51 protein-coding genes (2 of these 51 only partly in view) are annotated in these 56968 nt (G+C 71.2%); 31 read left to right on the forward strand and 20 right to left on the reverse strand.

Features of this window, described 5'->3' with window-relative positions:
• Positions 1–455 carry the end of a calcium:cation antiporter gene (locus ACZ404_RS18340; RefSeq protein ID WP_468441012.1) on the forward strand. Its footprint begins 643 nt before the window's first position, so 455 of the gene's 1098 nt are visible here — the last part of the coding sequence; its start codon lies off the left edge, out of view; the stop codon is at positions 453–455.
• Here the strand turns inward: ACZ404_RS18340 and ACZ404_RS18345 are convergent.
• Positions 452–1738 (reverse strand): MFS transporter, encoded by a 1287-nt coding sequence (locus ACZ404_RS18345; protein WP_468441381.1) that lies wholly within the window; start codon positions 1736–1738, stop codon positions 452–454. The two genes, ACZ404_RS18340 and ACZ404_RS18345, sit on opposite strands and share 4 nt — an antisense overlap.
• 213 nt (positions 1739–1951) lie before the next feature.
• On the opposite strand from ACZ404_RS18345, the gene aroQ reads away from it, so the two are divergent.
• Positions 1952–2425 (forward strand): type II 3-dehydroquinate dehydratase, encoded by a 474-nt coding sequence (aroQ, locus tag ACZ404_RS18350; protein ID WP_468441014.1) that lies wholly within the window; start codon positions 1952–1954, stop codon positions 2423–2425.
• 22 nt (positions 2426–2447) lie between these two features.
• On the opposite strand, the gene ACZ404_RS18355 is transcribed toward aroQ, so the two are convergent.
• The 5 genes from ACZ404_RS18355 to ACZ404_RS18375 all read right to left on the reverse strand — a co-directional run bounded on the left by ACZ404_RS18355 (position 2448) and on the right by ACZ404_RS18375 (position 6772).
• Complete coding sequence (locus ACZ404_RS18355) at positions 2448–3200, reverse strand: amino acid ABC transporter ATP-binding protein (RefSeq protein ID WP_468441016.1); 753 nt, start codon at positions 3198–3200, stop codon at positions 2448–2450.
• Positions 3197–4132 carry an amino acid ABC transporter permease gene (locus ACZ404_RS18360; protein ID WP_468441018.1) on the reverse strand — a complete coding sequence of 312 codons (936 nt, stop codon included), beginning with the start codon at positions 4130–4132 and terminating at the stop codon, positions 3197–3199. The genes ACZ404_RS18355 and ACZ404_RS18360 overlap by 4 nt, the downstream gene beginning before the upstream one ends.
• Positions 4129–5013 (reverse strand): ABC transporter substrate-binding protein, encoded by an 885-nt coding sequence (locus ACZ404_RS18365; RefSeq protein ID WP_468441020.1) that lies wholly within the window; start codon positions 5011–5013, stop codon positions 4129–4131. Before ACZ404_RS18365 ends, ACZ404_RS18360 begins: the two co-directional genes overlap by 4 nt.
• Before the next feature lie 371 nt (positions 5014–5384).
• Positions 5385–6041: an MBL fold metallo-hydrolase gene (locus ACZ404_RS18370; RefSeq protein WP_468441022.1), complete on the reverse strand. Its 657-nt coding sequence runs from the start codon at positions 6039–6041 to the stop codon at positions 5385–5387.
• Positions 6042–6085: 44 nt separating this feature from the next.
• On the reverse strand, positions 6086–6772 hold the full coding sequence (locus ACZ404_RS18375; RefSeq protein ID WP_468441024.1) for a maleylpyruvate isomerase family mycothiol-dependent enzyme: 687 nt from the start codon (positions 6770–6772) through the stop codon (positions 6086–6088).
• Positions 6773–6996: 224 nt separating this feature from the next.
• On the opposite strand from ACZ404_RS18375, the gene uvrA reads away from it, so the two are divergent.
• Together uvrA and ACZ404_RS18385 are read left to right on the forward strand one after the other, a co-directional pair.
• Positions 6997–10023: an excinuclease ABC subunit UvrA gene (gene uvrA, locus ACZ404_RS18380; RefSeq protein WP_468441026.1), complete on the forward strand. Its 3027-nt coding sequence runs from the start codon at positions 6997–6999 to the stop codon at positions 10021–10023.
• A gap of 241 nt (positions 10024–10264) precedes the next feature.
• Positions 10265–10693 carry a Rieske (2Fe-2S) protein gene (locus ACZ404_RS18385; protein WP_468441028.1) on the forward strand — a complete coding sequence of 143 codons (429 nt, stop codon included), beginning with the start codon at positions 10265–10267 and terminating at the stop codon, positions 10691–10693.
• A 36-nt stretch (positions 10694–10729) separates the two neighbouring features.
• Here ACZ404_RS18385 and ACZ404_RS18390 read toward each other — a convergent pair whose 3' ends face one another.
• The gene (locus ACZ404_RS18390; RefSeq protein ID WP_468441030.1) at positions 10730–11677 is read right to left on the reverse strand and encodes a hypothetical protein; all 948 of its coding nucleotides are present in this window, start codon (positions 11675–11677) and stop codon (positions 10730–10732) included.
• A gap of 302 nt (positions 11678–11979) precedes the next feature.
• Between ACZ404_RS18390 and uvrC the strand changes: the two genes are divergently transcribed.
• The 11 genes from uvrC (at position 11980) to pgi (ending at position 26470) form a co-directional block, all read left to right on the forward strand.
• A complete protein-coding gene (gene uvrC, locus ACZ404_RS18395; RefSeq protein ID WP_468441032.1) occupies positions 11980–14067 on the forward strand; it encodes an excinuclease ABC subunit UvrC in 2088 nt (695 codons plus the stop codon).
• Positions 14064–15068: an RNase adapter RapZ gene (gene rapZ / locus ACZ404_RS18400; protein ID WP_468441034.1), complete on the forward strand. Its 1005-nt coding sequence runs from the start codon at positions 14064–14066 to the stop codon at positions 15066–15068. The genes uvrC and rapZ overlap by 4 nt, the downstream gene beginning before the upstream one ends.
• On the forward strand, positions 15065–16144 hold the full coding sequence (locus ACZ404_RS18405; RefSeq protein WP_468441038.1) for a gluconeogenesis factor YvcK family protein: 1080 nt from the start codon (positions 15065–15067) through the stop codon (positions 16142–16144). Before rapZ ends, ACZ404_RS18405 begins: the two co-directional genes overlap by 4 nt.
• A complete protein-coding gene (gene whiA, locus ACZ404_RS18410; RefSeq protein ID WP_030583311.1) occupies positions 16135–17124 on the forward strand; it encodes a DNA-binding protein WhiA in 990 nt (329 codons plus the stop codon). Before ACZ404_RS18405 ends, whiA begins: the two co-directional genes overlap by 10 nt.
• A 152-nt stretch (positions 17125–17276) precedes the next feature.
• Positions 17277–20243, forward strand: coding sequence for a M14 family metallopeptidase (locus tag ACZ404_RS18415; RefSeq protein WP_468441040.1), 2967 nt, complete (start codon positions 17277–17279; stop codon positions 20241–20243).
• 296 nt (positions 20244–20539) lie between these two features.
• The gene (gene gap / locus ACZ404_RS18420; protein ID WP_132854504.1) at positions 20540–21547 is read left to right on the forward strand and encodes a type I glyceraldehyde-3-phosphate dehydrogenase; all 1008 of its coding nucleotides are present in this window, start codon (positions 20540–20542) and stop codon (positions 21545–21547) included.
• A gap of 145 nt (positions 21548–21692) precedes the next feature.
• Positions 21693–22904 carry a phosphoglycerate kinase gene (locus ACZ404_RS18425; protein WP_468441043.1) on the forward strand — a complete coding sequence of 404 codons (1212 nt, stop codon included), beginning with the start codon at positions 21693–21695 and terminating at the stop codon, positions 22902–22904.
• A gap of 6 nt (positions 22905–22910) precedes the next feature.
• A complete protein-coding gene (gene tpiA / locus ACZ404_RS18430; RefSeq protein ID WP_468441045.1) occupies positions 22911–23687 on the forward strand; it encodes a triose-phosphate isomerase in 777 nt (258 codons plus the stop codon).
• Positions 23688–23795: 108 nt separating this feature from the next.
• Positions 23796–24032, forward strand: coding sequence for a preprotein translocase subunit SecG (gene secG, locus ACZ404_RS18435; RefSeq protein WP_468441047.1), 237 nt, complete (start codon positions 23796–23798; stop codon positions 24030–24032).
• A 207-nt stretch (positions 24033–24239) separates the two neighbouring features.
• On the forward strand, positions 24240–24575 hold the full coding sequence (locus ACZ404_RS18440; protein ID WP_003976875.1) for an RNA polymerase-binding protein RbpA: 336 nt from the start codon (positions 24240–24242) through the stop codon (positions 24573–24575).
• A 242-nt stretch (positions 24576–24817) separates the two neighbouring features.
• Positions 24818–26470: a glucose-6-phosphate isomerase gene (gene pgi, locus ACZ404_RS18445; protein WP_468441049.1), complete on the forward strand. Its 1653-nt coding sequence runs from the start codon at positions 24818–24820 to the stop codon at positions 26468–26470.
• Positions 26471–26504: 34 nt separating this feature from the next.
• On the opposite strand, the gene ACZ404_RS18450 is transcribed toward pgi, so the two are convergent.
• Genes ACZ404_RS18450 through ACZ404_RS18460 form a run of 3 tightly spaced genes read right to left on the reverse strand, consistent with a single transcriptional unit; the run spans position 26505 to position 30091 of the window.
• Positions 26505–28787 (reverse strand): FtsX-like permease family protein, encoded by a 2283-nt coding sequence (locus tag ACZ404_RS18450; protein WP_468441051.1) that lies wholly within the window; start codon positions 28785–28787, stop codon positions 26505–26507.
• Between the two features lie 39 nt (positions 28788–28826).
• Positions 28827–29579 (reverse strand): ABC transporter ATP-binding protein, encoded by a 753-nt coding sequence (locus ACZ404_RS18455; protein ID WP_468441053.1) that lies wholly within the window; start codon positions 29577–29579, stop codon positions 28827–28829.
• Positions 29576–30091, reverse strand: a complete 516-nt coding sequence (locus ACZ404_RS18460; protein ID WP_468441055.1) for a PadR family transcriptional regulator — start codon at positions 30089–30091, stop codon at positions 29576–29578. Before ACZ404_RS18460 ends, ACZ404_RS18455 begins: the two co-directional genes overlap by 4 nt.
• Before the next feature lie 115 nt (positions 30092–30206).
• On the opposite strand from ACZ404_RS18460, the gene ACZ404_RS18465 reads away from it, so the two are divergent.
• The 5 genes from ACZ404_RS18465 (at position 30207) to ACZ404_RS18485 (ending at position 36819) form a co-directional block, all read left to right on the forward strand.
• Positions 30207–31481 carry an ABC transporter substrate-binding protein gene (locus tag ACZ404_RS18465; protein ID WP_468441057.1) on the forward strand — a complete coding sequence of 425 codons (1275 nt, stop codon included), beginning with the start codon at positions 30207–30209 and terminating at the stop codon, positions 31479–31481.
• A gap of 131 nt (positions 31482–31612) precedes the next feature.
• On the forward strand, positions 31613–33259 hold the full coding sequence (locus ACZ404_RS18470) for a glycoside hydrolase family 13 protein (RefSeq protein WP_468441059.1): 1647 nt from the start codon (positions 31613–31615) through the stop codon (positions 33257–33259).
• Between the two features lie 28 nt (positions 33260–33287).
• Positions 33288–34613 (forward strand): ABC transporter substrate-binding protein, encoded by a 1326-nt coding sequence (locus tag ACZ404_RS18475; RefSeq protein WP_468441061.1) that lies wholly within the window; start codon positions 33288–33290, stop codon positions 34611–34613.
• An 8-nt stretch (positions 34614–34621) separates the two neighbouring features.
• Positions 34622–35983, forward strand: coding sequence for an ABC transporter permease (locus tag ACZ404_RS18480; protein ID WP_468441064.1), 1362 nt, complete (start codon positions 34622–34624; stop codon positions 35981–35983).
• Positions 35980–36819, forward strand: a complete 840-nt coding sequence (locus ACZ404_RS18485) for a carbohydrate ABC transporter permease (RefSeq protein WP_468441066.1) — start codon at positions 35980–35982, stop codon at positions 36817–36819. Before ACZ404_RS18480 ends, ACZ404_RS18485 begins: the two co-directional genes overlap by 4 nt.
• Before the next feature lie 51 nt (positions 36820–36870).
• Here ACZ404_RS18485 and ACZ404_RS18490 read toward each other — a convergent pair whose 3' ends face one another.
• From ACZ404_RS18490 to tkt, 7 genes are all read right to left on the reverse strand, one after another.
• Positions 36871–37338, reverse strand: a complete 468-nt coding sequence (locus tag ACZ404_RS18490; RefSeq protein WP_468441068.1) for a hypothetical protein — start codon at positions 37336–37338, stop codon at positions 36871–36873.
• Between the two features lie 11 nt (positions 37339–37349).
• Positions 37350–37841 carry a lamin tail domain-containing protein gene (locus ACZ404_RS18495; protein WP_468441070.1) on the reverse strand — a complete coding sequence of 164 codons (492 nt, stop codon included), beginning with the start codon at positions 37839–37841 and terminating at the stop codon, positions 37350–37352.
• A 173-nt stretch (positions 37842–38014) separates the two neighbouring features.
• A complete protein-coding gene (gene pgl, locus ACZ404_RS18500; protein ID WP_468441072.1) occupies positions 38015–38797 on the reverse strand; it encodes a 6-phosphogluconolactonase in 783 nt (260 codons plus the stop codon).
• Positions 38794–39825: a glucose-6-phosphate dehydrogenase assembly protein OpcA gene (gene opcA, locus ACZ404_RS18505; RefSeq protein ID WP_468441074.1), complete on the reverse strand. Its 1032-nt coding sequence runs from the start codon at positions 39823–39825 to the stop codon at positions 38794–38796. Before opcA ends, pgl begins: the two co-directional genes overlap by 4 nt.
• Entirely contained in the window at positions 39822–41360 is a 1539-nt protein-coding gene (gene zwf / locus ACZ404_RS18510; protein WP_468441076.1) for a glucose-6-phosphate dehydrogenase, read from the reverse strand. Before zwf ends, opcA begins: the two co-directional genes overlap by 4 nt.
• 1 nt (position 41361) lies before the next feature.
• Entirely contained in the window at positions 41362–42480 is a 1119-nt protein-coding gene (gene tal, locus ACZ404_RS18515; protein ID WP_468441078.1) for a transaldolase, read from the reverse strand.
• 33 nt (positions 42481–42513) lie between these two features.
• Entirely contained in the window at positions 42514–44601 is a 2088-nt protein-coding gene (gene tkt, locus ACZ404_RS18520) for a transketolase (protein ID WP_468441080.1), read from the reverse strand.
• A gap of 389 nt (positions 44602–44990) precedes the next feature.
• On the opposite strand from tkt, the gene ACZ404_RS18525 reads away from it, so the two are divergent.
• The 4 genes from ACZ404_RS18525 (at position 44991) to ACZ404_RS18540 (ending at position 48170) form a co-directional block, all read left to right on the forward strand.
• Complete coding sequence (locus ACZ404_RS18525; RefSeq protein ID WP_468441082.1) at positions 44991–45959, forward strand: heme o synthase; 969 nt, start codon at positions 44991–44993, stop codon at positions 45957–45959.
• 69 nt (positions 45960–46028) lie between these two features.
• Positions 46029–46361 carry a hypothetical protein gene (locus tag ACZ404_RS18530; RefSeq protein WP_468441084.1) on the forward strand — a complete coding sequence of 111 codons (333 nt, stop codon included), beginning with the start codon at positions 46029–46031 and terminating at the stop codon, positions 46359–46361.
• A 102-nt stretch (positions 46362–46463) separates the two neighbouring features.
• Positions 46464–47570, forward strand: a complete 1107-nt coding sequence (locus ACZ404_RS18535) for an amidohydrolase family protein (protein WP_468441087.1) — start codon at positions 46464–46466, stop codon at positions 47568–47570.
• A gap of 18 nt (positions 47571–47588) precedes the next feature.
• Positions 47589–48170 (forward strand): nucleotidyltransferase, encoded by a 582-nt coding sequence (locus ACZ404_RS18540; protein ID WP_468441089.1) that lies wholly within the window; start codon positions 47589–47591, stop codon positions 48168–48170.
• A 55-nt stretch (positions 48171–48225) separates the two neighbouring features.
• On the opposite strand, the gene ACZ404_RS18545 is transcribed toward ACZ404_RS18540, so the two are convergent.
• From ACZ404_RS18545 to ACZ404_RS18555, 3 genes are read right to left on the reverse strand one after another with little or no spacing between them, the layout of a single operon-like run.
• Positions 48226–49236, reverse strand: a complete 1011-nt coding sequence (locus tag ACZ404_RS18545; RefSeq protein WP_468441091.1) for a COX15/CtaA family protein — start codon at positions 49234–49236, stop codon at positions 48226–48228.
• A gap of 46 nt (positions 49237–49282) precedes the next feature.
• Entirely contained in the window at positions 49283–49999 is a 717-nt protein-coding gene (locus ACZ404_RS18550) for an ABC transporter permease (protein WP_468441383.1), read from the reverse strand.
• Positions 50000–50049: 50 nt separating this feature from the next.
• Entirely contained in the window at positions 50050–50973 is a 924-nt protein-coding gene (locus ACZ404_RS18555; protein WP_468441093.1) for an ABC transporter ATP-binding protein, read from the reverse strand.
• A 184-nt stretch (positions 50974–51157) separates the two neighbouring features.
• Between ACZ404_RS18555 and ACZ404_RS18560 the strand changes: the two genes are divergently transcribed.
• The 7 genes in view from ACZ404_RS18560 to sufU are tightly spaced (at most 56 nt apart) and all read left to right on the forward strand, a layout consistent with a single transcriptional unit that may run on beyond the window.
• Positions 51158–51892, forward strand: a complete 735-nt coding sequence (locus ACZ404_RS18560) for a helix-turn-helix transcriptional regulator (RefSeq protein ID WP_468441095.1) — start codon at positions 51158–51160, stop codon at positions 51890–51892.
• The gene (gene sufB / locus ACZ404_RS18565; RefSeq protein ID WP_468441097.1) at positions 51889–53310 is read left to right on the forward strand and encodes a Fe-S cluster assembly protein SufB; all 1422 of its coding nucleotides are present in this window, start codon (positions 51889–51891) and stop codon (positions 53308–53310) included. Before ACZ404_RS18560 ends, sufB begins: the two co-directional genes overlap by 4 nt.
• Positions 53311–53366: 56 nt before the next feature.
• On the forward strand, positions 53367–54551 hold the full coding sequence (gene sufD, locus ACZ404_RS18570; protein WP_468441099.1) for a Fe-S cluster assembly protein SufD: 1185 nt from the start codon (positions 53367–53369) through the stop codon (positions 54549–54551).
• Complete coding sequence (locus ACZ404_RS18575) at positions 54548–54865, forward strand: non-heme iron oxygenase ferredoxin subunit (RefSeq protein ID WP_361207057.1); 318 nt, start codon at positions 54548–54550, stop codon at positions 54863–54865. Before sufD ends, ACZ404_RS18575 begins: the two co-directional genes overlap by 4 nt.
• 7 nt (positions 54866–54872) lie before the next feature.
• Positions 54873–55637, forward strand: a complete 765-nt coding sequence (sufC, locus tag ACZ404_RS18580; RefSeq protein ID WP_468441101.1) for a Fe-S cluster assembly ATPase SufC — start codon at positions 54873–54875, stop codon at positions 55635–55637.
• Positions 55634–56890 (forward strand): cysteine desulfurase, encoded by a 1257-nt coding sequence (locus tag ACZ404_RS18585; RefSeq protein WP_468441103.1) that lies wholly within the window; start codon positions 55634–55636, stop codon positions 56888–56890. The genes sufC and ACZ404_RS18585 overlap by 4 nt, the downstream gene beginning before the upstream one ends.
• Before the next feature lie 11 nt (positions 56891–56901).
• On the forward strand, positions 56902–56968 hold the 5' end (the start) of the coding sequence (gene sufU, locus ACZ404_RS18590) for a Fe-S cluster assembly sulfur transfer protein SufU (protein WP_468441105.1). The gene runs 401 nt beyond the window's last position; the window shows 67 of its 468 coding nt (coding positions 1–67); the start codon lies at positions 56902–56904; the stop codon falls past the right edge of the window.

A 56968-nucleotide genomic window follows, 5' to 3' on the forward strand; every position in this document is an offset into this window, starting at 1 on the left:
CGCGAACCGCCTGGATCAGTCTCGGCCTGCTCGGCCTCGCACTGGCCGGGGTGGTCGGCCTGGCCAAGGGGGTGTCGCCCACCATCGAGTCCGGGGTCGCGGCGGCCGGTCTGCACCAAGCGGTCGTCGGCGTGATCATCGCCCTGCTCGTGCTGCTGCCCGAGACGATCGCCGCGCTGCGGGCCGCCCGCCGCGACCGGGTGCAGATCAGCCTGAACCTCGCGCTCGGCTCGGCCATGGCCAGCATCGGCCTGACCATCCCCGCCGTCGCGCTGGTCTCCGTCTGGCTGTCCGGGCCGCTGGTCCTCGGCCTGGGCTCGACGCACATGCTGCTGCTCGCGCTGACCGTGGTGGTCAGCTCCCTGACGGTGGTGCCGGGCCGGGCCACCCCGCTGCAGGGCGGGGTGCACCTGGTGCTGTTCGCGGCCTACCTGGAGCTGGCGGTCAACCCCTAGGCACCGCCCGGTCGGCTCGTGGCCGGCTCCGCCGCCCGTACGGGAACGGGCCGGGTCTCCGGCAGCAGCGCGAAGCAGACCAGGCTCAGCAGGGCGATGCCCGTGAGATACCCGCCCACGGCCCACGGGACGCGTCCGCCGTGCTCCGCCAGCGCGGTCGCCGCGATCGGGGTGAGGGCGCCCCCCAGCACCCCGCCGAGGTTGTAGCCGACCGCGGCGCCGGTGCAGCGCACCCGCGCCTCGTACAGCTCCGGCAGATACGCGGCGATCACCGCGAACATGGTGATGAAGGCGATCAGCGCGCCCAGGATGCCCAGGAACATCAGCAGCGGCTCCCCGGTCGCCAGCAGCGCAACCAGCGGCAGCATCCACAGCGCGCAGGCCGTGCACCCCACCAGGCACAGCGGACGGCGCCCGTAACGGTCGCCGAGCAGCGCCATCACCGGGGTGAGCGCCCCCTTGACCACCACCGCGGCCATCACACAGGTCAGCATGACGGTACGGCTCACCCCGAGCCGTTCGGTCGCGTAGGCCAGCGACCACGTCGTCACCGCGTAGAACACCGCGTAGCCGACGGCCAGCGCCCCGGCCGTCAGCAGTACCAGCCGCCCGTGATGCCGCACGACCTCGACGAGCGGCACGCGCGCGTGGTCGTCGATCTCCAGGAACCGGGGGCTCTCGGTCAGGGACGCGCGCAGCCACAGCCCCGCCAGGGCCGGCACGCCGGCGGCCCAGAACGGCACCCGCCACCCCCACCGCGCGAAGTCCGCGTCGGACAGCGTCGCCGACAGCGCCAGCATCACTCCGTTCGCGAGCAGGAAGCCGAACGCGGGCCCCACCTGGGGGAAGCTCGACCACAGGGCGCGCCGTCCCGCGGGGGCGTGCTCGGCGGTGAGCAGCACCGCCCCGCCCCACTCGCCACCGACCCCCAGGCCCTGCAGGAACCGCAGGACGAGCAGCAGCACGGGCGCGGCCACCCCGATCGCCCCGTACGTCGGCACGCACCCGACCGCGACCGTCGAGGCACCGGTCAGCAGCAGGGACACGACCAGCACCGGCCGTCGTCCACGCCGGTCACCCAGGTGCCCGAACAGCACCGAACCCAGCGGCCGGGCCACGAAGCCCACCCCGAACGTCCCGAACGCCGCCAGCGTTCCCGCCACCGGCGAGAACGTCGGGAAGAACAGCGGCCCCAGCACCAGAGCCGCCGCGGTGCCGTAGACGAAGAAGTCGTAGAACTCGATCGCGGTCCCGGCGAGCGAGGCGGCGGCCAGCCGCCGCATGGAAGGGGCCCTCACAACCCGTACATCGTGCATGCCGCGTCAACTACCCGGCGTGATCAGGCGTTACGGGGGCGTGCGGACGTGATCACCGAGCGGCCGTGCGCACCCACACGTCACCGGTGCACGCCGCCCCTCGCCCGCCCGGTACGCCGTGGTAGACCGGGGGCGAGAAGGCGGTCGCAGACGCGCCGCCCCGAACGGACCGGAGGAACCGTGCCCCGCACCCTGGCCAACGCCCCGATCATGATTCTCAACGGGCCCAACCTGAACCTCCTCGGCCGGCGCCAGCCCGAGATCTACGGCAAGGACACGCTCGCCGACATCGAGGCCATGTGCGTCAAGGCGGCGGCCGCGCACGGCGGCACGGTGGACTGCCGGCAGTCCAACCACGAGGGCGAGCTGGTGGACTGGATCCACGAGGCACGGCTGAACCACTGCGGGATCGTCATCAACCCCGGCGCGTACTCCCACACGTCGATCGCGATTCTGGACGCACTCAACGCCTGCGACGACATGCCGGTGATCGAGGTGCACATCTCCAACATCCACCGGCGGGAGTCGTTCCGGCACCACTCGTACGTCTCACTGCGCGCCGACGGCGTGATCGCGGGCTGCGGGGTGCAGGGCTACGTGTTCGCCGTGGAGCGGGTCGCCGCCCTGGTGGGGGCGGTGCAGGCCGACGCGTAGCGGGTCGGGGGCCGACCGCCGCTCACAGGCGGCCGGCCTCCACGATCCGCCGCAGGAAGCGCCGGGTGCGCTCCTGCCGCGGGTCGCCGAAGACCTGCTCGGCGGTGCCGCGCTCCAGCACGACCCCTCCGTCCAGAAAACAAACCTGGTCGGCGACGTCCCGGGCGAAGCCCATCTCGTGCGTCGCCAGCACCATCGTCATGCCCTCCTCCTTCAGGCCCCGGACCACCTCCAGCACCTCGCCCACGAGTTCGGGGTCCAGGGCGGCGGTGATCTCGTCGAGCAGCAGCAGCCGGGGCCGTACGGCGAGCGCCCGGACGATCGCCACCCGCTGCTGCTGACCGCCGCTCAGGCGGTCCGGGTAGGCAAGGGCCTTGTCGGCGAGGCCGAGGCGCTCCAGCAGCTCCCCGGCGCGTTCCTCGGCCTCCGCGCGGGAGACGCCGTGCACCCGGCGCGGGGCGAGCGTGATGTTGTCCAGCACGGTCATGTGCGGGAAGAGGTTGTACGCCTGGAAGACCACGCCGATCCGGCGCCGCACCGCGTCCTGGTCGGCGCGCGGGTCGGTGATCTCCTCGCCGTCCAGCCATATCGCGCCGTCGTCGATCTCCTCCAGCAGGTTGGCGCAGCGCAGCAGCGTGGACTTGCCCGAGCCCGAGGCGCCGATCAGCGCGGTCACCGTGTGCGGGGCGACCTCCAGGTCGACGTCCCGCAGCACGACCGAGCCGCCGAAGGTCTTGCGGACGGACTCCATGCGCAGCACGGGCGCGTCGCTCATAGGGATCCTCCCTGGGCCTGCCGCCGGTCCAACCGGGCCGTCACCCAGTCCGTGAAGCGGGTCATCGGGATGGTCAGCGCCACGAACACCAGCCCCGCGACGATGTACGGCGTGTAGTTCATGCTGCGGCCCACGATGATGTCGGCCGCCCGTACGGCGTCCACCGCACCGCCGATCGACACCAGGCCGGTGTCCTTCTGCAGCGACACCAGGTCGTTGAGCAGCGGCGGCACCTGACGGCGCACCGCCTGGGGCAGCACGACGTGTCGCAGGGCCTGCCGGTTGGTGAGGCCCAGGGAGCGGGCCGCGGCGCGCTGCGAGGGGTGGACGGATTCGATGCCGGCCCGGAACACCTCGGCCACGTACGCCGAGTACGTCAGTGTCAGCGCCGTGCCGCCCAGCAGCACCGGATCCACCGTCACGCCCTGCAGCCGCAGCGCGGGCACGCCGAACACCACGATCATCAGGTTGATGATCAGCGGCAGGCCGCGGAAGAAGTCCGTGTAGGCCGCCGCCAGGATGCGCAGCGGGAAGAACACCGGGCCGCGCAGGGTGCGGGCGATGGCGATGAGCAGGCCGAGGACGAGGACGGCGACGCCGCAGACGAGCAGCAGACGGACGTTGAGCCACAGCCCGTCGAGGACCTTCGGGAACGCCTCGCGCGCGTAGCGCGCGCTGAAGAACGTCTCCCTGGTGCGCGGCCAGCCCGGCGCGTTGACGACGACCAGGTACAGCACGACGGCCGTCACCAGCGTCGACAGGGCCGCGACGGCCGTGGCGCGGCGGGCGCGCACCCTCTGGTGACGCTCGCGCTCCAGCCGCCGCTGGGAGGGCACGTAGCCGTCGCCGGCGACGCCGTGCCCGGCGCCGCCGTTCATGTCGCCCTCGTCGTCCGATCCCTCCCGGGCGGACTCGCCCTTGGTGACCGTCACTTGAGCACCGGGGCGTCGACGGCGTCCGAGAGCCACTGCTTCTCCAGCGCGGCCAGCGTGCCGTCCTTGCGCAGGGCGTCGACGGCGCCCGTCACGCACGGGGTCAGCGCGCTGCCCCTGTCGAGCACGAGCCCGAACTGCTCGGGTGTGCCGCCCTGGTTCTCGAACTGGCCGACGATCTTCGCGTTCGTCACCTCCGCCGCGGTGATGTAGAAGGCGGTCGGCAGGTCGGTGACGATCGCGTCGACCTGACCGTTCTTCAGCGCGGACTTGGCCTGGTCGTTCTTGGCGTAGACGGCGGCCTCCTGCTTCGGCTTCACCACGTCGGTGATGTAGTCGAGGCTCGTGGTGCCGACCTGCGCGCCCAGTTTGAGGTTCTTCAGGTCCGCGATGCCCGTGGCCTTCGCCGCCTTGCTGCCCTTGAGCGCGACGACGGCCTGGCGCACGTCGTAGTAGCCGGAGGAGAAGTCCACGGCCTTCCTGCGCTCGGCACTGATCGACACCTGGTTGATGTCGAAGTCGAAGGTCTTCACACCGGGCGCGAACGCCTTGTTGAAGGGCACGCTCTGCCACACGACCGCGCTCCTGCCGTAGCCCAGCTGCTTGGCCACGGCGTAGGCGACCGCCGACTCGAACCCCTTGCCGTTCGCGGGCTTGTCGTCCTTGAACCAGGGCTCGTACGCCGGTTCGTCCGTCGCGATCGTCAGCCTGCCGGACGCCTTGGTGGCCAACGCGCCCTTGGTGCAGCTCTTGGCGGCCGAACCGGACGGGTCCGCCGACGCCTTCTCCTCCGGCTGGGGAGCACAGCCGACGGCGGTGGCGAGCAGGGCCAGGGTGGCCGCGGCTACGGCGCGGCGCAGTGCGCGAGGGGCAGGGTGCATGGCGCGAGATTGGCAGCGGAGCACCCGTTTGTCCAGGTCATGACGGTAACTGTCCGCATAGTGGGAACGGGTGTTGCGATCGTGTGAACCCGTTCCCACGGCGATGGGTCCCGGCCTGGGCCGCCGGTCGAGGGCGGGGTTGGAAGACCGGCGGCCCCTGCCGCGCAGGAGCCGTCGTCCTGTGCGGCGCTGCTACCAGTTGACTGCCCGACAGCGGACCTCGGGAGCGCGCACGCGCGTCGGGCGTGTGCGAAACGTTCACACGGGGCGCGCACCGTAGAACGCGCGCTGGTCGCGAGAGCGGGCGTGCGCTCCCAGGCCCCGGCGTGCGGCGGCCCGGAATGCGCACCCACCCGCCGCCCTCGCCCCGCTCACCACCCGCGCGCGTGCCACTCCGGCAGATGCGGCCGCTCCGCGCCCAGGGTGGTGTCGTTCCCGTGTCCGGGGTACACCCACGTCTCGTCCGGCAGTACGTCGAAGATCTTCGTCTCGACGTCGGAGATCAGGTCGGCGAACGCCTTCGGGTCCTTGTGCGTGTTGCCGACACCGCCCGGGAAGAGGCAGTCGCCGGTGAAGACGTGCGGGTGTCCGTGCGGATCGTCGTAGACCAGGGCGATGGACCCCGGCGTGTGCCCGACGAGGTGCCGCGCGGTGAGTTCCACGCGCCCGACCCTGATCACGTCACCGTCGTCGACCAGGACGTCGGTGGGCACCGGGATGCCGGGCGCGTCCTCCCGGCCGGCGTACGTCCGCGCGCCCGTGGCGTCGACGACCTCGGCGAGCGCCTGCCAGTGGTCGCCGTGCCGGTGCGTGGTGACGACGGACGCGATGCCGTCGTCACCGATCATGGAGAGCAGCGTGTGCGCCTCGTTGGCGGCGTCGATCAGGAGCTGCTCGTCGGTGGCCCGGCAGCGCAGCAGATAGGCGTTGTTGTCCATCGGGCCGACCGCGATCTTGGTGATCATCAGGTCCTTCAGCTCGTGGACGTCCGCCGGTCCGCCGACCTTGACCTCTCCGCTGTACGTCATGACGGCAGCCTATAGCGGGGAGTGCCGGCGGCACGGCCGTCGCGCTACAGCGGGGGCAGCTTCGGCAGCGGGCCCCCCGTGGCGTCCAGCGCGGCTCCGTCGCGGCGGCCGGCGAGCCAGCCCAGCAACTCGGCCGCGGGGCCGCTGACCGTGACCTGCGGTGCGGCCGCCTCGCGCCCCGTGCTCCACGCGCGCGTGCCGTCCGTGACACGGGTCGCCGGGACGTCCGGATGCCCGGAGAACCGCCGGGCCAGGAAGTCGATCTCCCGCTCGGTGAACTCCGCCGGAAGGTCCTCCAGCTCGTAGCCGACCCCGAGGTCCACATGGTGCAGCTCGACCTCGACCCACCGCCGGAACGGCACCCGGGCCGCGGAGTCGGTGACTCCATTGCGCAGCTCGACCGTGCGGGACCAGTCCGCGGGCACCGACCCCGTCCGCTGGAAGCGGGCGGCGCTCTCGCGCACGTCGACGAGCTGGGCGTCCAGCGGGCGGGGAGCGTCCCGCTCGATGTCGGCGTCCCGCGCCGCGGCGCTCGCGTACATGGGGCGGCCCTCGAGGACGTTGACGAGCGCGTCCGCGTTGCGGGCGACGTGGGCGAGGACGTGCCCGCGGCTCCAGCCGGGCAGCCGTGACGGCTCGGCGAGCGAGGCGTTGTCCAGTGCGGCGGCAGCGGTGAGGAGCCGCTCGGTCGCGTCACGTACACAGGCCAGGTCATGAGCGTGATCAATCATGGACCTGACCCTAGCCGGGCCACACGTTCGGGTGAAGGTGGTGAAGCCCGGCCGCAAATCGAAAGCACGTGCTATATCGTCGTGGGCGGCGTCGGGCATGCTGGATGCCCGGGGGTTGTTATGCAACCGGGAATCCGACCGGCGTTGTCAGTGGCTCCCCCTAGTCTCGAAGAAGCACGGGGGCCCCGCCCCTGTCACTTCTCTGAAGAAAGGTGCGGACCGGCGTGGCCGACCGTCTCATCGTCCGTGGAGCGCGCGAGCACAACCTGAAGAATGTCTCGCTCGACCTCCCGCGCGACTCGCTCATCGTCTTCACGGGCCTGTCGGGGTCGGGCAAGTCCTCGCTGGCCTTCGACACGATCTTCGCCGAGGGGCAGCGGCGCTACGTGGAGTCGCTCTCCTCGTACGCCCGGCAGTTCCTCGGTCAGATGGACAAGCCGGACGTGGACTTCATCGAGGGCCTCTCCCCGGCGGTCTCCATCGACCAGAAGTCGACCTCGCGCAACCCGCGCTCGACGGTCGGCACCATCACCGAGGTCTACGACTACCTGCGGCTCCTCTTCGCGCGCATCGGCAAGCCGCACTGTCCCGAGTGCGGTCGCCCGATCTCCCGCCAGTCGCCGCAGGCCATCGTCGACAGGGTCCTGGAACTGCCGGAGGGCAGCCGCTTCCAGGTGCTCTCCCCGCTGGTGCGCGAGCGCAAGGGCGAGTTCGTCGACCTCTTCGCCGACCTCCAGACCAAGGGCTACTCCCGCGCGCGCGTGGACGGCCGGACGATCCAGCTCTCGGATCCGCCGACGCTGAAGAAGCAGGAGAAGCACACCATCGAGGTGGTCGTCGACCGCCTCACGGTCAAGGAGTCCGCCAAGCGCCGGCTCACCGACTCCGTGGAGACCGCCCTCGGCCTGTCCGGCGGCATGGTCGTGCTCGACTTCGTCGACCTCGCCGAGGACGACCCCGAGCGCGAGCGCATGTACTCGGAGCACCTCTACTGCCCGTACGACGACCTGTCCTTCGAGGAGCTGGAGCCCCGCTCCTTCTCCTTCAACTCGCCCTTCGGCGCCTGCCCCGAGTGCACCGGCATCGGCACGCGCATGGAGGTCGATCCGGAGCTGATCGTCCCCGACGAGGACAAGTCCCTCGACGAGGGCGCCATCCACCCCTGGTCGCACGGGCACACCAAGGACTACTTCGGCCGGCTGATCGGCGCCCTCGCGGACGCGCTCGGCTTCCGCACCGACATCCCCTTCGCCGGCCTGCCGCAGCGGGCGAAGAAGGCCCTGCTGTACGGCCACAAGACCCAGATCGAGGTGCGGTACCGCAACCGGTACGGCCGCGAGCGCGTGTACACCACGCCCTTCGAGGGCGCCGTGCCCTTCGTCAAGCGACGGCACAGCGAGGCCGAGAGCGACGCCAGCCGCGAGCGCTTCGAGGGCTACATGCGCGAAGTGCCCTGCCCCTCCTGCGAGGGCACGCGCCTGAAGCCGATCGTCCTGGCGGTCACGATCATGGAGAAGTCGATCGCCGAGGTCTCCGCGATGTCGATCAGCGACTGCGCGGACTTCCTGGGCGAGCTGAAGCTCAACGACCGGGACAAGAAGATCGCCGAGCGGGTCCTGAAGGAGGTCAACGAGCGGCTGCGGTTCCTGGTCGACGTCGGCCTGGACTACCTCTCGCTCAACCGCGCGGCCGGCACCCTCTCCGGCGGCGAGGCCCAGCGCATCCGCCTGGCCACCCAGATCGGCTCCGGCCTCGTCGGTGTCCTGTACGTGCTGGACGAGCCGTCCATCGGCCTGCACCAGCGCGACAACCACCGGCTGATCGAGACCCTGGTCCGGCTGCGCGACATGGGCAACACGCTCATCGTCGTCGAGCACGACGAGGACACGATCAAGGTCGCCGACTGGGTCGTGGACATCGGCCCCGGGGCCGGCGAGCACGGCGGCAAGGTCGTGCACAGCGGCTCCCTGAAGGAGCTGCTCGTCAACGCCGAGTCGCAGACCGGCCAGTACCTCTCGGGCCGCAAGTCGATCCCGGTCCCGGACGTACGGCGCCCGCACGACCCGTCCCGCCGGCTCACCGTGCACGGCGCGCGCGAGAACAACCTGCAGGACATCGACGTGTCCTTCCCCCTGGGCGTGTTCACGGCCGTCACCGGCGTGTCCGGCTCCGGCAAGTCCACGCTGGTCAACGACATCCTCTACACGCACCTGGCCCGCGAGCTCAACGGCGCGCGCAACGTCCCCGGCCGGCACACGCGCGTCGACGGCGACGACCTGGTCGACAAGGTCGTGCACGTCGACCAGTCGCCCATCGGCCGCACCCCGCGGTCCAACCCGGCGACGTACACCGGCGTCTTCGACCACATCCGCAAGCTGTTCGCCGAGACCACCGAGGCGAAGGTCCGCGGCTACCTGCCCGGCCGTTTCTCCTTCAACGTCAAGGGCGGCCGCTGCGAGAACTGCGCGGGCGACGGCACGATCAAGATCGAGATGAACTTCCTCCCGGACGTCTACGTCCCGTGCGAGGTCTGCCACGGCGCCCGGTACAACCGGGAGACCCTGGAGGTCCACTACAAGGGCAAGTCCATCGCCGACGTGCTCAACATGCCGATCGAGGAGGCGACCGACTTCTTCGAGGCGGTCCCGGCCATCTCCCGGCACCTGCGGACCCTGAAGGACGTCGGCCTCGGCTACGTCCGGCTCGGCCAGTCCGCGACCACCCTGTCCGGCGGTGAGGCGCAGCGCGTGAAGCTCGCCAGCGAGCTGCAGAAGCGCTCCACCGGCCGCACGGTCTACGTCCTGGACGAGCCGACCACCGGTCTGCACTTCGAGGACATCAGCAAGCTGCTGACGGTCCTCTCCGGCCTGGTCGACAAGGGCAACACGGTCATCGTCATCGAGCACAACCTCGACGTGATCAAGACGGCCGACTGGATCGTCGACATGGGTCCCGAGGGCGGCGCCGGCGGTGGCCTGGTGGTGGCCGAGGGCACGCCCGAGGAGGTCGCCGGGGTTCCGGCCAGCCACACCGGCAAGTTCCTGCGCGAGATCCTCGGCGCCGACCGCATCAGCGATGCGGAGCCGGTGAAGGCGCCGCGGGGCGCGGCGGCCAGGAAGACCGCCGCGGCCGGCTCGGCGGCGAAGAGGACCGTGACGGCCAAGGCCAACAACACGGCGGTCAAGAAGGCCGCCGGGGCGGCGAAGAAGGCGGCACCGGCGAAGAAGACGACGCGGGCCCGCAAGGCCTGAGACGGACACGGCTGTGTCCTGAACCGTCATCGGAACGAACGTCGCCGGAAGAGCCGGAAGAAGCGGCGCCCCGCGGGACCTCCCCGCGGGGCGCCGCTCGTTCCACCGCATCGGAGCAGGCCGGCCTCCCCCCGGCCCCCTCCGACGCCCCGGCGCTCACTGGGCCCCGCCCCGCCCCGCCCCGGCCCGTTCTGCCCGGGTATCGTCGCCGTGCACGCACCCTGACCTGCTGGAGTCCCAGATGCCCGCACGCCCCTTCGCGCGCCGTCGTACCGTTCTTCGAGGGGCCGCCGTGGCCCCGGTCGCCGGGCTGGGACTGGCCGCCTGCGCGGCGCCCGGCGACGGCGGTCCGGCCGATGCGACGCCGACGGCGCCGGTCGACCTCGGTGCCGAGAGCGAGGTCGCGAAGGGCGGTGCCAAGCTCTACCGGGAGCGGAACGTGGTGGTCGGCCGGGAGGAGAGCGGCGCCCTCAAGGCGTACAGCACGATCTGCACGCACGCCGGGTGCCCCATCAACAAGCTCCAGGGCACGACCCTGGTGTGCCCCTGCCACGGCAGCCAGTTCGACGCGCTGACCGGCAAGGTGGTCCAGGCACCGGCCACCGAGCCGCTCAACGAGCTGCCGGTGAGGACGGCGAACGGCAGGATCATCGTCGGCCCGGGCGCCTGAGCCGCCGGGTCCCGCAGCGTCGCTCAGCCCCTTCCGTCACTCCCAGTCCCAGGCGATGCCGATCAGGCCGGGCCGGATCCGGGGCTCGACCAGGTGGACGCTGTGGTGCGGGCCGCTCACCGGCAGCTGGTGCCGTCCGCTGCGCGGGGCCGCCGGCGAGTGCTGGGTGAAGCGGTGGCAGCGCGTCGGCAGCGCGGCCGCGTCGAAGCCGACCTGCAGCGCGTACTGGCCGCCCGGGAAGCCGAACCGGTGGACGTACTCGCGGCAGACGCCCGCCGTGCCGTCCTCGATGCCGTACCGGAAGAGGAAGGTGTCGCCGGCGCGCAGCCGGGTGCCGAAGAGCAGCTCGGCCACCAGGACACCGGTGTCCTGGTCCCAGCGGACCCGCCCGGTGCGGCAGTTCTCCAGCGCGAGCACGGCCATCTCGCGCGGGCTGGAGCCGGGGTCGCCGTGGTGGACGGCGACGAAACGGTCGACGCCGTCGCGGTGGGCGCGCACGATGTGGTGGGACTCACGGCCCGCCAGCTCCCGGTGGGCGCCGATGCGCACGCGTTCGTGGTGGCCCAGGGTGTGCAGCCCGCCGTCGAGGAACCAGTCCAGTTCGACCTGGAGTCGGCTCAGGACGTCGGAGGCCTCGATCAGGGAGCGGTAGGAGCGGGCCGAGGGGCGGCCGGCGGCGGAGTGCCGGCCGGAGTCGGCGAGCAGCCGGATGAGGGACTCGTCCGGGAGCTGGAGGATCTCCTCCAGGGCCCGTACGGCGCGCAGGGACTCGGGCCGCTGGGGGCGCCGGGCGCCCTGTTGCCAGTAGCTCAGACTGGTGACCCCCACCTTCACCCCGTGCCGGGACAGATGGTGCTGCACACGCTGCAGCGGCAGCCCCCGGGCGGCGATCGCGGCGCGCAGCGCCACGTGGAAGGGGCCGCCCCGCAGGGCCGTGTCCAGTTCCGCGGTGGGGACGTCCGCGTGCTCTGTGGCGTGCCGCATGCACAGGGGCCTTTCTGTGAGTGTCACGACGGCTGGTCGGACCGCCCGCACGGGGCGCGGGGCCACCCCCGTGGGCGCCGGGAGCGCCCCTCTTCTCGCACACCGCGTCCGTACGCCGGTGCGCGCGGCCCCGAGTTCCCCCGCATTGAAGCGTGTTGACCAGACCGCGACAACACCTCGGACCGGTCACCGCCCGCTCCTGGCCGAGCCGCGCCCCCTGCGCACGGCCCCGCCCGACCCGCCTGCCGAGCGTTGTCCACAGGCCCGACGCGGTGTCGGTGCTCGCCAGTAGGGTGTGAGACATGGCCGATCCCTCCAGCTACCGCCCCAGGCCGGGAGACATCCCGGACTCTCCCGGGGTGTACAGGTTCCGTGACGAGCACCGCCGGGTGATCTACGTCGGAAAGGCGAAGAGCCTGCGCCAGCGCCTGGCGAACTACTTCCAGGACCTGGCGAACCTGCACCCGCGCACCCGGACGATGGTCACCACCGCCGCGTCCGTGGAGTGGACCGTGGTGTCCACGGAGGTCGAGGCGCTGCAGCTGGAGTACTCCTGGATCAAGGAGTACGACCCCCGGTTCAACGTCAAGTACCGCGACGACAAGAGCTACCCGTACCTCGCGGTGACGATGAACGAGGAGTTCCCCCGCGTCCAGGTGATGCGCGGTCACAAGAAGAAGGGCGTCAGGTATTTCGGCCCGTACGCGCACGCGTGGGCCATCCGGGACACGGTCGACCTGCTGCTGCGCGTCTTCCCCGTGCGCACCTGCTCCGCCGGTGTGTTCAAGAACGCGGCCCGCACCGGCCGGCCCTGCCTGCTCGGCTACATCGGCAAGTGCTCCGCCCCCTGCGTCGGCCGGATCACCCCGGAGGACCACCGGGATCTGGCCGAGGAGTTCTCCGACTTCATGGCCGGCCGCACCGGCACGTACCTGCGCCGTCTGGAGAAGCAGATGACCCGGGCGGCCGAGGAGATGGAGTACGAGCGGGCGGCCCGCCTGCGCGACGACATCGAGGCCCTGAAGAAGGCCATGGAGAAGAACGCGGTCGTGCTCGCCGACGCGACCGACGCCGACCTCGTCGCCGTCGCCGAGGACGAGCTGGAGGCGGCCGTGCAGATCTTCCACGTGCGCGGCGGGCGGGTGCGCGGCCAGCGCGGCTGGGTGACCGACAAGGTCGAGGAGGTCACCACCGGCGCCCTCGTCGAGCACGCCCTGCAGCAGCTGTACGGTGAGGAGACCGGGGACGCCGTTCCCAAGGAGGTCCTGGTCCCGGCCCTGCCCGAGCCGGTGGAGCCCGTCCAGGAGTGGCTCGCGGAGCGCCGCGGGGCGGGCGTCTCCCTGCGCATCCCGCAGCGCGGCGACAAGAAGGCGCTCATGGAGACCGTGCAGCGCAACGCCCAGCAGGCTCTCGCCCTGCACAAGACCAGGCGCGCCTCCGACCTGACCACCCGCTCGCGCGCCCTGGAGGAGATCGCCGAGGCCCTCGACCTGGACAGCGCCCCGCTGCGCATCGAGTGCTACGACATCTCGCACCTGCAGGGGGACGACGTGGTCGCCTCCATGGTCGTCTTCGAGGACGGTCTGCAGCGCAAGAGCGAGTACCGGCGCTTCCAGATCAAGAGCTTCGCCGGCCAGGACGACGTGCGCTCCATGCACGAGGTGATCACCCGCCGCTTCCGGAGGTACCTCGCGGAGAAGGAGCGGACGGGGGAGTGGGCCGACGGCGAGACGGTCGCGGCGGACGGCGAGGGCGCCCTGCCCGACGGCGAGCCGCTCGCCGGCTCCCTCAAGGACGACGACGGCCGGCCCAGGAAGTTCGCCTACCCGCCCCAGCTCGTCGTGGTCGACGGTGGCCAACCGCAGGTCGCCGCGGCCCGGCGCGCACTCGACGAGCTGGGCATCGACGACATCGCCGTCTGCGGCCTCGCCAAGCGCCTGGAGGAGGTCTGGGTACCCGGCGAGGACGACCCGGTGGTGCTGCCCCGCACCAGCGAGGGCCTGTACCTGCTGCAGCGGGTCCGCGACGAGGCCCACCGCTTCGCGATCACCTACCAGCGCACCAAGCGCGCCAAGCGCTTCCGCGCCGGCCCCCTGGACGACGTGCCCGGCCTCGGCGAGACCCGCAAGCAGGCGCTCATCAAGCACTTCGGCTCGGTGAAGAAGCTGCGGTCCGCAACGGTCGAGCAGATCCAGGAGGTGCCCGGCATAGGCCGCAAGACGGCCGAGACCATCGCGGTGGCCCTCGCCCAGGCGGCTCCGGCCGCACCCGCCGTGAACACGGCGACGGGAGAGATCATGGAGGACGAGGAACCCGCACCGACGCAGGGTCCCTCGGGGGAGCCCGTGACAGCGGGCGCCCCGGACGAACGACGGGGGCAGGAGACATGACCGAGCACGACGCACAGCCCGCAGCGGACCGAGAACAGGCGGACCGGGAACAGACGGTCGCGGGGGAGCCGCAGCACGCGGCGCAGGAAAACGGAGCACAGGTGAGTACGGACGTCACGCCGGCCGGGACCCCCGAAGCGGCCATCCCCGAGCTGGTGATCATCTCCGGCATGTCCGGAGCGGGCCGCTCGACCGCGGCCAAGTGCCTGGAGGACCTCGGCTGGTTCGTCGTGGACAACCTCCCGCCCGCCCTGATCCCCACCATGGTGGAGCTGGGCGCCCGCTCGCAGGGCAACGTGGCGCGGATCGCGGTCGTCGTCGACGTGCGCGGCCGACGCTTCTTCGACAACCTCCGGGAGTCGCTGGCGGACCTGGAGTCCAAGCACGTCACCCGGCGGATCGTCTTCCTGGAGTCCTCCGACGACGCCCTGGTGCGCCGCTTCGAGTCGGTGCGCCGCCCGCACCCCCTGCAGGGCGACGGCCGCATCGTCGACGGCATCGCCGCCGAGCGGGAACTGCTGCGCGAGCTGCGCGGCGACGCCGACCTGGTGATCGACACCTCCAGCCTCAACGTGCACGAGCTGCGCGCCAAGATGGACGCCCAGTTCGCCGGCGAGGAGGAGCCCGAGCTGCGGGCCACGGTGATGTCCTTCGGGTTCAAGTACGGCCTGCCGGTCGACGCCGACCTGGTCGCCGACATGCGCTTCCTGCCCAACCCGCACTGGGTTCCGGAGCTGCGCCCGTTCACCGGCCTCAACGAGGAGGTCGCCGCCTACGTCTTCAACCAGCCCGGCGCCAAGGAGTTCCTCGACCGGTACGCCGAACTGCTGCGGCTCATCGCGGCCGGCTACCGGCGCGAGGGCAAGCGGTATGTGACCATCGCCATCGGCTGTACCGGCGGCAAGCACCGCTCGGTCGCGATGTCGGAGAAGCTCGCCGCGCGCCTGGCGGCCGAGGGCGTGGAGACGGTGGTCGTGCACCGGGACATGGGACGGGAATGACGGAACGTACACCGCGGCTGAGCAGGCTGCGCCGGGTCGTGCCGGAGGGCCGGGCGAGCCGCGGCGCCGCCCGGCCGGCCGAGGCCCGCGGCGGCCGACCCCGCCGGCGCGGCACCCAGCCCAAGGTCGTCGCCCTGGGCGGCGGCATGGGCCTGTCCGCCTCGCTCGCCGCGCTGCGCCGGATCACCGGCGACCTCACCGCCGTGGTCACGGTGGCCGACGACGGCGGCTCCAGCGGGCGCCTGCGCGACGAGCTGGGCGTGCTGCCGCCCGGCGACCTGCGCAAGGCGCTGGCCGCGCTGTGCGGGGACGACGACTGGGGCCAGACCTGGGCCAGGGTCATCCAGCACCGCTTCCAGTCGCAGGGCGACCTGCACGACCACGCGGTCGGCAACCTGCTGATCGTCGCCCTCTGGGAGCAGCTCGGCGACCATGTGCAGGCGCTGGACCTGGTCGGCAAGCTGCTCGGCGCGCAGGGGCGGGTGCTGCCCATGTCCGCCGTGCCGCTGGAGCTGCAGGCCCTGGTCAAGGGGCACGACCCGGAGCGGCCCGAGGACGTCGACACCGTCCGGGGGCAGGCGACCGTCGCCCTCACCCCCGGCGAGGTGCAGTCCGTGCATCTCGTGCCGCACGACCCGCCCGCCGTCCCCGAGGCGGTCGCCGCCGTCCTGGACGCGGACTGGGTGGTGCTCGGGCCCGGCTCCTGGTTCTCCTCGGTGATCCCGCATCTGCTCGTCCCCGAGCTGCTGGACGCGCTCACCGAGACCAAGGCGCGCAAGGTCCTGTCCCTGAACCTCGCCCCGCAGCCGGGAGAAACCGAGGGCTTCTCCCCGCAGCGTCATTTGGAGGTTTTGGGGCGACACGCCCCTAAACTCGCCCTGGACGTGGTGCTGGCCGACGAGGCCGCGGTGCCCGACCGCGACTCGCTCACCGAGGCCGCCAAGCGGCTGGGAGCCGCGGTCGAGCTGGCGCCGGTGGCCCGGACCGACGGCAGCCCCCGGCACGACCCGGAGCTGCTGGCCGCCGCGTACGACCGTATTTTTCGGATGCATGGAAGGATCGGCCCATGGCGATGACGGCAGCGGTGAAGGACGAGATCTCCCGGCTCCCCGTCACCCGGACCTGCTGCAGGAAGGCGGAGGTCTCCGCCATTCTGCGGTTCGCCGGCGGCCTCCACCTGGTGAGCGGGCGCATCGTGATCGAGGCGGAGCTGGACACCGCGATGGCGGCCCGCCGCCTCAAGCGGGACATCCTGGAGATCTTCGGCCACAGCTCCGAGCTGATCGTGATGGCACCCGGCGGGCTGCGCCGCGGCTCGCGGTACGTCGTACGCGTGGTCGCGGGCGGCGACCAGCTCGCGCGCCAGACGGGCCTGGTCGACGGCCGGGGCCGCCCGATCCGCGGTCTGCCCCCGCAGGTGGTCTCCGGAGCCACCTGTGACGCCGAGGCCGCCTGGCGCGGTGCCTTCCTGGCGCACGGCTCGCTCACCGAGCCGGGGCGCTCCTCCTCCCTGGAGGTGACCTGCCCGGGACCGGAGGCCGCGCTGGCGCTGGTCGGCGCCGCCCGCAGGCTCTCCATCGCCGCCAAGGCGCGCGAGGTGCGCGGGGTGGACCGGGTGGTCGTGCGCGACGGTGACGCGATCGGCGCCCTGCTGACCCGGCTCGGCGCGCACGAGTCGGTGCTGGCCTGGGAGGAGCGCCGGATGCGCCGCGAGGTGCGGGCCACGGCGAACCGTCTCGCCAACTTCGACGACGCCAACCTGCGCCGCTCGGCCCGCGCCGCCGTGGCCGCCGGCGCCCGGGTCCAGCGAGCCCTGGAGATCCTCGGTGACGAGGTCCCCGAGCATCTGGCCGCCGCCGGCCGGCTGCGCATGGAGCACAAGCAGGCCTCCCTGGAGGAGCTGGGTGCGCTCGCCGACCCGCCGCTGACCAAGGACGCGGTCGCGGGCCGGATCCGTCGCCTGCTGGCCATGGCCGACAAGCGCGCCGCCGACCTGGGCATCCCCGGCACGGAGGCCAACCTCAGCGAGGAGCTCGCGGACAACCTCGCCGGCTGACCGACAGCGCGTCACACACGCCGGTGCCTGCGCCCGTTCGGGTGGTCGGCACCGGCGTTTGCGTGTCCGTGATGCGGCCTTGACTCGATCATGAAGTGACATGAGCCTGGCAACCTGTTCGTCGCTGTGGCGAACCACCACTTGGGGGGTTCATGAGACACAGAGCGAGATCGATCCTCGCTGTCGGCACGCTCCTCCTCGCGGGAGCGGGCCTCGCACCCGTGGCGGCACCCGTCGCCCAGGCACAGACCGGACGCCCGGCCCCGTCCGACCCCGACGAGGTCAAGGTCTTCCACGCCCAGATCACCCGTGCACAGTTACCGCTCCTCCTCGAGGCCGGCCAGGACGGCACGGAACTCGGCGAGCAGATGGGCGGCGGCGGCCGGGCGACCGTCGAGGTCTACCTCACCCGCCGGCAGGCCGCGCAGCTCGGGAGGCGAGGCGTCCACCTCACCGAGCACACCCTCCCGGCCAGGGCCGCGGCCCGCGTGGAGGACGCCGCCGAGGGCGTGTTCCGCCCGTACAGCGGAAGCGGCGGCCTGAAGGAGGAGATCCTTCGCACCGCCCAGGCCCACCCCGGCCTCACCAAGGTCGAGTCCATCGGCCGGACCGTGGGCGGCAAGGACATCCTCGCCCTGAAACTGACCAGGAACGCGAAGAAGTCCGAGGACGGCTCCAGGCCCTCCGTGCTCTACATGTCCAACCAGCACGCGCGCGAGTGGATCACGCCGGAGATGACCCGCCGGCTGATGCACTACTACCTGGACCACTACAAGACCGACAAGCGCATCAGGAAGATCGTCGACTCCACCGAACTGTGGTTCGTGATCTCGGCCAACCCCGACGGCTACGACTACACCTTCAAGAGCCCCGGCACCCGCCTGTGGCGCAAGAACCTGCGGGACGTCAACGGCGACGGCGTCATCGGCACGGGCGACGGCGTCGACCTCAACCGCAACTTCCCCTACAAATGGGGCTACGACGACGAGGGCTCGTCCCCCGACCCCGCCGACGAGACCTACCGCGGCGCGCGCCCCGAGTCCGAGCCCGAGACCAAGGCCCTGGACTCCTTCGAGAAGCGCGTCGGGTTCCGGTACGCCGTCAACTATCACTCGGCCGCCGAACTCCTCCTCTACGGCGTCGGCTGGCAGGTCGCCACAGCCACCCCGGACGACGTCCTCTACAAGGCGCTCGCCGGCACCCCCGACAACCCGGCCATCCCGGGCTACCATTCACAGATTTCCTCGGAGCTGTACACCACCAACGGCGAGGCGGACGGCCACGCGTCGAACGTCAACGGCACGGCGATGTTCACCCCCGAGATGTCGACCTGCGAGACCGCGTCGGACGCCGACCCCAACGACGCCTGGAAGCCCGAGGACTGCCGGTCCGTCTTCGACTTCCCCGACGACGAGAAGCTGATCCAGCGGGAGTTCGAGAAGAACGTCCCCTTCGCGCTCTCCGTCGCCGAGACCGCCGTCCACCCCGACCGGCCGGTCTCCTCGGTCGGCCTGAGCGCCGCCGACTTCACGCCGGCCGCGTTCAGCACCTCGTACGCGCGCGGCGCGGACCAGGAGGTCGCGGTCGTCGCCCGCAGATCGGTCCGGGACAAGAGGCTCAGGTACCGCGTCGACGGCGGCCGTACGCACGAGCGGACGCTCAAGCCCTGGAAGGGCGGCCGCACCTACGGCGGCGAGGACAACCTCTACTTCGACGAGTACCGGGCCACCGTGCCGGGCGCCCAGCCGGGCGACCGGGTCGAGGTGTGGTCCACCGGCAGGACCAGGAGCGGCAAGAAGGTCTCCGGCCCGCACTTCACCTACGCCGTCGCGAAGCGCCCCGAGGCGGACACCCTCGTCGTCGCCGAGGAGGGCGCGGCCGCCGGCCAGGCACGGACGTACGCGGACGCGGTCCGGGCGGCCGGACACCGGGCGCTCGTCTGGGACGTCGCCACCCAGGGAGCCCCCGACGCGCTCGGCGTGCTGAAGCACTTCAGGACCGTCGTGCACTACTCGGGCGCCGCCGGACCGGGCAACGCCACCCAGCTCCAGTTGCGCGCCTACCTCAACGAGGGCGGCAGGCTGATCGAGGCCGGCGAGCTGGCCGGTGGCAGCGTCGACCTCGGCGACGGCACCCTCTCGGACGACTTCAGCCAGTACTACCTGGGCGCCTACAGCCGCACGTCCCTCAAGGGAGCCACCGGGTTCACCGGTTCCGGCGCCCTCGCCGGCTACAGCGGCGCCCTCGGGGACGCACCCGGCAACCCGCTGGACAAGGCCGGCAGCTACAGCGTCACCTCCGACGAGCTGCCCGCCGCCACCCACCCGCAGTTCAGCAGCGCCGGTGCGGGCCGGTTCGCCGGCACCACCGACCCGTACGGGCCGTACAGCGGCACGTACATGGCGGCGGCCGTGCACACCGACAACGCCTACAAGCGCCTCACCCGCACCATCGACCTCACCGGTGTCACGGCGGCCGACGCGCCCGCCCTCCGCGCCCGGATGCTGTGGGACACCGAGCCGGGCTACGACCACGCGGTGGTCGAGGCACACACCGTGGGCGCCGACGACTGGACCACCCTGCCGGAGGCGGGCGGCGCCACCCGGTCCGCCGTACCGTCCGAGTGCGGAGGCGGGTTCCTCATCGGCGAGCACCCCTGGCTGCGGCACTACCTGACGCTCGCGGACGGCGCCTGCACCCCGTCCGGCACCACCGGCTCGTGGCACAGCCTCACCGGCAGCTCCGGCGGCTGGCGGCAGGTGGGCTTCGACCTGAGCGCGTACGCCGGCAAGCGCGTCGAGGTCTCGATCGGCTACGTCACCGACCCGAGCACCGGCGGGCACGGCGTCCTCGTCGACGACGCGTCGCTCGTCGTCGGCGGCACGGCGAAGGAGACCGAGGGCTTCGAGACGTCGCTGGGCGCCTGGAGCGTGGCCGGACCGCCCGCGGGCAGTCCGGAGGTCCGCAAGGACTGGACGCGCACCGGAGCGCTCTTCCGGACCTACGCGGCGGTCACCACGGACGACACCGTGCTGCTCGGATTCGGGCTCGAACAGGTGCCGTCGGCGGCCGGCCGGGCGGCCCTGCTGAGGAAGGCGTACGCCTCGCTCGACAGGTGAGCGCGACCCCCTCTCAACGGTGCACGGAGAGGGGGTCATCAGGTGAGCCGACCCGCTCACGAACGAGTGAAAAGGGCGTCGGCGGGCACCGGCATTCCATAACAAAGAACAGCGAAACGACCGCCGTTCCGGCACGGTCCGTACCCTACTGGCCGGTACGGACCGCCTGCCCGTGTATGCGGCATCTCGATGTCACCCCGGGGGCCCCGGAGAGGTAGGGTCGGGGGTGGTCGGGGACATCCCAAATACAGCTCGCCGGCACCGCATGGCCGGCGTACCAACGAGGAGATCGGTTCGTGACGATCCGCGTAGGCATCAACGGCTTCGGCCGCATCGGGCGTAACTACTTCCGCGCGCTGCTGGAGCAGGGTGCGGACATCGAGGTCGTGGCTGTCAACGACCTGGGTGACACCGCGACCACCGCGCACCTGCTCAAGTACGACACGATCCTGGGCCGCCTGAAGCAGGAGGTCTCCCACACCGCCGACACGATCACCGTCGACGGCCACACGATCAAGGTGCTCTCCGAGCGCAACCCGGCCGACATCCCCTGGGGCGAGCTGGGCGTCGACATCGTCATCGAGTCGACCGGCATCTTCACGAAGAAGGACGACGCCGCCAAGCACATCGCCGGTGGCGCCAAGAAGGTCCTCATCTCGGCCCCGGCCAAGGACGAGGACATCACCATCGTGATGGGCGTCAACCAGGACAAGTACGACGCCGCCAACCACCACGTCATCTCCAACGCCTCCTGCACCACCAACTGTGTGGCGCCGATGGCGAAGGTCCTCGACGAGAACTTCGGCATCGTCAAGGGCCTGATGACGACGGTGCACGCGTACACCAACGACCAGCGCATCCTGGACTTCCCGCACAAGGACCTGCGCCGCGCCCGTGCCGCCGCCGAGAACATCATCCCGACCACCACCGGTGCCGCCAAGGCCACCGCCCTGGTGCTGCCGCAGCTCAAGGGCAAGCTGGACGGCATCGCCATGCGCGTCCCGGTCCCGACCGGCTCGGTCACCGACCTGGTCGTCGAGCTCGGCCGCGAGGTCACCAAGGAAGAGGTCAACGCCGCCTTCCAGAAGGCCGCCGAGGGCGAGCTGAAGGGCCTGCTCGACTACACCGAGGACCCGATCGTCTCCTCGGACATCGTCAACGCCCCGGCCTCCTGCACCTTCGACTCCTCCCTGACCATGGTCCAGGAGGGCAAGAACGTGAAGGTCATCGGCTGGTACGACAACGAGTGGGGCTACTCCAACCGCCTCGTGGACCTGACGGTCTTCGTCGGCAACCAGCTCTGAGCGCCGAAGCTCGAAGCAGCAGGACCTTGAAGTGAGAGCAGGGCTCGGGCAGCGCACCGCCGCGCTGTCCGGGCCCTGTCTCGCGTACGGACCACGCCCTCATACGATCAGGGGCATCACGAGCCCTCCTGTAGGAGTCCACTCAATGAAGACGATCGACGAACTTCTCGCCGCCGGCGTGAGCGGCAAGCGGGTCTTCGTCCGCGCCGACCTCAACGTGCCGCTCGCCAGCGGCACCATCACCGACGACGGCCGCATCCGCGCCGTGCTGCCCACCGTGAAGGCCCTCGCGGACGCGGGCGCCAAGGTGGTCGTCGCCTCGCACCTGGGCCGTCCCAAGGGCGCCCCGGACCCCGCCGTCTCACTCGCACCGGCCGCCTCCCGCCTGGGTGAACTCCTCGGCTCCGCCGTGGCCTTCGCGACCGACACCGTCGGGCAGTCCGCGCAGGACACCGTCAGGGGCCTGACCGACGGCCACGTCGCCGTCCTGGAGAACCTCCGCTTCAACCCCGGCGAGACCTCCAAGGACGAGGCCGAGCGCGGCGCCTTCGCCGACCGGCTGGCCGCCCTCGCCGACGTGTACGTGGGCGACGGCTTCGGGGCTGTCCACCGCAAGCACGCCTCGGTGTACGACCTGCCGGCCCGCCTGCCGCACTACGCCGGCTACCTCATCGCCACCGAGGTCGGCGTCCTGAAGAAGCTCACCGAGGAGGTCAAGCGCCCCTACGTGGTCGCGCTCGGCGGCGCCAAGGTCTCCGACAAGCTCGCCGTCATCGACCAGCTCCTCGGCAAGGCCGACCGCCTGCTCATCGGCGGTGGCATGGCCTACACCTTCCTCAAGGCCAAGGGCTACGAGGTCGGCATCTCCCTCCTCCAGGAGGACCAGGTCCCGGTCGTCACCGAGTACCTGGAGCGGGCCGAGAAGCAGGGCGTGGAGCTGGTCCTGCCCGTCGACGTCGTGGTGGCCCGCCAGTTCCCGGACCTCAAGGCGCAGGCGCCCACCGAGCACGCCGTGGTCGACGCCGACAAGATCCCGGCCGACCAGGAGGGCCTGGACATCGGCCCGAAGACCCGGGAGCTGTACGCCTCGAAGCTCGCCGACGCCCAGACCGTGTTCTGGAACGGCCCCATGGGTGTCTTCGAGCACCCGGACTACGCCGAGGGCACCAAGGCGGTCGCCCAGGCCCTCGTGGACGCCGACGGGTTCACCGTCGTCGGCGGCGGCGACTCCGCCGCGGCCGTGCGTACGCTCGGCTTCGACGAGAAGGCATTCGGCCACATCTCGACCGGTGGCGGCGCCTCCCTCGAATACCTCGAGGGCAAGACGCTCCCCGGCCTCGCCGCACTGGAGGACTGACCCCGCATGACGACTCGCACGCCGCTGATGGCGGGCAACTGGAAGATGAACCTCAACCACCTCGAGGCCATCGCGCACGTCCAGAAGCTCGCCTTCGCCCTGGCCGACAAGGACTACGAGGCCGTCGAGGTCGCCGTCCTGCCGCCCTTCACCGACCTGCGCTCCGTGCAGACCCTGGTCGAGGGCGACAAGCTGAAGATCAAGTACGGCGCCCAGGACATCTCGCAGCACGACTCCGGTGCCTACACCGGCGAGATCTCCGGCCCGATGCTGGCCAAGCTGAAGTGCACGTTCGTGGCGATCGGCCACTCCGAGCGCAGGCAGTACCACGACGAGACCGACGAGATCGTCAACGCCAAGGTCAAGGCCGCCTACAAGCACGGCCTGACCCCGATCCTGTGCGTCGGCGAGGAGCTGGACGTCCGCGAGGCGGGCAACCACGTCTCCCACACCCTCACCCAGGTCGAGGGCGGCCTGAAGGACCTCCCGGCCGAGCAGGCCGAGACCGTCGTGATCGCCTACGAGCCCGTGTGGGCCATCGGCACCGGCAAGGTCTGCGGCGCCGAGGACGCCCAGGAGGTCTGCGCCGCCATCCGCGCCAAGCTCGCCGAGCTGTACTCCCAGGACGTGGCCGACAAGGTCCGCATCCAGTACGGCGGCTCCGTGAAGGCCGGCAACGTCGCCGAGATCATGGCGCAGGCCGACATCGACGGCGCCCTGGTCGGCGGTGCCTCGCTGGACGCCGACGAGTTCGTCAAGATCGTCCGCTTCCGCGATCAGTAGGACGAGCGGTGAGTAGGCGGTAGCGGCGATACGTCGTACCCTTGCGGGGGCGCAGCCGGAGTGCTGTGCCCCCGTCGTCCATCCGAATCCGAGGAAGTTGGTCCAGCCGTGGTTTTGGGGTTCTCGATCGCCCTGATCGTCTTCAGCCTGCTGCTGATGCTGCTGGTGCTGATGCACAAGGGGAAGGGCGGCGGCCTCTCCGACATGTTCGGTGGCGGTATGCAGTCCTCCGTCGGCGGCTCCTCGGTCGCCGAGCGCAACCTCGACCGCATCACCATCGTGATCGGTCTGCTGTGGTTCGCGTGCATCGTGGTCCTCGGCATCCTGATGAAGTCGAACAGCTGACGCCGCCGCGAAGGCACACATTCCATACGTAAGGCCCCATGTTCGGTACGCGCTCCTGTACGCGGCCTATCATGGGGCTTGCGTCTACGTGAGGGGTCGGTAACTCCCACCACTGGACGCGCGTTGGGCCTTACGTAGACTGAGGCGCTCGCGGCGAAGCGGAACGCCGACTCGCTTCGCGGCACCATCACGCAGGGAGTTACGACCGTGGCAAGTGGCAACGCGATCCGAGGAAGCCGGGTCGGGGCGGGGCCGATGGGCGAGGCCGAGCGCGGCGAGTCCGCGCCGCGTCTGCGCATCTCCTTCTGGTGCTCCAACGGGCACGAGACGCAGCCCAGCTTCGCCAGCGACGCGCAGGTGCCCGAGACCTGGGACTGCCCGCGTTGCGGCTTCCCGGCCGGTCAGGACCGGGACAACCCGCCGGACCCGCCGCGCACCGAGCCGTACAAGACGCACCTCGCGTATGTACGGGAGCGGCGCAGCGACGCGGACGGCGAGGCGATCCTCGCGGAGGCGCTCGCCAAACTGCGCGGCGAAATCTAGGACTTCACCGGCCGGGCCCCCAGGGTGCCTGGCCGGAGCGGTTTCGCCGGACTGAGAGCCGCTGCCTCGAAGCACTTCCTGTGTCACCTCGCTGATACCCGCGTGTCAGCCGGACGTACCTGTTGTTGCCCGCGTGGACGGCGCCGCGACCGCCGTGCCACCAGCTGATCAACTAGGTTGGGACCGGCAGCGGGGCAAGGTACGCAGCAGGACAGACGCAGGAGAGAAGGCTGAAGTCGGACATGAACGCAGACGGCCGTACCAGGCTCAACCAGACCCCCGAGTGGACCGCGCTCGCCAAGCACCGCGAGGAGCTGGCCGACACCGGTCTGCGGGAGCTGTTCGCCGCCGATCCGGGGCGCGGCACCGGGTACACCCTCCAGGTCGGCGACCTGTACATCGACTACTCGAAGCACCTGGTCACCGACGAGACGCTGCGGCTGCTGCGGGAGCTGGCCGCCGCGACGGACGTCTTCGGCCTGCGGGACGCCATGTTCCGCGGCGAGAGGATCAACGTCACCGAGGACCGGGCGGTCCTGCACACCGCGCTGCGGGCCCCGCGGGACGCGGTGATCGAGGTCGACGGGGAGAACGTCGTACCGAAGGTGCACGCGGTGCTGGACAAGATGGGCGACTTCGCCCGGCGCGTCCGCTCCGGGGAGTGGACGGGCCACACCGGCCGGCGCATCAAGAACGTGGTCAACATCGGCATCGGCGGCTCCGACCTCGGCCCGGCGATGGCCTACGAGGTGCTGCGCGCCTTCACCGACCGCGACCTCACCGTCCGCTTCGTCTCCAACGTCGACGGCGCCGACCTGCACGAGGCCACCCGAGACCTGGACCCGGCCGAGACGCTGTTCATCATCGCCTCGAAGACGTTCACGACGATCGAGACGATCACCAACGCCACCTCGGCCCGCAAGTGGGTGCTGGACGCCCTCGGCGACGACGCCGCCGTGGCCCGGCACTTCGTGGCCCTGTCCACGAACGCCGAGAAGGTCGCCGAGTTCGGCATCGACACGGCCAACATGTTCGAGTTCTGGGACTGGGTCGGCGGCCGGTACTCCTACGACTCGGCGATCGGCCTGTCCCTGATGATCGCCATCGGCCCGGACCGGTTCCGGGAGATGCTCGACGGCTTCCGCCTGGTCGACGACCACTTCCGCACCGCGCCGCCCGAGGCCAACGCCCCGCTGCTGCTGGGCCTGCTGGGCATCTGGTACGGCAACTTCCACGACGCCCAGTCGCACGCGGTGCTGCCGTACAGCCACTACCTGTCGAAGTTCACCGCCTATCTGCAGCAGCTCGACATGGAGTCCAACGGCAAGTACGTGGCGCGGGACGGCCGGCAGACCGACTGGCAGACCGGGCCGGTCGTCTGGGGCACGCCGGGCACCAACGGGCAGCACGCCTACTACCAGTTGATCCACCAGGGCACCAAGCTGATCCCGGCGGACTTCATCGGCTTCGCCGCGCCGGTCGCCGAGCTGAGCGGGGAACTGCGGGCCCAGCACGACCTGTTGATGGCCAACTTCTTCGCCCAGACCCAGGCCCTCGCCTTCGGCAAGACGGCCGAGGAGGTCCGCGCGGAGGGCGTGCCCGAGGAGCTGGTCCCGCACAAGACGTTCCGGGGCAACCGGCCGACGACCACGATCCTCGCGCGCGAGCTGACGCCGTCCGTGCTCGGCCAGCTCATCGCCCTCTACGAGCACAAGGTGTTCGTGCAGGGCGCGGTGTGGAACATCGACTCCTTCGACCAGTGGGGCGTGGAGCTGGGCAAGGTCCTCGCCAAGCGCGTCGAGCCCGCGCTCACCGAGGGCGCACAGGTGCCGGGCCTGGACGCCTCGACGACGGCACTCGTGGCCCGCTACCGCGAGCTGCGCGGCCGCGGCTGACCCGCCGCCCTCCTCGGGCGTGCCCGGTCCGGCGTCAGGTCACCGCGCTCAGCGTGTCGGCCAGGCGCCGCCGGGCCGCACGGGCCGCCGGAAGGGCGGCGAGGGCGGCGGCGCCCAGGACCGCGCCCGCACCCAGCAGGAGCAGCAGGCCGGCCGGGGGCGCCTGGGCGATCCCCGCGCCGATGCCGCTGGAGTCGCCCTGGGCGTCGATCAGCCGGCGGGCCAGCGGCAGCCCCAGCGCCGTAGCGGCGACGACCGCCGCCAGCGCCGTACAGGTCGTCGCCGTGACGGTGATCGCGGTGATCTGGCGGGGGGACATGCCGATCGCCCGCAGCGCCAGTACGTCCCGCTCGCCCTCGCGGACACTGCCGCCGATCGCGGTGAGCAGGTCGACGAGCCCGATGAGCGCGAGCACGGCGATCAGCCCGGCGACGACCGCGCGCAGCGGGGAGAGCCCGTCGGCCGGATTCGTCACCGGGTGCACCTCCAGATGCCCGCCGCCGGCCGCCGCGAGCGCCGAGGCGACCCGCTGCGGGTCGGCGCCCGGGCGCAGCCGGAGCTCGTAGAAGGCGGGGGACAGCTCCGGGTCGTAGTCGCGCAGGGTGTCCAGGGAGGTCGTCACCACCCGGCCGGCGTTCTGCGGCTCGATGCTGCGGCCCACGATGTGCAGGATCTGCGGCCGCGAACCGACCGTGATCCGCACCCAGTCGCCGACCCGGCGGTGCAGCAGGTCGAGCAGGCCCTGGCCGGCCACCGCCTCCTCCGGTCCCCGCGCGGCCCGGCCCTCGGCGAGCGTGCTCGGATAGGGCCGGGCGTCCGTGCCGACGCCGCGCAGGGCGAAGGTGCCGGTCTGGCCGGGGAGCAGCGCGGCCACCTCCACCCCGGGGTAGGCGTCGGCGACCTCGGGGTTCGCCGCCAGCACGGACCGTACGGCGGGGTCGCTGATGCCGTCGTCCGCGCGGACCGTGAGGGTCGTGGGCAGGCCCATCCGCTGCGGGCTGCTGTGGAACCGGTCGAGCGTGGTCCACGCGCTGAGCGCCACCACGACGAGCAGCAGCGGAAGCGTCAGCCGGGCCACCCCGGCCAGCGACCGGCCCCGGCCCGCGAACGCCTTGTGGCAGCCCAGCACCAGCGCGGCCGGCAGCCGCAGCCCCAGCGCCCGCCGGGCCAGGCCCGTCAGCCGGGCGCCCGGCGCGGCCGACGGACGCGCCACCGGCACCGGGGAGATCCGGCCGGCCCGCCAGGCGGCGAGCCCCGTCGTCAGCCCGATGAACAGCACCGCGCCCACCGGCACCGCGAACAGGGCCACGGTGCGCCCCGGCAGCCCCTGCCAGACGCCCACCGCGTCCCCGAGCCGCCCCGGGATCCGGCTGCCCAGACCCTCGGTGAGCGCGGCGGCGGCCACCGCCCCCAGCGCGGCGTACGCCAGATGCTGGAGCAGGAAGATCCGCACCACCTGGCCGGGCGTGAACCCGATGGCCTTCAGCACCGACAGGTCCCGCAGATGGCCCCGGATCCGGGTGCCGATCGCCCCGTGCACGGCCAGCCCCGCGGCCGCCAGGGCACCCAGGCCGAACAGCCCGAGCACCTGGCCGAGCAGCCGGTTGTCGCCCTGCGCCGCGGCCCGGGCCTGCTGCCAGGTGGAGACCTCCCCGACCGCGCTCGCGCCCAGCACGGTCACGGCACGCTGCACCACGTAGTCCGTGTCGGCCGGATCGCTCAGGCGCAACCCGGTCACCTGGCCGTTCGGGGCGCGCACGGCGGACGGCAGCGCCCAGACGAGCCCCGGCTGCGCACCCGGGCTGTACCCCGGCTCGGCGCTGTCGGCGACGCCCTCGACGGTCAGCGTGCGGGCCGTGCCCGGCAGGGTGAGGGTGTCGCCGGGCTCGACCAGCAGGGCCCGGGCGAGCCGGCTCTCCAGGACCACGCCGTCCGGCTCGTCCCGGTCCAGCCAGCGCCCCGCGGTGAGCAGCGGGCCGCCGATCGAGGGCAGGCGCGGGGTGCCGCGCAGTTCGACGGCGGCCCGGGTGCCGCGGGAGGCGACGGTGACGGACTCGGTGGGGTACGGCCCGGCGACGGACTCCACGCCGTTCACCCGGGCGAGCTTGCCGGCGTCGGCGCCGGCGGCCGTGTGGATCCACACGTGCGCCCCGCGCACCTGGGTGAAGACCCGCTGCCAGGGGTTGGTGGCATAGCCGAACAGGGCGGCGGCCAGCAGCAGCGAGGCGACGATGCCCGCCGTGGCGAGCGTGATGAACAGCGCCTCGCCGCGGTGCGCGCGCAGATCGGAGTGGGCCCAGCGCAGGGTGGCTCGCATGCGCTCAGCCTCCGGTCGTGGGACGGTCGTGCATCCGGATCAGTCCCTCAGCTCCAGCACGCCCGAGGTCCCGGGCTTGCGGGACGGGGTGCCGTCCAGCGCGGCGTCGTCGGCTATGCGGCCGTCGAAGAAGCTGATCACCCGGTCCGCGGCGCTCGCCAGCCGGGCGTCGTGCGTGACGAGCACGATGCTCTGCCCCCGGCCGTGGAAGCGGGACAGAAGCCGCATCACTTCGCGGGTGCCCTTGCTGTCCAGGCTGCCGGCGGGCTCGTCCGCCAGCAGCAGCGGCGGATGGTTGACCAGGGCGCGGGCCAGCGCGACCCGCTGCTGCTCACCGCCGGACAGCTCGCCCGGCATGCTGCGTTCCTTGCCCTCCAGCCCCAGCTCGGCCAGCAGCTCCTCGCGCTCGGCGCGGGCCCGCTTCGGCGGGACTCCGGCGAGCAGGGCGGGCAGCTCGACGTTGTCGGCGACGGACAGGTTCGACACCAGGTTGAAGAACTGGAAGACGATGCCGATCGCCTTGCGGCGCTCCACCGCCCAGCGGGCCTCGCCGAAGGAGTCCGTGCACCGGCCGTCCAGCCAGATGCTGCCCTTGTCCGGCCGCTGCAGGCCGCCGAGCAGGTGCAGCAGCGTGGACTTCCCGGCGCCGGACGGTCCGGTGACCGCCACGAACTCGCCGCGCGCCACGCTCAGGTCGACCCCGCGCACGGCGCGTGCGGGGGCGCCCTCGCCGTAGTGGGTCTTCACCAGGCCCTCGGCACGCAGCACGGGAACGGCAGAGCCGTCGCTCACTCCAGCTCCTCCAGTTCCTCCTGGCACCGCTCCAGCCAGTCGAGGTCGGCCTGCAGATGCAGCATGGCGCCCTCGATGAGCAGCTGGGCGATGCGGTTGTCCCGGTTCTCGGCCGCGGACAGTTTCGACAGGTTGCGCATGGTGTTGAGGTACTGGCGCCGCTGCTTGTTGATGAGGGCGATCTGGTCGGCGAGACCGGTCTGCGGGGCGAGGGCGAGCTTCATGAAGAACTCGTCCCGCACCCGCGGCTCGTCCTCGGTCTCCTCGAACCAGGCGTGCAGCGCTTCCCGCCCGGCGTCGGTGAGGTGGTAGACCTTCTTGTTGGGCCGGCTCGACTGCTCGACGTCCTCGCCCTCGATCAGCCCCGACTTCTCGAGGCGGCCGAGGGTGACGTAGATCTGGCCGACGTTCGGCTGAGGGTACGCGGACCCCAGCAGTTGCTCAAGGTCCTGCTTCAGCTCGTAGCCGTGGGCGGGGCCGCGCGCGAGGAGTGCCAGGAGGGGCAGGCGCACTCGTGCTCTCCTCCTGTCTGCTCACAATGTGCTCCAGGCCCTAGTATCGCCCATACCTAACAGGTATACATGGCCCTTGATGCCGGCGAAGGCGCCAGTGTGCAAGGAGGAACCTATGCGGTGGATGCGCGCCGCGGGTAGGGGTCTCCTCGTACTCGTCGTGATCATGACCGGGTACGTCGCCTCCGGGGTCCGTCCCGGAGAGGCGGAGGCGGGCGGCGGACGTGGCCCGCTGACCCTGGCCACCGCCGGTGACCTCACCGGCTATCTCGGACCGCTGCTGCAGGGCTGGAACCGGACCCACCCCGGCGAGAAGGTCACCCTCGTCGAGCTGCCGGACTCCGCCGACGAGACCCATGCGCAGATGACCACCGACCTGCGCGGCGGCGACCGGGGCCGGTTCGACGTGCTGAACATCGACGTCAACTGGACCTCGGAGTTCGCCGCTGCCGGCTGGATCCGCCCGCTGCCGCCGGGCCGCTTCCCGCTGCAGAGTTTCCTGGATCCGGTCGTCGGCACGGCCACCTACGACGGGCGTCTGTACGCCGTGCCCTACGTCACCAACGCCGGGCTGCTGCTGTACCGCAAGGACGTCCTGGCCAAGGAGGGCGTGCCGCCCCCGCGCACCTGGGCCGAGCTGGAGCACGACGCGAAGACCATCGCGCCGAAGTACGGCCTGGACGGCTATGCGGGTCAGTTCCTGCCCTACGAGGGCCTCACCGTCAACGCCGCCGAGGCCGTCTACTCGGCGGGCGGCAGCATCCTCGGCGGCGAGGGCACCCGTGTCACCGTCGACTCCGACGCCGCGCGCGAGGGCATCGGCTTCCTCGCCCGGGGCTTCAGGGAGGGCTGGATACCGAAGGAGGCGCTGACGTACAAGGAGGAGGAGTCCAAGGACGCCTTCCAGGCCGGCCGGCTGCTCTTCCTGCGCAACTGGCCCTACGCCTATGCCGTCGCCTCGGCCAAGGGCTCCAAGGTCGCCGGGAAGATCGGCGCCGTACCGCTGCCGGGGCCGCACGGGCCCGGGAAGAGCGTCCTCGGCGGCTCCAACCTGGCCGTCAACACCCACACCCGGCACCCCGCCTCCGCCGAGCGCCTCATCGCCTACCTCACGAGCGCGCCCGTCCAGCGCGAGGTGCTCACCCGGGGCGCGCTGCCTCCCGTGCGCGCCGCCCTCTACGACGACCCCGCTCTGATACGGCGGTTCCCCTATCTGCCGACCCTGCGCACCGCCGTCGAGCATGCCTCAGCGCGTCCCAAGAGCCCGCACTACGACCAGGTGAGCCTGGTGGTGCAGGCGGTCGTGCACGACGCGCTCACCGGTCACGAGACGCCCGCCGCGGCGGTGCGGCGACTGGCCCGGGAACTCGACGCCGTCGCCCGTCGATAGTTACTTGTTAAGTAACGCGGACATCTCATCTGCCTTCCTTCTGCCCTGGTAAGTCCGTATTTGCGCGGCCAACTCCCCGGTAGCTTCTGTTCTTTTCATTGACACCCTTACGACGCGCCTACTTAACATGCATGCATAACTGCTGCCCTTCACAGAGACAGGCCCCAGGGTTGAACAGGCATCATTGGTGGCGTGACGCGGTGATCTACCAGGTCTACGTCCGCAGCTTCCTCGACAGCACCGGAGACGGCATCGGCGACCTGGCCGGCGTCCGCGCCGGGCTGCCGTACCTGAAGAAGCTCGGCGTCGACGGGATCTGGCTGAGCCCCTTCTACCCCTCGCCCCAGCACGACCACGGCTACGACGTGGCCGACTACTGCGGCGTCGACCCGCTCTTCGGCGATCTCGCCGAGTTCGACCTGCTGATGGCCGCCGCCCGGCGGCTCGGCATCAAGGTGCTCCTCGACATCGTCCCCAACCACTGCTCCAGCGAGCACCCCTGGTTCCGCGAGGCCCTGGACAGCGCGCCCGGCAGCCCGGCCCGCGCCCGCTTCCACTTCGCCGACGGCCGCGGAGCGGACGGCGAGGAGCCGCCCAACAACTGGCACGCCATGTTCGGCGGCCCCGCCTGGACCCGGGTCGGCGACGGCCAGTGGTACCTGCACATGTTCACGCCCGAACAGCCCGACTGGAACTGGCGCAACCCCGAGATCCCCGCCGAGTTCGAGCGCGTCCTGCGCTTCTGGCTCGACCGGGGTGTGGACGGCTTCCGCATCGACGTCGCCGCCGGCCTCTACAAGCACCCCGAGCTGCCCGACTCCGACGACCCGGAGGCCGACGCCCGCACCCGCGACTCGGTCAACCCGCTCGCCTGGAACCAGCCCGAGGTGCACGAGGTGTGGCGGCAGTGGCGCTCCCTGTGCGAGGAGTACGCCGCCCGCGACGGCCGCGAACGCCTCCTCGTCGGCGAGGTCTCCGTCCCCACCGCCCGCGAACACGCCCAGTACGTCCGCCCGGACGAGCTCCACCAGGCCTTCTTCTTCGACCTGCTCAGCGCCCCCTGGGACCCCGACGCCTTCCGCAAGGTCATCTCCGAGGCCATGCAGGACATCGCCGGCACCGGCTCGACCGTCACCTGGGTCCTCAACAACCACGACCAGGTCCGCACCGTCACCCGCTACGGCGAACCCACCCCGCAGGGCAGCGGCCTCGGCACCGCCCGCGCCCGCGCCGCCGCGCTGCTGATGCTGGCGCTGCCCGGCGCCGCGTACATCTACCAGGGCGAGGAACTGGGCCTGCCCGAGGTCGTCGACCTGCCCGACGACGTCCTCACCGACCCCATCTTCCGCCGCACCGGCAGCCGCGCCCGCATCCGCGACGGCTGCAGGGTGCCGCTGCCCTGGTCGGGACAGGCCTCCCCGTTCGGCTTCACCTCCGGAGCCGAGGGCGCCAAGCCCTGGCTGCCGCAGCCGGAGTACTTCGCCGAGTACGCCACCGACCGCGCCCTCGCCGACACCCGCTCCTTCTGGCACCTCTACCGCGACGGCCTCCAACTGCGCCACTCCCTGCCCCAGTTGGGGGAGGGCACGCTGCGCTGGCTGGACACCCCGCCCGGCGTCCTCGGCTTCGCCCGCGGCGACGGCCTGGTCTGCGCCGTCAACTTCGGTACGGCCCCCACCCCCGCGCCGGTCTCCGGCACCCCCCTGCTGTCCAGCGGGCCCTGCCCGGCCGGCGTCCTGCCCGGCTCCACGGCGGCCTGGTGGCTCACCGACCTGTGATCACCCACCTGTTGAAGGGACATCAACGATGATGCGACGACGTACCACCCTGCTCACCGGCTGCACCGCCCTCGCCCTGGCGCTCGGCGCGACCGCCTGCGGCGGCGGCCCCGTCTCGGCCGGCGGCGGCGACAAGGCGCTCAGCGGCCAGACGGTCACCGTGGCCGGCGTCTGGACCGGCAGCGAGCAGAAGAACTTCCAGAAGGTGCTGGACGCGTTCACCGCCAAGACCGGCGCCAAGACGCAGTTCATCTCCACTGGCGACAACGTCTCCACGGTCGTCGGCAGCAAGATCGAGGGCGGCAACGCGCCCGACGTCGTCATGGTCCCGCAGGTCGGCGTCCTGCAGCAGTTCGCGAAGAAGGGCTGGCTCAAGCCGCTGTCCGGCACCACCCGGCACGCGGTGGACGCCAACTACGCGCCCGTGTGGAAGAAGTACGGCAGCGTCGACGGCACCCTCTACGGCCTGTACTTCAAGGCCGCCCACAAGTCGACCGTCTGGTACAGCCCCGACGCCCTCGCCCAGGCCGGGGTCAAGCCGCCGAAGACGTACGACGCGATGCTCAAGGCCGGGCACACCGTCTCCGACTCCGGCCTCGCGGCCTTCTCCGTCGCCGGGCAGGACGGCTGGACCCTCACCGACTGGTTCGAGAACATCTACCTCTCCCAGGCCGGCCCCCAGAAGTACGACGCCCTCGCCGCGCACAAGCTCAAGTGGACCGACGCCAGCGTGGTCAAGGCGCTCGGCACCCTGGGCAAGCTGTTCAAGGACAAGCAGCTGATCGCGGGCGGTCAGAAGGAGGCGCTGAACACCGACTTCCCGGGCTCGGTGGAGAAGGTGTTCGGACCCAAGCCCGAGGCCGGCATGGTCTACGAGGGCGACTTCGTCGCCGGGGTCGCGCACGACCAGTTCGGCAGGACCATCGGCAAGGACGCCGACTTCTTCCCGTTCCCGTCGGTCGACGGCGGCACGGCACCGGTCGTCAGCGGCGGCGACGCGGCCGTCGTGCTGAAGGACGGCAAGAACGCCGGGGCCGGCATGAAGCTGCTCGAGTACCTGGCCACGCCCGAGGCGGCGGCCGTGTGGGCGAAGGCGGGCGGCTTCCTGTCCCCGAACAAGAAGGTCGACCTCGCCTCCTACGGCGACGACGTGACGCGGGCGACCGCCAAGTCCCTGATCGGCGCCGGCGACTCGGTCCGCTTCGACATGTCCGACCAGGCCCCGGCGGCCTTCGGCGGCACCAAGGGCGCGGGCGAGTGGAAGCTGCTGCAGGACTTCCTGCGCGACCCGTCCGACCCCAAGGGCACCGCGGCGAAGCTCGAGGCCGCGGCCGCCAAGGCCTACCAGGACTGAGCGGATCGATGACCGCCACCACACTCGTACGCAAGGAGGCGGGCTCCCGGGCCGCCGGCGTGGCGCGCGGGCGCCGCAGCCGGCGGCGCGCCCGCAGCGTCGCCCTGCTCTTCGTCCTCCCCGCCCTGCTCCTGCTCGGCGCGCTCGTCGTCTATCCGGTGCTGTTCTCCGTCGGCCGCAGCTTCTTCGACGCCTCCGGCACCCGGTTCGTCGGCGGCGACAACTACGCCGAGATGTTCCGCGACCCGGCGACGCTGAAGGCCATCCGCAACACCACGATCTGGGTGGTCGTGGCCCCGGCCCTGCTCACCGGCCTCGGTCTGATCCTGGCCGTCCTGGTGGAGAAGGTCCGCTGGGCCACCGCGTTCAAGCTGCTGCTGTTCATGCCGATGGCGGTCTCCTTCCTCGCGGCCGGCATCATCTTCCGGCTCGCCTACGACGAGGACCCGGACAAGGGTGTCCTCAACGCGGCCGTGGTCTCCGTCCACGACGCCTTCGCCGGGACCTCGTCGTACCCGACGGCACGGGCGCGCGACGGACACGGCCTGGAGCAGGGGCGCGACGGCTCCTACCTCACGACCCGGAGCGTGTCGCCGGGAGACACCACGGCGCTCGGCCTGGTCGGCGTACTCCCCGAGGATCTGCCCCGGGACGCCTCGCCCGCCCGCCCGGCGGCGGAGCGGAAGGCCGGCGCCGGTGAACTGCGCGGTGTCGTCTACCTGGACTTCACGCCCGGCGGGGGAGGCAGGCAGGGCAAGGTCGACGCCAAGGAGAGCGGGCTGCCCGGCATGAAGGTCGAGGCGCTGCGCGACGGGCGGTCGGTGGCGAGCACCACCACCGGGTCCGACGGCTCCTTCCGCTTCGCGGGGCTGGCGAAGGGCTCCTACACGGTGAAGCTGCCCGCCTCGAACTTCGCGCCGCCCTACCAGGGCGTCTCCTGGCTCGGACCGACGCTCGTCACCCCGGCGATCATCGGCGCCTACCTGTGGATCTGGACCGGCTTCGCGATGGTGCTGATCGGCGCGGGGCTCGCGACCCTGCCGCGGGACGCGCTGGAGGCGGCCCGGATGGACGGCGCGAACGAGTGGCAGATCTTCCGCCGGATCACCGTCCCGCTGCTGGCGCCCGTGCTGACGGTCGTCTTCGTGACCCTGGTCATCAACGTGATGAAGGTCTTCGACCTCGTCTACATCATCGCGCCGGGGCCGGTGCAGGAGGACGCCACCGTCCTCGCCACCCAGATGTGGCTGGTGTCCTTCGGCGGGGGCAACAACCAGGGTCTCGGCAGCGCGCTGGGCGTGCTCCTGCTGCTGCTGGTGGTCCCCGCGATGGTCTTCAACGTCCGCCGTTTCCGAAGGAGCCAGCGATGAACGCCCTGCGGCGCTCTTTGAGCAACGGTCTCGTGCAGGCCTTCCTGGTGCTGATCGGCCTGGTCTGGCTGACCCCGCTGGCCGGCCTGTTCCTCTCCTCCCTCCGCTCCGCCCAGGACACCGCGAAGGGCGGTTGGTGGACGGCGCTGGCGAGCCCCGGTCAGCTGTCCTTCGACAACTACACGGCCCTGCTGAAGAACGCGGGGATCACCCAGGCGTTCTGGAACACCGTGCTGATCTCGGTGCCGGCGACGGTGCTCGTGGTGGTCATCGCGGCCCTCGCCGGATACGCCTTCGCCTGGCTGGACTTCCCGCTCCGCGAGCCGCTGTTCATGCTGGTGGTGGCGCTGCTGGTGGTGCCCGTCCAGATCGGCCTGCTCCCGGTGGCCAAACTCTTCGGGGAACTGGGCCTGTTCGGCACCATCCCGGGGGTGGTCCTCTTCCACGTGGCCTACGGCCTGCCGTTCGCGGTGTTCCTGCTGCGGAACTACTTCGCGGAGATGCCGAAGGAGATGCTGGAGGCGGCCCGCATGGACGGTGGCAGCGAGTGGCGCATCTTCACCCGGCTGGTGCTGCCGGTCGGCCGCCCGGCCATCGCCTCGCTCGCCATCTTCCAGTTCCTCTGGGTCTGGAACGACATGCTGGTGGCCCTCCTGTTCGCCGACAGCTCCTCCCAGCCGCTGACCGTGGAACTCCAGTCCCAGATCCGCCAGTTCGGCAGCAACATCGACGTCCTGGCTCCGGGCGCCTTCCTCTCCCTGATCGTCCCGGTCGTGGTCTTCTTCGCCTTCCAGCGCCACTTCGTGCAGGGGGTGATGGCGGGGTCGGTCAAGTGACCCCGCCCGAAGGGGGACGGGGAGGCGGCCGGTGGTCCGGCCGCCTCCCCGTCAGGCGTACGTCCAGCGCCACGCGTGGGAGCTGTAGGCGCACCTGATCCGGCTGCCGCTCGCCGTGGTCGTCAGGGCTCCGTGGTCGCTGCTGCGGCAGAACTGGCCCGCCCGGTAGCAGTTCCCCGCGTTCGACACGATGGAGCACGTGCCGCCGCTGCCGCTGTCGGTGCGGGTGGCGCCGGACGCGGCGGAGACGCGCCTGGTCACGGTGACCGTGGGTCCGGGCCTGTGGACGGTCTTCGTCCTCGTGACCGTGGGCGCGGGCTCGGGGTTGGCGGTCACGGTGGCCGTCGCGGTGACGGTCGTGGTGACCGTCGGCCGGACCGTGTGCGCTGCCGCGGTCTCCCCGTGCCCGGACTGCGAGCAGCCGGCCGCGGCGACCGCGACCAGGGCCACCACGGCGGCCCGGACACGCCCCCGCCGGTGCGGCGGCCGTATGCCGGCCGCCGGTTCCGCGCTCCTCATGTGACGCGCCCTCAGCCGTGGAAGGCGATGTAGCCGTTGCGGTCGCCGTCGTCGTACTTGGTGTAGGCGTGGGTGTCCGCGTGGGCGCCGGAGGGCTTGTAGAGGCGGATCGTGTCCTTGTCGTTGTTCCAGAGGAAGTTGCAGTTCTGGCGGTAGACGACGTTGTTCGCGTCCGAGTCGGTGCCGTGGCCACCGCGCAGCTTCACGTAGTCGCCGGGCTGGAGGTAGTGGTTGGCCGGGAACGTGAAGTGGTTGCCGGCGGCGTCCTTGACGACGTACCCCTTGAGGTTCACGGTCGCCGTGCGCGAGTAGTTCTTGATCGTCACGTACTCGCTCTTGCTGTTGCCCGTGGTGCAGTTGTTGGAGTCCGGCCCCGGAGCGTCGTACTGGACGCCCCTGATCTTCAGGGCGGAGGAGTACTCGGTGGCCTGGGCCGGGGTGGTGGCGAGAACGGCGAGCGTTCCGGCCGCGGCGGTGACGGCGAGTGCCGAGCGTATGCGCATGAGGTCCCCCCTCGATGGTGCGAGTGATGCGGCCAGGAGCTTACACAAAAGATGAGCGGTACATGGACGTACCGTGCAGAAAATGTGAAGCCCCGGCTGAGGGGGTGTCACCGACGCGACGGGGGCGGCAAGGGAATCCCTCGCCGCCCCCGTTCGTCAGGGTGGAGCATGCGTCACGGGGACGCCGGCGGATACAGCGAGCGCGGCAGCTGCGAGGCCGCGGCCGCGTCCAGCAGCCACAGCGTGCGCTGCCGGCCGTACGCGCCCGCCGCCGGCGCCTGGACCTCGCCCGCGCCCGACAGGGCGATCGCCGCGGCCCGCGCCTTGTCCTCACCGGCCGCGAGCAGCCACACCTCGCGGGCCGAACGGATCGCGGGCAGGGTGAGGGAGATCCGGGTCGGCGGCGGCTTCGGCGCGCCGTGGACGCCCACCACCGTCCGCTCCGTCTCCCGGACCGCGGGCAACTCCGGGAACAGCGAGGCCACATGGGTGTCCGGCCCGACGCCCAGCATCAGCACGTCGAAGGCGGGCACCGAACTGTGGTTCTCCGGCCCGGCCGCCTTCGCCAGCTCCGCCGCGTACGCCTCCGCCGCCGCCTCCACGTCCGTGCCGTACGGCCCGTCCGACGCGGGCATGGCGTGCACCCGCTGCGGGTCCAGCGGCACGGAGTCCAGCAGGGCCTCGCGGGCCTGCGTCACATTGCGCTCCGGGTCGCCCTCGGGCAGGTAGCGCTCGTCGCCCCACCACAGGTCCAGACGCCCCCAGTCGACGGCGTCCCGGGCGGGCGCCGCCGCCAGCGCGGCCAGCAGCCCGTTGCCGTTGCGGCCGCCGGTGAGGACCACGGACGCATGGCCCCGGGAGGCCTGCGCGTCCACGATCTTCGTGATCAGACGGGCCGCGGCGGCCTGCGCCATCAGCTCCTTGTCGCGGTGCACGACCAGCTGGGGAGTGCTCACTTCGCCGCCGCCTTCTTCGCCGGGGCCTTCCTCGCCGCCTTCTTCGCGGGAGCCTTGGCCGCCTCCGCCACCGGTTCCGGTACCGCGACCGGTTCGGCGGCCTGCGGGTTCAGCCGCTCCACGCCGTAGCGCAGCGCCGACGCGTAGGTGTCGTCCGGGTCCAGCCGGCGCAGCTCCTCCGCGATCAGCTCGGCGGTGTCCCGCCGCTTGAGCGCCACCGCCCGGGCCGGCTGGCCCTCGATGGTCAGGGTGGCCAGCGAGCCGTCCGCCCGGTCCAGGACGATCGGGCCGCAGTCGGTCTCCATGCGCACCGCCGTCAGCCCCGGCCCCGCCGAGAGGGAGCGCCGCACCGGCACGTCCAGCCGGTCCGCGAGCCACATCGCCAGCAGCTCGCAGCTCGGGTTGAACTCCTCGCCCTCCACCTCGACGGCCTGCACCGCGCAGTTCACCTGGTCCAGCGCCGCCGCGAGCATCGAGCGCCAGGGAGTGATCCGGGTCCAGGACAGGTCGGTGTCCCCCGGCGTGTAGGTTTCGGCCCGGGCGGACAGCTCCCGCACCGGCTGCTCGGCCGCGTAGGTGTCGGTGACCCGGCGCTGGGCCAGCGCGCCCAGCGGGTCCTTGGCCGGGTCGAGCGGCGCGTTCACCGGCCACCAGACGACCACCGGGGCGTCCGGCAGCAGCAGCGGCAGCACCACCGAGTCGGCGTGGTCGACGACCTCGCCGTACAGCCGGAGCACGACCGTCTCGCCGGTGCCCGCGTCCGCGCCCACCCGCACCTCGGCGTCCAGCCGCGAGGACGTGCGGTCGCGCGGGGAGCGGGAGACGCGCTTGATGACCACCAGCGTGCGCGAGGGATGCTCGCGCGAGGCGTCGTTGGCGGCCTTGAGCGCGTCGTAGGCGTTCTCCTCGTCGGTGACGATGACGAGGGTCAGCACCATGCCGACGGCCGGGGTGCCGATGGCCCGGCGGCCCTGCACGAGCGCCTTGTTGATCGCGCCGGCGGTGGTGTCCGTCAGGTCTATCTTCATGGCCGGCGCCAGCTCCGTCCGTCTCGTGCGAGCATCTCGTCCGCCTCGGCCGGTCCCCAGGTGCCCGACTTGTACTGCGCGGGCCTGCCGTGCTTGTCCCAGTACTCCTCGACCGGGTCGAGGATCTGCCAGGACAGCTCGACCTCCTCCGTGCGCGGGAAGAGGTTGGCGTCGCCCAGCAGCACGTCCAGGATCAGCCGCTCGTACGCCTCCGGGCTGGACTCCGTGAACGACTCGCCGTAGGCGAAGTCCATGGACACGTCCCGGATCTCCATCGAGGTGCCCGGCACCTTGGAGCCGAAGCGGACCGTGATGCCCTCGTCGGGCTGGACCCGGATGACGACCGCGTTGGAGCCGAGCTCCTCCGTCGCCGTGTGGTCGAAGGGGGAGTGCGGTGCCCGCTGGAAGACGACCGCGATCTCGGTGACCCGGCGCCCGAGCCGCTTGCCGGTGCGCAGATAGAAGGGGACGCCCGCCCAGCGGCGGTTGTCGATCTCCAGCTTCACGGCCGCGTAGGTGTCGGTCTTCGACTTCGGGTCGATGCCGTCTTCCTCGAGGTAGCCGATGACCTTCTCGCCGCCCTGCCAGCCCGCCGCGTACTGCCCGCGGACCGTGGAGCGGCCCAGGTCCTTCGGCAGCCGCACGGCACCGAGCACCTTGGTCTTCTCCGCGGCCAGCGCGTCGGCGTCGAAGGAGGCGGGCTCCTCCATCGCGGTCAGCGCGAGCAGCTGCAGCAGGTGGTTCTGGATGACGTCACGGGCGGCGCCGATGCCGTCGTAGTAGCCGGCCCGGCCGCCGATGCCGATGTCCTCGGCCATGGTGATCTGCACATGGTCCACGAAGGACCGGTTCCAGATCGGTTCGAACATCGTGTTGGCGAACCGCAGCGCCAGGATGTTCTGGACGGTCTCCTTGCCCAGGTAGTGGTCGATGCGGAACACCTGGTCCGACGAGAACACCTCGTGCACGACCTTGTTCAGCTCCTCGGCCGACTTCAGGTCGTGGCCGAACGGCTTCTCGATGACCGCGCGCCGCCAGGAACCACCCGTCTGGTCGGCCAGCCCGTGCTTCTTCAGCTGCTGGATGACCACCGGGAAGGAGCGGGGCGGCACCGACAGGTAGAAGGCGAAGTTGCCGCCCGTGCCCTGCGCCTTGTCCAGCTCCTCGATGGTGCCCCGCAGCCGCTCGAAGGCCTCGTCGTCGTCGAAGGTGCCCTGGACGAAGCGCATCCCCTGGATGAGCTGCTGCCAGACCTCCTCGCGGAACGGCGTACGGGCGTGCGCCTTGACGGCGTCGTGGACCTCCTGGGCGAAGTCCTCGTTCTCCCACTCGCGGCGGGCGAAGCCCACCAGCGAGAAGCCCGGCGGCAGCAGACCCCGGTTGGCGAGGTCGTACACCGCGGGCATCAGCTTCTTGCGCGACAGGTCGCCCGTGACACCGAAGATCACCAGGCCCGACGGCCCCGCGATGCGCGGGAGCCGTCGGTCGGCGGGGTCACGAAGCGGGTTCGCTCCGGAACCGGAATGGGGTGACAACTCAGCCCTCCGCGGGGGCGAGGCGCTCGAGCTCGGCCTCGGTCGACTTCAGCAGGTCGCTCCAGGACGCCTCGAACTTCTCCACGCCCTCGTCCTCGAGCACCTGCACGACGTCGTCGTAGGAGATGCCGAGCTTCTCCAGCGCGTCCAGGTCGGCCCGGGCCTGCTCGTAGGTGCCCCGGACGGCGTCGCCGCGGATCTCACCGTGGTCCTCGGTCGCCTCGAGGGTGGCCTCGGGCATGGTGTTGACCGTGTTCGGCGCGACGAGTTCCTCGACGTACATGGTGTCCTTGAGCGTCTTGTCCTTGACACCCGTGGAGGCCCACAGCGGACGCTGCTTGTTCGCGCCCGCGTTCTCCAGCGTGCTCCAGCGGTCGGAGGAGAAGACCTCCTCGTACGCCTGGTAGGCCAGGCGCGCGTTGGCCACGCCCGCCTTGCCGCGCAGTGCCCTGGCCTCGTCGGTGCCCAGCTCGTCGATGCGGCGGTCGATCTCCGTGTCCACGCGGGACACGAAGAAGGACGCCACCGAGTGGATCTTGGAGAGGTCCAGGCCGCGTTCCCTGGCCTTCTCCAGGCCGGTCAGGAAGGCGTCCATGACCGCGCGGTAGCGCTCCAGCGAGAAGATCAGCGTGACGTTGACGCTGATGCCGTGGCCGATCGTCTCGGCGATCGCCGGCAGGCCCGCCCGGGTGGCCGGGATCTTGATCAGGGTGTTGGGGCGGTCCACCAGCCAGGCGAGCTGCTTGGCCTCGGCGACCGTCGCCTTGGTGTCGTGCGCCAGGCGCGGGTCGACCTCGATGGAGACCCGGCCGTCCTGGCCGTCGGTCGCGTCGTAGACCGGGCGCAGGATGTCGGCGGCGTCGCGGACGTCCGCCGTGGTGATCATGCGGATGGCCTCTTCGACGGTGACCTTGCGGGCGGCGAGGTCGGACAGCTGCTGGTCGTAGCCGTCGCCCTGCGAGATCGCCTTCTGGAAGATCGTCGGGTTGGTGGTGACGCCCACGACGTGCTGCTGGTCGATCAGCTCGGCGAGGTTGCCGGACGTGATCCGCTTGCGCGACAGGTCGTCCAGCCAGATCGCGACGCCTTCCTCGGAGAGGCGCTTGAGTGCGTCTGTCATGGAATTACATCTCCTACGTGTCGTGTATGAGCGTCAGCGCTGGGCGTCGGCGAGGGATTCCCGGGCCTTCGCGGCCACGTTCTCGGCGGTGAAACCGAACTCCTTGAAGAGCACCTTTGCGTCCGCGGAGGCGCCGAAGTGCTCCAGGGAGACGATGCGGCCCGCGTCCCCCACGTACTTGTGCCAGGTCAGGCCGACACCCGCCTCCACGGCGACCCGGGCCTTCACGGACGGCGGCAGCACGGAGTCCCGGTACCCCTGGTCCTGCTGCTCGAACCACTCCACCGACGGCATCGACACGACCCGGGTGGGCACCCCCTCGGCCTGGAGCTGCTCGCGCGCCTCCACGGCCACGTGCACCTCGGAACCGGTCGCGATCAGGATGACCTGCGCCTCGCCGCCCTCGGCGTCGAACAGGACGTAACCGCCCTTGGCCGCGTCCTCGTTGGGCTCGTAGGTCGGCACGCCCTGGCGGGTCAGCGCCAGGCCGTGCGGCTGGCCCTTGCCGAACTCCTTGGTGTAGCGCCCCAGGATCTCGCGCCAGGCGATCGCGGTCTCGTTGGCGTCCGCCGGGCGGACGATGTTCAGGCCGGGGATCGCGCGCAGCGAGGCCAGGTGCTCGACGGGCTGGTGGGTGGGGCCGTCCTCGCCCAGGCCGATGGAGTCGTGCGTCCACACGTACGTCACCGGCAGGTGCATCAGGGCCGACAGGCGCACCGCGTTGCGCATGTAGTCGGAGAAGACGAGGAAGGTGCCGCCGTAGATCCGGGTGTTGCCGTGCAGGGCGATGCCGTTCATCTCGGCGCCCATGGAGTGCTCGCGGATGCCGAAGTGGATCGTGCGGCCGTACGGGTCGGCCTCGGGCAGCGGGTTGCCCTCGGGCAGGAAGGAGCTGTCCTTGTCGATCGTGGTGTTGTTCGACCCCGCGAGGTCGGCCGAGCCGCCCCACAGCTCGGGGATGACCGCGCCGAGCGCCTGCAGCACCTTGCCGGAGGCGGCACGCGTCGCGATGGCCTTGCCCGTCTCGAAGACCGGGAGCTTCTCCTCCCAGCCGGTGGGCAGCTCGCCCCTGCTGATCCGGTCGAACTCGGCGGCCCGCTCGGCGTTGTTGTCGCGCCACAGCTGCAGGGACTTCTCCCACTCCGCCTTGGCCTGGCCGCCGCGCTCCAGCGCCTTGCGGGTGTGGGCGATGACCTCGTCGGCGACCTCGAACGTCTTCTCCGGGTCGAAGCCCAGGACGCGCTTGGTGGCCGCGACCTCCTCCTCGCCCAGCGCCGAGCCGTGGGCGGCCTCGGTGTTCTGCGCGTTCGGGGCGGGCCAGGCGATGATCGAGCGCATCGCGATGAACGACGGCCGGTCGGTGACCTTCTTCGCGGCCTCGATGGCGTTGTAGAGGGCGTGCGGGTCCAGGTCGCCGTCCGGCTTCGGGGCGACGCGCTGCACATGCCAGCCATAAGCCTCGTACCGCTTGACGGTGTCCTCGGAGACGGCCGTCTCGGTGTCGCCCTCGATCGAGATGTGGTTGTCGTCCCACAGCAGGATCAGATTGCCGAGCTTCTGGTGCCCGGCCAGCGAGGACGCCTCCGCGGAGATGCCCTCCTGCAGGCAGCCGTCGCCGGCGATGCAGTAGACGAAGTGGTCGAACGGGGACTCGCCCGGCGCCGCCTCCGGGTCGAACAGACCGCGCTCGTAGCGGGCGGCCATCGCCATGCCCACCGCGTTGGCCACGCCCTGGCCCAGCGGGCCGGTCGTCGTCTCGACACCCTTGGTGTGCCCGTACTCCGGGTGGCCGGGGGTCTTCGAACCCCAGGTCCTGAAGGCCTTCAGGTCGTCCAGCTCCAGGCCGAAGCCGGCCAGGTAGAGCTGCGTGTAGAGGGTCAGGGACGAATGCCCGGCGGACAGCACGAAGCGGTCGCGTCCGACCCACTCCGGGTCGGCCGGGTCGTGCCGCATCACCTTCTGGAAGAGGGTGTAGGCGGCCGGGGCCAGGCTCATCGCCGTACCGGGATGGCCGTTGCCGACCTTCTGTACGGCATCGGCGGCCAGGACACGGGCAGTGTCCACGGCCCGCTGGTCCAGCTCGGTCCAGTCAAGGTCTGTGGTGGTCGGCTTGGTGCTCACCCTGGCTCAGGGCTCCTCTCCACATGTCGGTCGCCGGTCGTCGGGGCACGCGCCCACCCCGGCCGGCCGGTGCATTTGTGCCCACCGGCCGCTGCTGAGCCTACCCCCGCAAGTACGTGCGTTTTTTCGCGTCATTCCAGACTGCCGGGACTCTCTGACATCCGCCTCCCGACTGGGCGACAGCGCATTCGGCACATGAATACGGAGGCGCTCATCTGACTGCTCAATCGAGTGGTACGGCACCTCGAATGGGCCCTCCCAATCGCCCTCGGAATCGCCCTGCGCCAACACGACCCCCACCCCCGCGAAGGGCGGGGTATGGGCAACGTCTAAAGTGGCGTGGTACGCGCGAGCCTTCACCGGCACTCCACACGGGAGGGCTCGCTGGGATGTCTCTGTCAGGGGTGTGCGTGACGGCCGTCGAATCCCGTCCAGCGGGGGTGCTCGGTGCGAGCCAAAGCCCGGTTCACCGGCCGTTCGGGGCCCGTGTCAAGGCGTTCGTGGCGCTGACCAAGCCGCGGATCATCGAGCTGCTCCTCATCACGACCGTTCCGGTGATGTTCCTGGCGCAGCGGGGCGTGCCCGACCTCGGGCTGGTCCTGCTCACCTGCCTCGGCGGCTATCTCTCCGCGGGCGGCGCCAACGCCCTGAACATGTACATCGACCGGGACATCGACGCCCTGATGGACCGCACCTCGCAGCGGCCGCTGGTGACCGGCATGGTCAGCCCGCGCGAGTGCCTGGCCTTCGGCATCACCCTGGCCGTGGTCTCCACGCTGCTGTTCGGCCTCACCGTCAACTGGCTGAGCGCCTGGCTGTCCCTCGGCGCGCTTCTCTTCTACGTCGTCGTCTACACGATGCTGCTCAAGCGGCGTACCTCGCAGAACATCGTGTGGGGCGGCATCGCGGGCTGCATGCCGGTGCTGATCGGCTGGTCGGCCGTGACGAACTCGCTCTCCTGGGCGCCGTTCATCCTCTTCATGGTGATCTTCTTCTGGACGCCGCCGCACTACTGGCCGCTGTCCATGAAGGTCAAGGAGGACTACGCGCGCGTGGGCGTGCCGATGCTGCCGGTGATCGCCTCCAACAAGGTCGTCGCCCGGCAGATCGTGATCTACAGCTGGGTGATGGTGCTGGTCTCCCTGCTGCTCACCCCGCTCGGCTACACCGGCTGGTTCTACACGGCCGTCGCGCTGGCCGCGGGCGGCTGGTGGCTGTGGGAGGCGCACGCGCTGCAGAACCGGGCCCGGGCGGAGGTGACCGGCGCGAAACTGAAGGAGATGCGGCTCTTCCACTGGTCGATCACCTACGTCTCGCTGCTGTTCGTCGCGATCGCGGTGGACCCCTTCCTGCGCTGACCCGGGGCGGGCACAGGTCACAGTGCCCTGCCCTCGCCAGCCGATCTACCGCTGAGTAGCATCCTGGTCATGGCAGACACGCAGCAGGTTGACGCGAGGGCCGAGCGCACGGTGGCCAAGCTCGCCCGGCAGATCAGTGCCTTCTCCAAGGCGCACGGCGGAGCCGAGGGCCAGGTGGCCTACATCGGCGAGCGCGGCGCCCGCATCGTCCTCGTCGGTGAGGACGGCGGCTGGGGCGACCTGGTGGCCCCCAGCACGGCCGTCGCCGCACAGGCCGCCGAGAAGGCCGGCATCACCGTCCACGAGAGCTTCGACGGCGAGCTCGCGGCGAAGGTGCGGACGGGGCCGTACGAGTGGAAGCGCATGGCGGGCATCCAGGTCGGCGGCCCGGGCAACTCCTGAGCAACACCTGTCACCGGGTTCACCCGTTAGGACCGTGGGGGCCGTTCGTTTCCGGGACGGCCCCGGGACAACGCCCAGTCGGTCCTGTCAGGGGGAATCCGGATGATCGAGACGCCGTCCCTCGTGGACCAGTACTGCCACGGCGTACTGCGGACGGAACTGGGCCTCGGCACGTTCGAGGCCCAGCTGGCCCGCACCGAGGGACCCCCCGCCGCGGGCACCACCCTCTTCGACACGCAGACGGGCTTCGCCGTACGCCGCTGGTGTCCGCCCCTGCTCGGCCTCGAACCGCACTGCCCGCCGGCCCTCTATCTCGCCCGGCGCCGGGAACTGGGCGCCCTGGAGGCCGGCCGCAGGCTGCTGCGCGGCACCGGCATCACCACCTACCTGGTCGACACCGGCCTTCCCGGCGACCTGACCGGCCCCGCCGAGATGGCCTGCGACGGCGCCGCCGAGGCGCGTGAGATCGTCCGCCTGGAACTCCTCGCCGAGCAGGTCGCCGACACCTCCGGCACGGTCGAGTCCTTCCTGGCCAACCTCGCCGAGTCGGTGCACGCGGCGGCCGCGCACGCCGTCGCCTTCACCTCCGTCGCGGGGCTCAGGCACGGTCTGGCGCTGACCCCCGAGCCGCCCGGGCCGGGCGAGGTGCGGGGCGCGGCGGGCCGCTGGCTGGCCGGGCGCCGGGTCGGCGGCGAACTGACCGACCCCGTCCTGCTGCGGCACCTGCTGTGGATCGCGGTCGCCTCCGGGCTGCCCCTCCAGCTGCACGCCGGGCTCGGCGAGCCGGGCTCCCGCATCGACCGGACCGACCCCGTGCTGCTCACCGGCTTCGTCCGGGCCACCGCGGGGCTCGGCACCGACCTGATCCTGCTGCACGGCTACCCGTACCACCGCCACGCCGCCCATCTGGCCGGCGTCTTCCCGCACGTGTACGCCGACTCGGGCGCCGCCCTGGTCCGCACCGGCGCCCGGGCGGCCACGGTCCTCGCCGAGATCCTGGAACTGGCCCCCTTCGGCAAGATCCTCTTCTCCAGCGGCGCCCACGGCCTGCCCGAACTGCACGTGGTCGGCGCCCGCCTGTTCCGCGAGTCCCTCGGCCGCGTCCTCGGCACCTGGGTCGCCGAGGGCGCCTGGTCCCTGGGGGACGCCCAGCGGGTGGCCCGCATGGTGGCGTCGGCCAACGCGCACCGGGTGTACGGACTGGGGTGAGCCGCCCGGACGGAACGAATGCCGACCACCTCCCCACCAGGAGGCCGCGGCGACCTGGACCTGATCGCCGTCTTGCCGGTTCCGCCGGGTCCGCGGCACGCCTGGCGGGTGGCCGTGCCGCACCAGAGGCCGCGCACCTCGCCCCTCGCCGCGAAGCTCCACTGCAGCTGTCTCACGCCGGCCACGCCGGACGAAGCCCAGCGCCCGCACCTCACCAGGGCGCGGTCACGCCGGTCACCTCGATGCGAGCTGCACGGCTTCGGCCGGGTGCTGCACGGCGAGCCGCCGGCCGGGCTGCTCCCGCCGGTGCCGCGCGAGCGGCTGCGCGGCTTCGTCGTACGGGACCAGCGGGAATACTGGCGCCCCGCCGTCGGCAGGGCCCGGCTGCGGCAGCAGGACGTCCGGGTCGATCCGGGGCTGCTGACCTTCGCCCGGGCCACGGTGACCCTGCGCGAGGGGCGGCTGATCCGAAGCGGCAGGCGCCGGCCGGGCTACCGGTGCTCGGTGCCCCCGCCGAGGTCGTCGAGGACGTCGTCCGCCGGGGTGACGAGGACCCCGCTCCCGCGGACGACGCCTGGCTCACCCGGCGCGCCGAGCTGACCCGGGCCTGTCCGGGCCCCCGCGATCGACGCCCTGGTCGCCGCGCACGGCTGACTCACGCCCGTGTGCTCAACGGCACCTCGGCCGACGGGCCCGGCAGGTCCAGGTCGGTCGCCGGGCGCTCGCGCAGCCCGAGCAGGACGCGCAGCACACCGATCCAGACCAGGCAGGAGCCGAGCATGTGCAGGCCGACGAGGGCCTCGGGCAGATGCGTGAAGTACTGGACGTAGCCGATGACCCCCTGGGCGAGGAGGATCAGGAACAGCTCCCGGGTGCGGTCCAAGGGGCCCTTGGGGGCGTCGACCGCCTTCAGGACGAACCACAGCGCGAAGGTGAGGGTCACCACGATCCACGCCAGGACCGCGTGCAGCTTGCTGACCGTCTCCCAGTCGATCGGGATGCGGTCGACCTCCTTGGAGTCGCCCGCGTGCGGACCGGCACCGGTGACCACGGTGCCGACCGCGATCAGCAGCACCGAGGCGGCCACCAGGAACCACACCAGCTGCTGCACCGCCTTGCCGACCAGCGGACGCGGCGCCCCGTCGCCCTCGCGCGTGCGCTGCCACATCACCGTGGCGACGGCGATCAGCGCCGAGGAGAGCAGGAAGTGCGCGGCCACCGTGTACGGGTTCAGGCCCACCAGGACGACGATGCCGCCCAGTACCGCGTTGCCCATGACCACCCAGAACTGCGCCCAGCCGAGCCGGGTCAGGCTGCGCCGCCAGGGCTTCTCGGCGCGCGCGGCGATGATCGCCCAGCCGACGGCGGCGCACAGCACGTACGTCAGCATGCGGTTGCTGAACTCGACCACCCCGTGGAAGCCCATGGCCCGGGTGGTGGTCAGCGAGTCGTCGGTGCAGGTGGGCCAGGTCGGGCAGCCCAGCCCCGAACCGGTCAGGCGGACGGCGCCGCCGGTGACCACGATGATCACCGCCATGGCGAGCGCGGCCAGGGCCGCCCGCCGGACCGTCCGGGGATCCGGGGTCCAGCGGCCGGCGATGAAGGAGAGCGGGTTGCGCAGGGCCGCTACGGCGTCGGCGCGGGTCAGCTTTGGCACGCCCCCCATGGTAGGCGGCTGCTTGTGCACACTTTCACGAGGGTCCACGGCGCCCTCACTCCCAGCGGAAGAACTTCCCGGCCGCGGCCAGCCCCACGACCGCCCACACGGCGAGGATCCCGAGGTCGCCCCACGGCGTCCCGGCCCCGTGCTGCAGCACGTCCCGCAGACCGTCGGACAGGGCGGCGATGGGCAGCAGGCCGAGCACGTGCTGCCCGCCCGGGCCGAACTTCTCCAGCGGGACGACGACCCCGCCGCCGACGAGCAGCAGCAGGAAGACCAGGTTGGCGGCGGCCAGTGTCGCCTCCGCCTTCAGGGTGCCCGCCATCAGCAGCCCCAGCCCGGAGAACGCGGCCGTGCCGAGGACCAGCAGGAGCAGCACGGCACCGGGGTTGCCGTGCGGGGACCAGCCGAGGGCGAAGGCGATGGCGGTCAGCAGCGCGACCTGGAGCACCTCGGTGACCAGCACGGACGCCGTCTTGGCGGTCATCAGGCCCCAGCGCGGCAGCGGGGAGGCGGCGAGCCGCTTCAGCACGCCGTAGCGGCGCTCGAAGCCGGTCGCGATGGCCTGGCCGGTGAACGCCGTCGACATCACGGCGAGCGCCAGGATGCCGGGCGCGAGGAAGTCGACCGCCTTGCCGCTGCCGGTGTCCACGATGTCCACCGAGCTGAACAGCACCAGCAGCAGGGTCGGGATGACGACCGTCAGCAGCAGCTGCTCGCCGTTGCGCAGCAGCATCCTGGTCTCCAGCGCCGCCTGCGCCGCGATCATGCGGGGGAGCGGGGCGGCACCGGGCTTCGGGGTGTAGGTACCCGCGGTGGTCACGAGCGCAGCTCCTTGCCGGTCAGCTCCAGAAAGACGTCCTCGAGAGTGTGCCGCTCCACCGAGATGCGGTCCGGCATCACCCCGTGCTGGGCGCACCAGGAGGTCACCGTGGCCAGCAGCTGCGGGTCGACCTTGCCGACGACCCGGTAGCTGCCCGGGGTCAGCTCGGCGGCGGTGCAGTCGGCCGGCAGGGCCTTGAGCAGGGAGCCCACGTCGAGACCGGGGCGGCCGGTGAAGCGCAGGGTGTTCTCGGCGCCGCCCTTGCAGAGCTGCTCCGGGGAGCCCTGGGCGATGACCCGGCCGCCGTCGATGATCGCCACGTCGTCGGCGAGCTGTTCGGCCTCCTCCATGTAGTGGGTGGTGAGGATGACCGAGACGCCGTCGGCGCGCAGGTCCCGCACCAGGTCCCAGGTGGCCCGGCGGGCCTGCGGGTCCAGGCCGGCGGTCGGCTCGTCGAGGAAGACCAGCTCGGGCCGGCCCACCACCGCCATCGCCAGCGCGAGCCGCTGCTGCTGCCCGCCGGACAGCCGCCGGTACCCCGTCCGGCCGCAGGAGCCGAGCCCCAGCCGCTCGATCAGCGCGTCCACGTCCAGCGGATGCGCATGCAGCCGGGCCACGTGCCGCAGCATCTCGTCGGCTCTGGCGCCGGAGTACACGCCACCCGACTGGAGCATCACGCCGATACGGGGACGCAGCTCGGCGGACTGCCGGACCGGGTCGAGGCCCAGGACGCGCACCGTGCCGGAATCCGGCTTCCGGTACCCCTCGCAGGTCTCGACCGTGGTCGTCTTGCCCGCACCGTTCGGGCCGAGCACGGCGGTCACGCCCGCCTCGGCCACCAGGTCGAGGCCGTCCACCGCGGTCTTCGTGCCGTACCGCTTCACCAGGGCCTGGACCTGGACCACCGGGTCACTTCGCATGGCCCCAGAGTCTAGGGAGACCGCTTGCGGGCCGGAGCGCCGGGTGGTGCCACTCCCTCGACCGGATGATCGATCAAAGATCGTTTCCGCAGGTCGGATTAGGTTCGCCTAAGTGACGCAGGGCACCATGCAGTGATCCGAACGGCGCTTGCCTGCCTCCGCGGAATTACGCAACAATGGCGTTGTGAAAAACGTCGGCGAGGCTCGGGAGACCCCCACGGGGGCCCCGCAGGAGGAGTTCGCGACCGGGGAGCGCTCCACGCGCAACCGGGTCGCGCGGTCCATCCTGGACCACGGGCCCTCGACCGTCGCCGAACTCGCCGGCCGGCTGGGACTCACCCAGGCGGCCGTCCGGCGTCACCTGGACGCGCTGGTCGCGGACGACGTCGTGGAGGCCCGCGAACAGCGGGTGTACGGCACGCGCACGCGTGGCCGCCCCGCCAAGGTCTTCGCGCTCACGGACTGCGGCCGCGACGCCTTCGACCAGTCGTACGACAAGCTGGCGGCGGACGCGCTGCGCTGGATCGCCGAGCGGGAGGGCGGCCAGGAGGCGGTCGGCGCGTTCGCGCGGGCCCGGATCGCCGCCCAGGCGAGTGCGTACCGCAAGGCGATCGAGGCCGTGACACCGGACAAACGCGCCGAAGCGCTGGCCAAGGCCCTGAGCGCGGACGGGTACGCTGCTACGGCGCGCAGCGCACCGGTCGGCGAGCAGCTCTGCCAGCACCACTGCCCGGTCGCCCACGTCGCGGAGCAGTTCCCCCAGCTGTGCGAGGCGGAGACGGAGATCTTCGCCGAGCTGCTGGGTACTCACGTCCAGCGACTGGCGACCATCGCGCACGGCGACGGCGTCTGCACGACGTTCATTCCCAAGACATCCACTGACGCACCTGCAAGCACGGCCGGGAGGAACCCCGCATGACTCTCCCCACGGAGACTGCCCACCCTGAGCTGGAGGGCCTGGGCAAGTACGAATACGGCTGGGCCGACTCCGACGTGGCCGGTGCCTCCGCCCGGCGCGGCCTGAACGAGGACGTCGTCCGCGACATCTCGGCGAAGAAGTCCGAGCCGGAGTGGATGACGAAGCTGCGCCTGAAGGGCCTGAAGCTCTTCGAGAAGAAGCCCATGCCGAACTGGGGCTCGGACCTGTCGGGCATCGACTTCGACAACATCAAGTACTTCGTGCGCTCCACGGAGAAGCAGGCGGAGTCCTGGGAGGACCTGCCCGAGGACATCAAGAACACCTACGACAAGCTGGGCATCCCCGAGGCCGAGAAGCAGCGCCTCGTCGCCGGTGTCGCCGCCCAGTACGAGTCGGAGGTCGTCTACCACCAGATCCGCGAGGACCTGGAGGAGCAGGGCGTCATCTTCCTGGACACCGACACGGCGCTGAAGGAGCACCCGGAGCTCTTCAAGGAGTACTTCGGCACCGTCATCCCCGCCGGTGACAACAAGTTCGCCTCGCTGAACACCGCCGTGTGGTCGGGCGGCTCCTTCATCTACGTCCCGCCGGGCGTCCACGTCGAGATCCCGCTCCAGGCCTACTTCCGGATCAACACGGAGAACATGGGCCAGTTCGAGCGGACCCTGATCATCGTCGACGAAGGTGCCTACGTGCACTACGTCGAGGGCTGCACGGCGCCGATCTACAAGAGCGACTCGCTGCACTCCGCGGTCGTCGAGATCATCGTCAAGAAGAACGCCCGCTGTCGCTACACGACCATCCAGAACTGGTCGAACAACGTCTACAACCTGGTCACCAAGCGCGCCGTGGCCTACGAGGGCGCGACCATGGAGTGGATCGACGGCAACATCGGCTCCAAGGTGACGATGAAGTACCCGGCCGTCTACCTGATGGGCGAGCACGCCAAGGGCGAGACCCTCTCCATCGCCTTCGCGGGCGAGGGCCAGCACCAGGACGCCGGCGCCAAGATGGTCCACATGGCGCCGAACACGTCGTCCAACATCGTCTCGAAGTCGGTCGCGCGCGGCGGCGGCCGTACGTCCTACCGCGGTCTGATCGAGATCGGCGAGGGCGCCGCCGGGTCGAAGTCGAACGTGCTGTGCGACGCGCTGCTGGTCGACACCGTCTCCCGGTCGGACACGTACCCGTACGTCGACGTCCGCGAGGACGACGTGTCCATGGGCCACGAGGCCACCGTCTCCAAGGTCTCCGAGGACCAGCTCTTCTACCTGATGAGCCGCGGCCTCTCCGAGTTCGAGGCGATGGCGATGATCGTGCGCGGCTTCGTCGAGCCGATCGCCAAGGAACTGCCCATGGAGTACGCGCTGGAACTCAACCGGCTGATCGAGCTGCAGATGGAGGGCGCGGTCGGTTAAGACCGCCGACCATCGCCAGCAGACGTCTTACTCAGAAAGAGAGCACTACGACAGCCATGGCTGAGGCCCAGAACATCCCCGTGGGGTCTACCACCGCGGGCTCGATCGCGGTCGCCGCGGAGTCGACCGTCGTCTCGCGCATGAGCGCGCCCCCGTCCTTCGACGTGGCGGACTTCCCCGTCCCGCACGGCCGCGAGGAGGAGTGGCGGTTCACCCCGCTGGAGCGCCTGCGCGGACTGCACGACGGCACCGCCGTCGCGAACGGCGACGGTGTGAAGGTCGACGTCCAGGCCCCCGAGGGCGTCACCGTCGAGACCGTCGGCCGCGACGACGCGCGGCTCGGCAAGGCGGGCACCCCGGTGGACCGCGTGGCCGCGCAGGCGTACTCCGCCTTCGAGAAGGCCTCGGTCGTGACCGTGCCGAAGGAGACCGTCCTCACCGAGCCGATCCGCATCGCGGTGCACGGCCAGGGCGGCACCGCCTTCGGCCACCAGGTGATCGAGCTGGGCAACTTCGCCGAGGCCGTCGTCGTCATCGACCACACCGGTGACGCGGTGCTCGCCGCCAACGTCGACTACCTCCTCGGCGACGGCGCCAAGCTGACCGTCGTCTCCGTCCAGGACTGGGACGACAAGGCGGTGCACGTCGCCCAGCACAACGCGCTGGTCGGCCGCGACGCCTCCTTCAAGTCGGTCGTCGTCACCTTCGGTGGTGACGTGGTCCGCCTGCACCCGCGCGTGACCTACGCCGGCACCGGCGGCGAGGCCGAGCTGTACGGCCTGTACTTCACCGACGCCGGGCAGCACCAGGAGCACCGCCTGCTGGTCACCCACAACGCCCCGCACTGCAAGTCGAACGTCGCCTACAAGGGCGCGCTCCAGGGCGACGACGCGCACGCGGTCTGGATCGGCGACGTGCTCATCGAGGCCAGGGCCGAGGGCACCGACACCTACGAGATGAACCGCAACCTGGTCCTCACGGACGGCGCCCGCGTCGACTCGGTGCCGAACCTGGAGATCGAGACCGGTGAGATCGTCGGCGCCGGCCACGCCTCCGCCACCGGCCGCTTCGACGACGAGCAGCTCTTCTACCTGATGGCCCGCGGCATCCCGGAGCACGAGGCCCGCCGCCTGGTGGTCCGCGGCTTCTTCGCCGAGCTGGTCCAGCAGATCGGTGTCGCCGACATCGAGGAGCGCCTGCTCGCCAAGATCGAGGAGGAGCTGGAGGCTTCGGTCGCATGACCTTCGTACGCGCCTGCGGGCTGAGCGAGCTGGAGGAGGACACCCCGAAGCGGGTGGAACTCGACGGCACGCCGGTCTCGGTCGTCAAGACCGAGGGCGAGGTGTTCGCCATCCACGACATCTGCTCCCACGCGAACGTCTCGCTCTCCGAGGGCGAGGTGGAGGACTGCCAGATCGAGTGCTGGCTGCACGGCTCCTCCTTCGACCTGCGCACCGGCAAGCCGTCCGGCCTCCCCGCGACGCGCCCCGTCCCCGTATACCCCGTAAAGATCGAAGGGGACGACGTTCTCGTCTCCCTCTCCCAGGAGTCCTGAGGCACCCATGGCAACGCTTGAAATCCGAGACCTGCACGTCACCGTCGAGGCCGACAACGCCACGAAGGAGATCCTCAAGGGCGTCGACCTCACCGTGAAGCAGGGCGAGACGCACGCCATCATGGGCCCCAACGGCTCGGGCAAGTCGACCCTCGCCTACTCGCTCGCGGGTCACCCGAAGTACACGATCACCGGCGGCACCGTGCTGCTCGACGGCGAGGACGTCCTGGAGATGTCCGTCGACGAGCGCGCCCGCGCGGGCCTGTTCCTGGCGATGCAGTACCCGGTCGAGGTCCCCGGCGTCTCGGTCTCCAACTTCCTGCGCACCTCCGCCACCGCGATCCGCGGCGAGGCCCCCAAGCTGCGCACCTGGGTCAAGGAGGTCAAGGAGACCATGGAGCGTCTCCACATGGACCCCTCCTTCGCCGAGCGCAACGTCAACGAGGGCTTCTCCGGCGGTGAGAAGAAGCGCCACGAGATCCTCCAGCTCGAGCTGCTCAAGCCGAAGGTCGCGATCCTGGACGAGACCGACTCCGGCCTGGACGTCGACGCGCTGCGGATCGTCTCCGAGGGCGTCAACCGCGTCCGCGAGACCGGCGAGGTCGGCACCCTGCTGATCACGCACTACACGCGCATCCTGCGCTACATCAAGCCCGACTTCGTCCACGTGTTCGCCGACGGCCGTATCGCCGAGTCCGGCGGCGCCGAGCTGGCGGACAAGCTGGAGAACGAGGGCTACGAGGCATACGTGAAGGGTGGCGCATCCGCGTGACACAGCTGCCGGGCCTCCTCGACACCGAGGCGCTCCGCAAGGACTTCCCCATCCTGGACCGCGCGGTCCACGACGGCAGGAAGCTCGTGTACCTGGACAACGCGGCGACGTCCCAGACCCCGCGCCAGGTGCTCGACGTGCTCTCCGAGTACTACGAACAGCACAACGCCAACGTCCACCGCGGTGTGCACGTGCTCGCCGAGGAGGCCACGGCACTGTACGAGGGCGCGCGGGACAAGGTCGCGGAGTTCATCAACGCGCCCAGCCGCGACGAGGTGATCTTCACCAAGAACGCCTCCGAGTCCCTCAACCTCGTGGCCAACATGCTGGGCTGGGCCGAGGAGCCCTACCGGGTCGACCACGAGACCGAGATCGTCATCACGGAGATGGAGCACCACTCCAACATCGTGCCGTGGCAGCTGCTCGCGCAGCGCACGGGCGCGAAGCTGAAGTGGTTCGGCCTCACCGACGACGGCCGGCTCGACCTGTCGAACATCGACGAGGTCATCACGGAGAAGACGAAGATCGTCTCCTTCGTGCTGGTGTCCAACATCCTGGGCACGGTCAACCCGGTCGAGGCGATCGTGCGCCGTGCCCAGGAGGTCGGCGCGCTGGTCTGCGTCGACGCCTCCCAGGCCGCCCCCCACATGCCGCTGGACGTCCAGGCCCTGCAGGCCGACTTCGTGGCCTTCACCGGCCACAAGATGTGCGGCCCGACCGGCATCGGCGTCCTGTGGGGCCGCCAGGAGCTGCTGGAGGACCTGCCTCCGTTCCTCGGCGGCGGCGAGATGATCGAGACCGTCTCGATGCACTCCTCGACGTACGCCCCGGCGCCGCACAAGTTCGAGGCCGGCACCCCGCCGATCTCGCAGGCCATCGGACTGGGCGCGGCCATCGACTACCTCAACTCGATCGGCATGGACAAGATCCTCGCCCACGAGCACGCGCTCACCGAGTACGCGGTGAAGCGGCTCGCCGAGGTCCCCGACCTGCGCATCATCGGCCCCACCACGGCCGAGGACCGCGGGGCCGCGATCTCCTTCACGCTCGGCGACATCCACCCGCACGACGTGGGCCAGGTCCTCGACGAGCAGGGCATCGCCGTCCGTGTCGGCCACCACTGCGCGCGTCCCGTCTGCCTGCGCTACGGAATTCCCGCGACCACGCGAGCGTCGTTCTATCTGTACTCCACGCCGACCGAGATCGACGCACTGGTCGAGGGGCTGGAGCACGTACGGAACTTCTTCGGATGAGGGGCTGAGGCGTGAAGCTGGACTCCATGTACCAGGAAGTCATCCTGGACCACTACAAGAACCCGCACGGGCGGGGCT

The sequence above is a fragment of the Streptomyces sp. NPDC030798 genome (assembly GCF_055572275.1).

What these genes read in the sequence shown, in the direction of transcription:
- ACZ404_RS18365 (WP_468441020.1), bottom strand. Translation starts at nt 5,013, where the DNA reads ATGCACCCTGCCCCTCGCGCACTGCGCCGCGCCGTAGCCGCGGCCACC.
- pgi (WP_468441049.1), top strand. Translation starts at nt 24,818, where the DNA reads ATGAACGCAGACGGCCGTACCAGGCTCAACCAGACCCCCGAGTGGACC.
- ACZ404_RS18370 (WP_468441022.1), bottom strand. Translation starts at nt 6,041, where the DNA reads ATGACGTACAGCGGAGAGGTCAAGGTCGGCGGACCGGCGGACGTCCAC.
- ACZ404_RS18475 (WP_468441061.1), top strand. Translation starts at nt 33,288, where the DNA reads ATGATGCGACGACGTACCACCCTGCTCACCGGCTGCACCGCCCTCGCC.
- ACZ404_RS18540 (WP_468441089.1), top strand. Translation starts at nt 47,589, where the DNA reads ATGCCGACCACCTCCCCACCAGGAGGCCGCGGCGACCTGGACCTGATC.
- ACZ404_RS18575 (WP_361207057.1), top strand. Translation starts at nt 54,548, where the DNA reads ATGACCTTCGTACGCGCCTGCGGGCTGAGCGAGCTGGAGGAGGACACC.
- ACZ404_RS18550 (WP_468441383.1), bottom strand. Translation starts at nt 49,999, where the DNA reads ATGATCGCGGCGCAGGCGGCGCTGGAGACCAGGATGCTGCTGCGCAAC.
- ACZ404_RS18345 (WP_468441381.1), bottom strand. Translation starts at nt 1,738, where the DNA reads ATGCGGCGGCTGGCCGCCGCCTCGCTCGCCGGGACCGCGATCGAGTTC.
- ACZ404_RS18470 (WP_468441059.1), top strand. Translation starts at nt 31,613, where the DNA reads ATGCATAACTGCTGCCCTTCACAGAGACAGGCCCCAGGGTTGAACAGG.
- ACZ404_RS18355 (WP_468441016.1), bottom strand. Translation starts at nt 3,200, where the DNA reads ATGAGCGACGCGCCCGTGCTGCGCATGGAGTCCGTCCGCAAGACCTTC.
- ACZ404_RS18485 (WP_468441066.1), top strand. Translation starts at nt 35,980, where the DNA reads ATGAACGCCCTGCGGCGCTCTTTGAGCAACGGTCTCGTGCAGGCCTTC.
- ACZ404_RS18465 (WP_468441057.1), top strand. Translation starts at nt 30,207, where the DNA reads ATGCGGTGGATGCGCGCCGCGGGTAGGGGTCTCCTCGTACTCGTCGTG.
- ACZ404_RS18425 (WP_468441043.1), top strand. Translation starts at nt 21,693, where the DNA reads ATGAAGACGATCGACGAACTTCTCGCCGCCGGCGTGAGCGGCAAGCGG.
- whiA (WP_030583311.1), top strand. Translation starts at nt 16,135, where the DNA reads ATGGCGATGACGGCAGCGGTGAAGGACGAGATCTCCCGGCTCCCCGTC.
- rapZ (WP_468441034.1), top strand. Translation starts at nt 14,064, where the DNA reads ATGACCGAGCACGACGCACAGCCCGCAGCGGACCGAGAACAGGCGGAC.
- ACZ404_RS18480 (WP_468441064.1), top strand. Translation starts at nt 34,622, where the DNA reads ATGACCGCCACCACACTCGTACGCAAGGAGGCGGGCTCCCGGGCCGCC.
- uvrC (WP_468441032.1), top strand. Translation starts at nt 11,980, where the DNA reads ATGGCCGATCCCTCCAGCTACCGCCCCAGGCCGGGAGACATCCCGGAC.
- ACZ404_RS18525 (WP_468441082.1), top strand. Translation starts at nt 44,991, where the DNA reads ATGTCTCTGTCAGGGGTGTGCGTGACGGCCGTCGAATCCCGTCCAGCG.
- tpiA (WP_468441045.1), top strand. Translation starts at nt 22,911, where the DNA reads ATGACGACTCGCACGCCGCTGATGGCGGGCAACTGGAAGATGAACCTC.
- opcA (WP_468441074.1), bottom strand. Translation starts at nt 39,825, where the DNA reads ATGAAGATAGACCTGACGGACACCACCGCCGGCGCGATCAACAAGGCG.
- ACZ404_RS18450 (WP_468441051.1), bottom strand. Translation starts at nt 28,787, where the DNA reads ATGCGAGCCACCCTGCGCTGGGCCCACTCCGATCTGCGCGCGCACCGC.
- ACZ404_RS18490 (WP_468441068.1), bottom strand. Translation starts at nt 37,338, where the DNA reads ATGAGGAGCGCGGAACCGGCGGCCGGCATACGGCCGCCGCACCGGCGG.
- ACZ404_RS18535 (WP_468441087.1), top strand. Translation starts at nt 46,464, where the DNA reads ATGATCGAGACGCCGTCCCTCGTGGACCAGTACTGCCACGGCGTACTG.
- sufB (WP_468441097.1), top strand. Translation starts at nt 51,889, where the DNA reads ATGACTCTCCCCACGGAGACTGCCCACCCTGAGCTGGAGGGCCTGGGC.
- ACZ404_RS18385 (WP_468441028.1), top strand. Translation starts at nt 10,265, where the DNA reads ATGCCCGCACGCCCCTTCGCGCGCCGTCGTACCGTTCTTCGAGGGGCC.
- ACZ404_RS18390 (WP_468441030.1), bottom strand. Translation starts at nt 11,677, where the DNA reads ATGCGGCACGCCACAGAGCACGCGGACGTCCCCACCGCGGAACTGGAC.
- ACZ404_RS18530 (WP_468441084.1), top strand. Translation starts at nt 46,029, where the DNA reads ATGGCAGACACGCAGCAGGTTGACGCGAGGGCCGAGCGCACGGTGGCC.
- sufD (WP_468441099.1), top strand. Translation starts at nt 53,367, where the DNA reads ATGGCTGAGGCCCAGAACATCCCCGTGGGGTCTACCACCGCGGGCTCG.
- ACZ404_RS18415 (WP_468441040.1), top strand. Translation starts at nt 17,277, where the DNA reads ATGAGACACAGAGCGAGATCGATCCTCGCTGTCGGCACGCTCCTCCTC.
- ACZ404_RS18495 (WP_468441070.1), bottom strand. Translation starts at nt 37,841, where the DNA reads ATGCGCATACGCTCGGCACTCGCCGTCACCGCCGCGGCCGGAACGCTC.
- sufC (WP_468441101.1), top strand. Translation starts at nt 54,873, where the DNA reads ATGGCAACGCTTGAAATCCGAGACCTGCACGTCACCGTCGAGGCCGAC.
- ACZ404_RS18545 (WP_468441091.1), bottom strand. Translation starts at nt 49,236, where the DNA reads ATGGGGGGCGTGCCAAAGCTGACCCGCGCCGACGCCGTAGCGGCCCTG.
- tal (WP_468441078.1), bottom strand. Translation starts at nt 42,480, where the DNA reads ATGACAGACGCACTCAAGCGCCTCTCCGAGGAAGGCGTCGCGATCTGG.
- ACZ404_RS18405 (WP_468441038.1), top strand. Translation starts at nt 15,065, where the DNA reads ATGACGGAACGTACACCGCGGCTGAGCAGGCTGCGCCGGGTCGTGCCG.
- ACZ404_RS18375 (WP_468441024.1), bottom strand. Translation starts at nt 6,772, where the DNA reads ATGATTGATCACGCTCATGACCTGGCCTGTGTACGTGACGCGACCGAG.
- ACZ404_RS18555 (WP_468441093.1), bottom strand. Translation starts at nt 50,973, where the DNA reads ATGCGAAGTGACCCGGTGGTCCAGGTCCAGGCCCTGGTGAAGCGGTAC.